The organism is Rhodococcus cercidiphylli (assembly GCF_033042225.1).
Taxonomy (GTDB): Bacteria; Actinomycetota; Actinomycetes; order Mycobacteriales; family Mycobacteriaceae; genus Rhodococcoides.
On record NZ_JAWLKE010000004.1, the window covers coordinates 203567 to 259150 of the forward strand.

At 65.3% G+C, this 55584-nt stretch carries 60 protein-coding genes and 4 tRNA genes (2 of these 64 only partly in view); 43 read left to right on the forward strand and 21 right to left on the reverse strand.

The genetic code is table 11. The annotated features are described in order from the left end of the window. Window positions 1-242, forward strand: partial view of a hypothetical protein gene (locus tag R3P95_RS11455; RefSeq protein WP_317548421.1) — the 3' portion only. It extends 382 nt beyond the left edge of the window; the window shows 242 of its 624 coding nt (coding positions 383-624); its start codon lies beyond the left edge, outside the window; it ends in the stop codon at window positions 240-242. Here the strand turns inward: R3P95_RS11455 and R3P95_RS11460 are convergent. After that, window positions 239-757 (reverse strand): pyridoxamine 5'-phosphate oxidase family protein, encoded by a 519-nt coding sequence (locus R3P95_RS11460; protein WP_300517512.1) that lies wholly within the window; start codon window positions 755-757, stop codon window positions 239-241. The genes R3P95_RS11455 and R3P95_RS11460 overlap by 4 nt on opposite strands. 76 nt (window positions 758-833) lie before the next feature. On the opposite strand from R3P95_RS11460, the gene R3P95_RS11465 reads away from it, so the two are divergent. The 8 genes from R3P95_RS11465 to R3P95_RS11500 all read left to right on the forward strand — a co-directional run bounded on the left by R3P95_RS11465 (window position 834) and on the right by R3P95_RS11500 (window position 9214). Continuing rightward, window positions 834-1262, forward strand: a complete 429-nt coding sequence (locus R3P95_RS11465) for a DUF1707 SHOCT-like domain-containing protein (RefSeq protein ID WP_317548422.1) — start codon at window positions 834-836, stop codon at window positions 1260-1262. A gap of 71 nt (window positions 1263-1333) precedes the next feature. Then, a complete protein-coding gene (gene hemL / locus R3P95_RS11470; RefSeq protein WP_317548423.1) occupies window positions 1334-2653 on the forward strand; it encodes a glutamate-1-semialdehyde 2,1-aminomutase in 1320 nt (439 codons plus the stop codon). A 52-nt stretch (window positions 2654-2705) separates the two neighbouring features. Next, window positions 2706-3368, forward strand: a complete 663-nt coding sequence (locus R3P95_RS11475) for a histidine phosphatase family protein (RefSeq protein ID WP_068046369.1) — start codon at window positions 2706-2708, stop codon at window positions 3366-3368. After that, entirely contained in the window at window positions 3361-3948 is a 588-nt protein-coding gene (locus R3P95_RS11480) for a TlpA family protein disulfide reductase (RefSeq protein ID WP_317548424.1), read from the forward strand. Before R3P95_RS11475 ends, R3P95_RS11480 begins: the two co-directional genes overlap by 8 nt. Before the next feature lie 8 nt (window positions 3949-3956). Next, window positions 3957-4766, forward strand: coding sequence for a cytochrome c biogenesis CcdA family protein (locus R3P95_RS11485; RefSeq protein WP_068046420.1), 810 nt, complete (start codon window positions 3957-3959; stop codon window positions 4764-4766). Beyond that, window positions 4763-6382 (forward strand): cytochrome c biogenesis protein ResB, encoded by a 1620-nt coding sequence (resB, locus tag R3P95_RS11490; RefSeq protein WP_317548425.1) that lies wholly within the window; start codon window positions 4763-4765, stop codon window positions 6380-6382. Before R3P95_RS11485 ends, resB begins: the two co-directional genes overlap by 4 nt. A gap of 3 nt (window positions 6383-6385) precedes the next feature. Further along, a complete protein-coding gene (gene ccsB, locus R3P95_RS11495; RefSeq protein ID WP_094670925.1) occupies window positions 6386-7351 on the forward strand; it encodes a c-type cytochrome biogenesis protein CcsB in 966 nt (321 codons plus the stop codon). A gap of 318 nt (window positions 7352-7669) precedes the next feature. After that, on the forward strand, window positions 7670-9214 hold the full coding sequence (locus tag R3P95_RS11500; RefSeq protein WP_317548426.1) for a MinD/ParA family ATP-binding protein: 1545 nt from the start codon (window positions 7670-7672) through the stop codon (window positions 9212-9214). A 13-nt stretch (window positions 9215-9227) separates the two neighbouring features. Here R3P95_RS11500 and R3P95_RS11505 read toward each other — a convergent pair whose 3' ends face one another. Both R3P95_RS11505 and R3P95_RS11510 read right to left on the reverse strand, forming a co-directional pair. Further along, the gene (locus R3P95_RS11505) at window positions 9228-9425 is read right to left on the reverse strand and encodes a hypothetical protein (protein WP_032393904.1); all 198 of its coding nucleotides are present in this window, start codon (window positions 9423-9425) and stop codon (window positions 9228-9230) included. Window positions 9426-9561: 136 nt separating this feature from the next. Beyond that, window positions 9562-9777: a BldC family transcriptional regulator gene (locus R3P95_RS11510; protein ID WP_037187021.1), complete on the reverse strand. Its 216-nt coding sequence runs from the start codon at window positions 9775-9777 to the stop codon at window positions 9562-9564. Window positions 9778-9975: 198 nt separating this feature from the next. Here R3P95_RS11510 and R3P95_RS11515 point away from each other — a divergent pair, with 198 nt between their 5' ends. Together R3P95_RS11515 and R3P95_RS11520 are read left to right on the forward strand one after the other, a co-directional pair. Continuing rightward, on the forward strand, window positions 9976-10329 hold the full coding sequence (locus tag R3P95_RS11515; protein ID WP_082899469.1) for a DUF4229 domain-containing protein: 354 nt from the start codon (window positions 9976-9978) through the stop codon (window positions 10327-10329). Further along, complete coding sequence (locus R3P95_RS11520; protein ID WP_317548427.1) at window positions 10326-11408, forward strand: L-cysteine desulfhydrase Cds1; 1083 nt, start codon at window positions 10326-10328, stop codon at window positions 11406-11408. The genes R3P95_RS11515 and R3P95_RS11520 overlap by 4 nt, the downstream gene beginning before the upstream one ends. A 6-nt stretch (window positions 11409-11414) precedes the next feature. On the opposite strand, the gene R3P95_RS11525 is transcribed toward R3P95_RS11520, so the two are convergent. Genes R3P95_RS11525 through R3P95_RS11535 form a run of 3 tightly spaced genes read right to left on the reverse strand, consistent with a single transcriptional unit; the run spans window position 11415 to window position 15584 of the window. Then, window positions 11415-11726 carry a hypothetical protein gene (locus tag R3P95_RS11525; RefSeq protein ID WP_317548428.1) on the reverse strand — a complete coding sequence of 104 codons (312 nt, stop codon included), beginning with the start codon at window positions 11724-11726 and terminating at the stop codon, window positions 11415-11417. 5 nt (window positions 11727-11731) lie between these two features. Further along, on the reverse strand, window positions 11732-14191 hold the full coding sequence (gene pepN, locus R3P95_RS11530; RefSeq protein WP_317548429.1) for an aminopeptidase N: 2460 nt from the start codon (window positions 14189-14191) through the stop codon (window positions 11732-11734). 25 nt (window positions 14192-14216) lie between these two features. After that, window positions 14217-15584 carry an HNH endonuclease signature motif containing protein gene (locus tag R3P95_RS11535; protein ID WP_317548430.1) on the reverse strand — a complete coding sequence of 456 codons (1368 nt, stop codon included), beginning with the start codon at window positions 15582-15584 and terminating at the stop codon, window positions 14217-14219. Between the two features lie 203 nt (window positions 15585-15787). Here R3P95_RS11535 and R3P95_RS11540 point away from each other — a divergent pair, with 203 nt between their 5' ends. Together R3P95_RS11540 and R3P95_RS11545 are read left to right on the forward strand one after the other, a co-directional pair. Further along, window positions 15788-16129 (forward strand): nitroreductase/quinone reductase family protein, encoded by a 342-nt coding sequence (locus tag R3P95_RS11540; RefSeq protein ID WP_317548431.1) that lies wholly within the window; start codon window positions 15788-15790, stop codon window positions 16127-16129. 44 nt (window positions 16130-16173) lie between these two features. After that, window positions 16174-16554 (forward strand): phage holin family protein, encoded by a 381-nt coding sequence (locus tag R3P95_RS11545; protein WP_037187032.1) that lies wholly within the window; start codon window positions 16174-16176, stop codon window positions 16552-16554. On the opposite strand, the gene R3P95_RS11550 is transcribed toward R3P95_RS11545, so the two are convergent. The 3 genes from R3P95_RS11550 to R3P95_RS11560 all read right to left on the reverse strand — a co-directional run bounded on the left by R3P95_RS11550 (window position 16551) and on the right by R3P95_RS11560 (window position 19697). Next, window positions 16551-17420 carry a 1,4-dihydroxy-2-naphthoate polyprenyltransferase gene (locus R3P95_RS11550; protein ID WP_269595756.1) on the reverse strand — a complete coding sequence of 290 codons (870 nt, stop codon included), beginning with the start codon at window positions 17418-17420 and terminating at the stop codon, window positions 16551-16553. The two genes, R3P95_RS11545 and R3P95_RS11550, sit on opposite strands and share 4 nt — an antisense overlap. Before the next feature lie 47 nt (window positions 17421-17467). Then, window positions 17468-18724 carry an Hsp70 family protein gene (locus R3P95_RS11555; RefSeq protein WP_317548432.1) on the reverse strand — a complete coding sequence of 419 codons (1257 nt, stop codon included), beginning with the start codon at window positions 18722-18724 and terminating at the stop codon, window positions 17468-17470. Between the two features lie 193 nt (window positions 18725-18917). Next, on the reverse strand, window positions 18918-19697 hold the full coding sequence (locus R3P95_RS11560; protein WP_317548433.1) for a PIG-L family deacetylase: 780 nt from the start codon (window positions 19695-19697) through the stop codon (window positions 18918-18920). 62 nt (window positions 19698-19759) lie between these two features. Between R3P95_RS11560 and R3P95_RS11565 the strand changes: the two genes are divergently transcribed. Further along, window positions 19760-21436 carry an alpha/beta hydrolase gene (locus tag R3P95_RS11565; protein WP_317548434.1) on the forward strand — a complete coding sequence of 559 codons (1677 nt, stop codon included), beginning with the start codon at window positions 19760-19762 and terminating at the stop codon, window positions 21434-21436. A gap of 178 nt (window positions 21437-21614) precedes the next feature. Continuing rightward, the gene (locus tag R3P95_RS11570) at window positions 21615-21989 is read left to right on the forward strand and encodes a nuclear transport factor 2 family protein (RefSeq protein WP_317548436.1); all 375 of its coding nucleotides are present in this window, start codon (window positions 21615-21617) and stop codon (window positions 21987-21989) included. A 145-nt stretch (window positions 21990-22134) separates the two neighbouring features. Here the strand turns inward: R3P95_RS11570 and menE are convergent, their stop codons facing one another. Then, the gene (gene menE, locus R3P95_RS11575; RefSeq protein WP_317548546.1) at window positions 22135-23223 is read right to left on the reverse strand and encodes an o-succinylbenzoate--CoA ligase; all 1089 of its coding nucleotides are present in this window, start codon (window positions 23221-23223) and stop codon (window positions 22135-22137) included. A gap of 147 nt (window positions 23224-23370) precedes the next feature. On the opposite strand from menE, the gene R3P95_RS11580 reads away from it, so the two are divergent. Together R3P95_RS11580 and R3P95_RS11585 are read left to right on the forward strand one after the other, a co-directional pair. Further along, a complete protein-coding gene (locus R3P95_RS11580) occupies window positions 23371-24732 on the forward strand; it encodes a hypothetical protein (RefSeq protein ID WP_317548437.1) in 1362 nt (453 codons plus the stop codon). Window positions 24733-24837: 105 nt separating this feature from the next. After that, window positions 24838-26121, forward strand: a complete 1284-nt coding sequence (locus tag R3P95_RS11585; RefSeq protein ID WP_269595763.1) for a sensor domain-containing phosphodiesterase — start codon at window positions 24838-24840, stop codon at window positions 26119-26121. On the opposite strand, the gene R3P95_RS11590 is transcribed toward R3P95_RS11585, so the two are convergent. From R3P95_RS11590 to R3P95_RS11600, 3 genes are all read right to left on the reverse strand, one after another. Next, the gene (locus tag R3P95_RS11590) at window positions 26118-26498 is read right to left on the reverse strand and encodes a VOC family protein (RefSeq protein WP_317548439.1); all 381 of its coding nucleotides are present in this window, start codon (window positions 26496-26498) and stop codon (window positions 26118-26120) included. The two genes, R3P95_RS11585 and R3P95_RS11590, sit on opposite strands and share 4 nt — an antisense overlap. 93 nt (window positions 26499-26591) lie before the next feature. Continuing rightward, window positions 26592-27674, reverse strand: coding sequence for a GGDEF domain-containing protein (locus tag R3P95_RS11595; protein WP_317548440.1), 1083 nt, complete (start codon window positions 27672-27674; stop codon window positions 26592-26594). Between the two features lie 46 nt (window positions 27675-27720). Beyond that, window positions 27721-28614 carry a 1,4-dihydroxy-2-naphthoyl-CoA synthase gene (locus tag R3P95_RS11600; RefSeq protein ID WP_068046296.1) on the reverse strand — a complete coding sequence of 298 codons (894 nt, stop codon included), beginning with the start codon at window positions 28612-28614 and terminating at the stop codon, window positions 27721-27723. Window positions 28615-28692: 78 nt separating this feature from the next. On the opposite strand from R3P95_RS11600, the gene R3P95_RS11605 reads away from it, so the two are divergent. From R3P95_RS11605 to R3P95_RS11615, 3 genes are read left to right on the forward strand one after another with little or no spacing between them, the layout of a single operon-like run. Next, on the forward strand, window positions 28693-29325 hold the full coding sequence (locus tag R3P95_RS11605; RefSeq protein WP_068046293.1) for a PaaI family thioesterase: 633 nt from the start codon (window positions 28693-28695) through the stop codon (window positions 29323-29325). Beyond that, complete coding sequence (locus tag R3P95_RS11610) at window positions 29322-30293, forward strand: o-succinylbenzoate synthase (protein WP_317548441.1); 972 nt, start codon at window positions 29322-29324, stop codon at window positions 30291-30293. Before R3P95_RS11605 ends, R3P95_RS11610 begins: the two co-directional genes overlap by 4 nt. A 52-nt stretch (window positions 30294-30345) precedes the next feature. Then, on the forward strand, window positions 30346-30789 hold the full coding sequence (locus R3P95_RS11615; protein ID WP_037187084.1) for a DUF6918 family protein: 444 nt from the start codon (window positions 30346-30348) through the stop codon (window positions 30787-30789). Between the two features lie 84 nt (window positions 30790-30873). On the opposite strand, the gene R3P95_RS11620 is transcribed toward R3P95_RS11615, so the two are convergent. The 3 genes from R3P95_RS11620 to R3P95_RS11630 form a co-directional block, all read right to left on the reverse strand. After that, the gene (locus R3P95_RS11620; protein WP_317548442.1) at window positions 30874-32271 is read right to left on the reverse strand and encodes a DUF2252 domain-containing protein; all 1398 of its coding nucleotides are present in this window, start codon (window positions 32269-32271) and stop codon (window positions 30874-30876) included. A gap of 112 nt (window positions 32272-32383) precedes the next feature. After that, the gene (locus R3P95_RS11625; RefSeq protein WP_317548443.1) at window positions 32384-33448 is read right to left on the reverse strand and encodes an AbrB family transcriptional regulator; all 1065 of its coding nucleotides are present in this window, start codon (window positions 33446-33448) and stop codon (window positions 32384-32386) included. Next, window positions 33445-34032: a flavin reductase family protein gene (locus R3P95_RS11630; protein WP_317548444.1), complete on the reverse strand. Its 588-nt coding sequence runs from the start codon at window positions 34030-34032 to the stop codon at window positions 33445-33447. Before R3P95_RS11630 ends, R3P95_RS11625 begins: the two co-directional genes overlap by 4 nt. A gap of 62 nt (window positions 34033-34094) precedes the next feature. Between R3P95_RS11630 and menD the strand changes: the two genes are divergently transcribed. Then, window positions 34095-35705, forward strand: coding sequence for a 2-succinyl-5-enolpyruvyl-6-hydroxy-3-cyclohexene-1-carboxylic-acid synthase (gene menD / locus R3P95_RS11635; RefSeq protein WP_317548445.1), 1611 nt, complete (start codon window positions 34095-34097; stop codon window positions 35703-35705). Here menD and R3P95_RS11640 read toward each other — a convergent pair. After that, entirely contained in the window at window positions 35702-36205 is a 504-nt protein-coding gene (locus R3P95_RS11640; RefSeq protein WP_068046280.1) for a DUF2505 domain-containing protein, read from the reverse strand. The genes menD and R3P95_RS11640 overlap by 4 nt on opposite strands. Window positions 36206-36260: 55 nt before the next feature. Here R3P95_RS11640 and R3P95_RS11645 point away from each other — a divergent pair, with 55 nt between their 5' ends. The 4 genes from R3P95_RS11645 (at window position 36261) to R3P95_RS11660 (ending at window position 39032) form a co-directional block, all read left to right on the forward strand. Next, complete coding sequence (locus tag R3P95_RS11645; protein WP_068282362.1) at window positions 36261-36701, forward strand: DUF3592 domain-containing protein; 441 nt, start codon at window positions 36261-36263, stop codon at window positions 36699-36701. Beyond that, window positions 36694-37119 (forward strand): glutaredoxin domain-containing protein, encoded by a 426-nt coding sequence (locus R3P95_RS11650; protein WP_149406690.1) that lies wholly within the window; start codon window positions 36694-36696, stop codon window positions 37117-37119. The genes R3P95_RS11645 and R3P95_RS11650 overlap by 8 nt, the downstream gene beginning before the upstream one ends. 63 nt (window positions 37120-37182) lie before the next feature. Further along, a complete protein-coding gene (locus R3P95_RS11655; protein ID WP_223145652.1) occupies window positions 37183-38322 on the forward strand; it encodes a glycosyltransferase family 4 protein in 1140 nt (379 codons plus the stop codon). A 14-nt stretch (window positions 38323-38336) separates the two neighbouring features. After that, the gene (locus R3P95_RS11660; protein ID WP_068046274.1) at window positions 38337-39032 is read left to right on the forward strand and encodes a demethylmenaquinone methyltransferase; all 696 of its coding nucleotides are present in this window, start codon (window positions 38337-38339) and stop codon (window positions 39030-39032) included. Window positions 39033-39038: 6 nt separating this feature from the next. Here the strand turns inward: R3P95_RS11660 and R3P95_RS11665 are convergent, their stop codons facing one another. Then, entirely contained in the window at window positions 39039-40286 is a 1248-nt protein-coding gene (locus R3P95_RS11665; RefSeq protein WP_317548447.1) for a geranylgeranyl reductase family protein, read from the reverse strand. Between the two features lie 188 nt (window positions 40287-40474). Between R3P95_RS11665 and R3P95_RS11670 the strand changes: the two genes are divergently transcribed. Together R3P95_RS11670 and htpX are read left to right on the forward strand one after the other, a co-directional pair. Further along, complete coding sequence (locus R3P95_RS11670) at window positions 40475-41494, forward strand: polyprenyl synthetase family protein (protein ID WP_094641106.1); 1020 nt, start codon at window positions 40475-40477, stop codon at window positions 41492-41494. A gap of 89 nt (window positions 41495-41583) precedes the next feature. Continuing rightward, a complete protein-coding gene (gene htpX, locus R3P95_RS11675) occupies window positions 41584-42453 on the forward strand; it encodes a zinc metalloprotease HtpX (protein WP_068046268.1) in 870 nt (289 codons plus the stop codon). A gap of 104 nt (window positions 42454-42557) precedes the next feature. Here htpX and R3P95_RS11680 read toward each other — a convergent pair whose 3' ends face one another. Next, on the reverse strand, window positions 42558-43058 hold the full coding sequence (locus R3P95_RS11680) for a YajQ family cyclic di-GMP-binding protein (protein WP_008713817.1): 501 nt from the start codon (window positions 43056-43058) through the stop codon (window positions 42558-42560). A gap of 175 nt (window positions 43059-43233) precedes the next feature. Here R3P95_RS11680 and R3P95_RS11685 point away from each other — a divergent pair. From R3P95_RS11685 to rplA, 11 genes are all read left to right on the forward strand, one after another. Beyond that, window positions 43234-43316, forward strand: a tRNA-Tyr gene (locus R3P95_RS11685). Between the two features lie 150 nt (window positions 43317-43466). Next, window positions 43467-43539: transfer RNA gene (locus R3P95_RS11690), tRNA-Thr, on the forward strand. 62 nt (window positions 43540-43601) lie between these two features. Then, window positions 43602-43674 (forward strand) — tRNA-Met (locus R3P95_RS11695). Window positions 43675-43755: 81 nt separating this feature from the next. Then, the gene (rpmG, locus tag R3P95_RS11700) at window positions 43756-43923 is read left to right on the forward strand and encodes a 50S ribosomal protein L33 (RefSeq protein WP_027498281.1); all 168 of its coding nucleotides are present in this window, start codon (window positions 43756-43758) and stop codon (window positions 43921-43923) included. A 138-nt stretch (window positions 43924-44061) separates the two neighbouring features. Next, on the forward strand, window positions 44062-44574 hold the full coding sequence (gene hadA, locus R3P95_RS11705; RefSeq protein ID WP_068046265.1) for a (3R)-hydroxyacyl-ACP dehydratase subunit HadA: 513 nt from the start codon (window positions 44062-44064) through the stop codon (window positions 44572-44574). After that, the gene (gene hadB, locus R3P95_RS11710) at window positions 44561-44986 is read left to right on the forward strand and encodes a (3R)-hydroxyacyl-ACP dehydratase subunit HadB (protein ID WP_149406692.1); all 426 of its coding nucleotides are present in this window, start codon (window positions 44561-44563) and stop codon (window positions 44984-44986) included. The genes hadA and hadB overlap by 14 nt, the downstream gene beginning before the upstream one ends. Window positions 44987-45172: 186 nt before the next feature. Continuing rightward, window positions 45173-45245: transfer RNA gene (locus R3P95_RS11715), tRNA-Trp, on the forward strand. A 30-nt stretch (window positions 45246-45275) separates the two neighbouring features. Beyond that, entirely contained in the window at window positions 45276-45755 is a 480-nt protein-coding gene (gene secE / locus R3P95_RS11720) for a preprotein translocase subunit SecE (RefSeq protein ID WP_094641108.1), read from the forward strand. Window positions 45756-45820: 65 nt separating this feature from the next. Further along, window positions 45821-46645, forward strand: coding sequence for a transcription termination/antitermination protein NusG (gene nusG, locus R3P95_RS11725; protein WP_317548448.1), 825 nt, complete (start codon window positions 45821-45823; stop codon window positions 46643-46645). Window positions 46646-46707: 62 nt separating this feature from the next. Further along, on the forward strand, window positions 46708-47142 hold the full coding sequence (gene rplK / locus R3P95_RS11730; protein ID WP_008713829.1) for a 50S ribosomal protein L11: 435 nt from the start codon (window positions 46708-46710) through the stop codon (window positions 47140-47142). A 141-nt stretch (window positions 47143-47283) separates the two neighbouring features. After that, complete coding sequence (gene rplA, locus R3P95_RS11735) at window positions 47284-48003, forward strand: 50S ribosomal protein L1 (RefSeq protein WP_027498276.1); 720 nt, start codon at window positions 47284-47286, stop codon at window positions 48001-48003. A gap of 71 nt (window positions 48004-48074) precedes the next feature. Here the strand turns inward: rplA and R3P95_RS11740 are convergent, their stop codons facing one another. Beyond that, window positions 48075-48986 carry an alpha/beta fold hydrolase gene (locus R3P95_RS11740; protein ID WP_317548449.1) on the reverse strand — a complete coding sequence of 304 codons (912 nt, stop codon included), beginning with the start codon at window positions 48984-48986 and terminating at the stop codon, window positions 48075-48077. Between the two features lie 10 nt (window positions 48987-48996). Beyond that, window positions 48997-50943 (reverse strand): CocE/NonD family hydrolase, encoded by a 1947-nt coding sequence (locus R3P95_RS11745; RefSeq protein ID WP_317548450.1) that lies wholly within the window; start codon window positions 50941-50943, stop codon window positions 48997-48999. A 237-nt stretch (window positions 50944-51180) separates the two neighbouring features. Here R3P95_RS11745 and R3P95_RS11750 point away from each other — a divergent pair, with 237 nt between their 5' ends. The 5 genes in view from R3P95_RS11750 to R3P95_RS11770 are tightly spaced (at most 1 nt apart) and all read left to right on the forward strand, a layout consistent with a single transcriptional unit that may run on beyond the window. Continuing rightward, entirely contained in the window at window positions 51181-52419 is a 1239-nt protein-coding gene (locus tag R3P95_RS11750; protein WP_317548451.1) for an SDR family oxidoreductase, read from the forward strand. 1 nt (window position 52420) lies between these two features. Continuing rightward, the gene (locus R3P95_RS11755) at window positions 52421-52618 is read left to right on the forward strand and encodes a serine/threonine protein phosphatase (RefSeq protein WP_317548452.1); all 198 of its coding nucleotides are present in this window, start codon (window positions 52421-52423) and stop codon (window positions 52616-52618) included. Beyond that, window positions 52618-53358 carry a phosphatidylserine decarboxylase gene (locus tag R3P95_RS11760; RefSeq protein ID WP_317548453.1) on the forward strand — a complete coding sequence of 247 codons (741 nt, stop codon included), beginning with the start codon at window positions 52618-52620 and terminating at the stop codon, window positions 53356-53358. The genes R3P95_RS11755 and R3P95_RS11760 overlap by 1 nt, the downstream gene beginning before the upstream one ends. Further along, window positions 53355-54509, forward strand: coding sequence for a hypothetical protein (locus tag R3P95_RS11765; RefSeq protein WP_317548454.1), 1155 nt, complete (start codon window positions 53355-53357; stop codon window positions 54507-54509). The genes R3P95_RS11760 and R3P95_RS11765 overlap by 4 nt, the downstream gene beginning before the upstream one ends. Then, window positions 54510-55584: the 5' end (the start) of an MMPL family transporter gene (locus R3P95_RS11770; protein WP_317548455.1), read on the forward strand. Its footprint extends 1145 nt past the window's final position; only the first 1075 of its 2220 coding nucleotides appear in the window; it begins with the start codon at window positions 54510-54512; the stop codon falls past the right edge of the window.

Consider the following 55584-nt stretch of genomic DNA (forward strand, 5'->3'; position numbering starts at 1 on the left):
ACAGGAACGTCGTCGGTGACCGGAATGTGGCGGATGACCGCACTGTGGCAGATCACCGCACTGTGGCAGATGACCGCACTGTTGCACATGACCGGACCGTGGCAGACGACCGGAACATTGTCGGTGACAGGAACGTCGTCGGTGACCCGAATGTGGCGGACGACCGGAACATCGCCGGCGATCGGAACGTGCTGGGCGATCCGGACGTGCCCCCGACGGCACCCCGGCACGAGCGGAACTAGTCGGTCGAGTTGTGCGGTAGTTCGAGCTCGACGACATCGTGCTCGCCCAGGTTCGGGCGCTCGTTGGTGATCTTCGCCTTGGCGTAGGCCAGCAGGTTCGACACCTTCGAGCCGGGCGTGGACCAGTACTCGGCTCCCTCGGCGGCCACGTGGATCAGGGCGACCTCGCGCGAATCGGGGTTCTTCTCGAACCATGCGGCCGCCCGGGTGTTCCACAGCTCCTCGGCCTTGGTGGTGTTCTCGACCACCGCGGCCGTACCGGACAGCGACACCCAACCCTCACCGGACTGGAACGAGACGTTGACCGTCGGGTTCGCCGCGATATCGGCCACCTTGCGGGAGTCGTGGGCGGCGAAGAACCACAGGTCGCCGTCGAACTCGGCTTCCTGCAATGCCATCGGGCGCGAAATCAGGTGGCCGTCTCGGCCGACGGTGGTGAACATGCACAGTCCGGCTTCGGACATCAATTCGGCGACTTTGGATACGCCATCAGCGCCGTTGTCTGTATTTCTCATCCAAACCGACTACCCGGTGTTCTCTCTGCCCAACCTATGAGCTGGCAGAACGGACTTCGTGGTGAGGAGCCTGCGGATGGCGAAGAATCTCGACAGGAACGATCGACCGGATCTCCGCGTGAGCAACGGCGAGCGTGAGGATGCCGCAACCACGCTCGGCGTAGCCATGAGCGAAGGGCGCTTGACCCTGGTCGAGTACGAGCAGCGGCTGGACGCGGTGTGGGCGTCGACCACCCGCGGCGATCTGGCCGAAGTGATGCACGACCTGCCGGGCGTCGAACTGCCGGGAACGAAGGACGTCGACCGTTCCCGGAGCGAGTGGCGCGAGTACCTCGACGAATGGCGCTGGTGGCTCGGTGGCGCAATCGTCATGAACGGCATCTGGGCCGTGCAATGGATCTCCGACGGAGAGGCGAACAATTACTGGCCGCTGTGGCCACTGGGCATCTGGGGCGTCATTCTCATCGCGATGGCACTCATGCCCGAGGACAAGCACGACGACTGACGCAACGCGTAGCCGATGGATTATTACGCCCTGTAGTTGGCGATTTCGCCGAACCTGGGACACTGGAAGTCGTGACTGTTTCTCCCGGCGACGACGCCCCCGTATCTGCCCAACTGTTCGCCCGCGCGAGCGCGGTGATTCCCGGTGGCGTCAACTCGCCGGTGCGGGCATTCGCATCGGTCGGCGGCACGCCTCGCTTCATCACGCAGGCCAGCGGATACACGATGACCGACGCCGACGGGAAGTCCTACGTGGACCTCATCTCGTCCTGGGGTCCGATGATCCACGGACACGCCCACCCGGCCATCGTCGAGGCCGTCCAGAAGGCAGCCGCAACAGGCCTGTCTTTCGGTGCACCCACCGAGCGCGAAATCGAGCTCGCCGAGGAAATCGTGCGTCGCGTCGGCCCCGTCGACCAGGTTCGCCTTGTGAATTCGGGCACAGAGGCCACCATGAGCGCCGTGCGCCTGGCCCGTGGATTCACCGGCCGAACCAAGATCCTGAAATTCTCCGGCTGCTACCACGGCCACGTCGACGCCCTCCTGGCCGACGCCGGCTCGGGACTGGCCACCTTCGGGCTGCCGACCTCCCCGGGAGTCACCGGCGCACAGGCGTCGGACACCATCGTCGTTCCCTACAACGACCTCGCCGCCGTCACCGCGGCCTTCGAGGCCAACCCCGGCCAGATCGCGTGCATCATCACCGAGGCAGCCGCAGGCAACATGGGAGCAATCCCGCCGGTCACCGGCTTCAACGAGGGACTGCGCCACCTCGCGACCGAGCACGGCGCACTGCTGATCATGGACGAGGTGATGACGGGATTCCGCGTCAGTGCCTCCGGTTGGTACGGCATCGACGGTGTTGCCGGTGACCTCTACACCTTCGGCAAAGTCATGTCGGGCGGATTGCCTGCCGCCGCATTCGGCGGTCGAGCAGACGTGATGGCCTACCTCGCGCCCGCCGGACCGGTGTACCAGGCAGGGACGCTCAGCGGTAACCCCGTCGCCGTCGCGGCCGGTCTGACGAGTCTGCAACTGGCCGACTCGGCCGTCTACGAGAAGCTGCAGACCAACTCGCAGCGACTCGGAACACTGCTCGGCGACGCCCTCACCGCCGAAGGCGTCACCCATCACGTCCAGTTCGCGGGCACTATGGTGAGTGTGTTCTTCGCCGATGGACCCGTCACCGATTACGCGCAGGCCAAGGCCGCGCAGACGTGGCGATACCCGGCGTTCTTCCACGCCTTCCTCTCTCGCGGCGTGTACCCGCCGCCGAGCGCCTTCGAGGCCTGGTTCGTCTCGGCTGCTCTCGACGATCGAGCCTTCGAGATCATCGCCGACGCAGCCCCCGCCGCTGCGAAAGCAGCGGCCGCCGCCACCGCTCCTCAGTGACGTCTGCACCGAACTGATTGCCCACCCGACTAGCGAGAAACAGGACCCCGACGTGACCGAGGCCCCCGCAACACATCCGCACTCGACGACGCGCACCATCGTGCACGTCCTCCGGCACGGCGAGGTGCACAACCCCAAGGGCATCCTCTACGGGCGGTTGCCGGGCTTCAAGCTGTCGGTGACGGGCCAGGCTCAGGCCAGGTCGGTCGCGGACGCGCTCGCCGGCCACGACATCACCCACGTCGTGGCATCGCCGTTGCTGCGCGCACAGGAAACCGCCGGACCCATCGCCGCAGCGCACGGCCTGACCATCGCCGAGGACGAGAACCTCATCGAAGCAGGTAACGAATTCGAGGGACTGCGCGTGGCCGTGGGCGACGGTGCACTGCGTAGGCCCCGGCACTGGTGGAAGCTGCGCGACCCGTTCACCCCGTCCTGGGGCGAGCCGTACCTGCAGATCGCACACCGCATGCTCGCCGCGGTCAACGCGGCCCGCGTCGAAGCCGTCGGGCACGAAGCCGTCTGCGTCAGCCACCAACTCCCGGTGTGGACACTGCGCCGCTTCCTGCAGGGCGACCGGCTCTGGCACGACCCGCGAAACCGTCAATGCGGTCTCGCGTCGCTCACCTCGTTGGTCTACGAGGGGGACCAGCTGGTCGACCTCGTCTACTCCGAGCCCGCGGGAGCATCCGACCCAAGGATTTCCGGTGCGTAGGTTTCTGCTGGGTGTGGCAGCAGCGGCCCTCGTCGCGGGATGCTCCACCGGCACCGACGCGGTGGCGCAGGGCGGAACCTTCCAGTTCGTCTCACCGGGCGGACAGACCGACATCTTCTACGAGCCCGACGAGCGCGGCACCATCGGCGAGCTGTCCGGGCCCGACCTGATGACCAAGGGCAAGACGACCTCCCTGTCGGACTACGACGGTGACGTCGTCGTCCTCAACGTCTGGGGCCAGTGGTGCGGACCGTGCCGCGGTGAAGCCGACGACCTCGAAGACGTCTACGAGGCCACCAAGTCCTTGGGCGTCGAATTCCTCGGGATCAACGTGCGCGACGAGTCGCAGACCGCCGCGCAGGACTTCGTCGTCAGCAACAACGTCAGCTACTCCTCGATCTACGACCCGCCCATGCGCACCCTGACCGCGCTCGGCGGCGTCCCCACCTCCGTCATCCCGACGACCGTCGTGCTCGACCGGCAGCATCGCGTCGCGGCAGTGTTCCTGCGCGAACTGCTCGCCGATGACCTACGGCCCGTCGTCGAACGCGTCGCAGCCGAGGAGCCAGTGCAGCCGTGACCGAGACGATGTACCTCGCCGGGATAGGCGCGAGTTTCCAGGAAGCTGCGGCCTCCGGGCCGCTCGTCCTGGCCCTCGGAGCCTGCGTCCTGGCCGGGCTCGTCTCGTTCGCGTCGCCGTGCGTGGTACCCCTGGTGCCCGGATACCTCTCGTACCTCGCCGGAGTCGTCGGAGCCGACGCCCCGGCCGTCAGCGCCGACGAGGCAGCCGTGAAGACGAAGGTGCGCAGCGGGCGGTTGCGCGTGGCCGGAGCGGCGGGTCTGTTCGTCCTCGGATTCACGGTGGTGTTCGTTCTCGCCACCGCATCGGTGTTCGGAGCGATCTCCGTCCTGGCGATCAACCGCGAACTGCTCATGAGGATCGGCGGCGTCGTCACCATCGCCATGGGCCTGGTGTTCGTGGGACTGATCCCCGCGCTGCAGCGCGACGTGCGCTTCGAGCCGAAGCAGATCGGCTCACTGGCCGGAGCGCCACTGCTCGGTGGCGTGTTCGCGCTCGGATGGACCCCGTGCCTGGGGCCGACACTCGCGGGCGTCATCTCACTCGCCGCAGGGACCGACGGCACGACGGCAGCGCGGGGCGTCGTTCTGATCGTGGCGTACTGCCTCGGTCTCGGCTTACCGTTCGTGATCCTCGCGTTCGGTTCGGTCAGCGCGCTGCGTGGCGTCGGCTGGCTACGTACACATGCACGACAGATACAGGTGTTCGGCGGAATCATGTTGATAGCGGTAGGAATTGCACTGGTCACCGGTGCCTGGGATCAATTCGTCGGCTGGGTTCGCGACGCCTTCGTCTCCGATGTGGTGTTGCCGATATGACCACCGACATCGAAGAGCGCACCGAGGCATCGCCGCCGCGCAAGCAATCCGTGCTGGGCAGGGGAGCGGCGCTGGTCCGTAACACCTGGCGCGGCCTGACCAGTATGCGAACCGCGCTGGTGCTGCTGTTCCTGCTGGCCTTCGCCGCGGTACCCGGTGCCCTGGTGCCGCAGCGCAGCCTCAACGCCGGCAAAGTCGACGAGTACATCGCCGACCGCCCGACCCTCGGCCCGATCATGGACAAGCTCGAACTGTTCGACGTCTTCGGCAGCTTCTGGTTCACCGCGATCTACGCGCTGCTGTTCATCTCGCTGATCGGCTGCATCCTGCCGCGCTGCATCGAGCACGCGAAGCAATTGCGCACCAAACCCGTTCGCGCGCCCCGCAACCTCTCCCGACTGCCGCACCACAGCCGCTACGACGTCGACGGAACGCCGGAAGAGATCGCCGCGCAGGTACGCACCCAGTTGCGCGGTTGGCGCGTCGCCCAACGAACCGAGGACGGCGGAGCAGTGACGCTGTCGGCGGAGAAGGGCTACGTCCGTGAACTCGGAAACCTCGTCTTCCACCTCTCTCTCGTCGGACTGCTCGCCGCAATCGCCATGGGCAAGCTGCTCGGGTACGAGGGCAACCGCATCGTCATCGCCGACGACGGCCCAGGCTTCTGCACCTCGACCCCGGCCAACTACGACTCGTTCCGCGCAGGCAACCTCGTCGACGGCACCGACCTCGAACCACTGTGCGTGCGCGTCAAGGACTTCAGAGCCGACTACCTCGACACCGGCCAGGCCGAGATGTTCACCTCCAACATCGAATACCAGGCAGGGCAGGACCTGACGAACAACGTCTGGCGCGACGACCAACTAAAGGTCAACCACCCGTTGCGCGTCGCAGGAGACCGCGTCTACCTTCAGGGCCACGGCTACGCACCCACCTTCACCGTGACGTTCCCGAACGGCGAAACCCGCACCGACACCATCCAATGGCAACCGACGGACGCCACGACTTTCCTCTCCAGCGGAGTGCTCCGCGTCGACCCGCCCGGCGGCTTATACACCGACCCCCTGGACCGGCGAAAGAACCAGATCGCCATCGAAGGACTGTTCGCGCCGACGGCGTCGTTCCACGGCAGCCTGCTGTCGTCGAGCTTCCCCGCCATGAACGACCCCGCAGTCGCCATCGACATCTACAAGGGCGACACCGGCCTCGACACCGGACTGCCGCAGTCGATCTTCTCGCTCGATCAGGAAATGATCGCCCAGGGCAGGCTCGTGAAGCAGGACCGCGTCAACCTGATGCCAGGAGAATCGGCGACGCTGAGTGACGGAACGGTCGTCACCTTCGACGGAGCGAAAGAATTCGTCAACCTTCAGGTCTCACACGACCCGGCCCAGACCTGGGTGCTCGTCTTCGCACTCACGATGATGGGCGGACTGCTCGTCTCACTGGTGATCAAGCGTCGCAGAATCTGGGTCCGACTCACCGCCGACGCCCAGGCACGACGTACTGTAGTAGACCTCGGCGGACTTGCACGCACCGATCAGGCGGGGTGGGGCGAAGAGTTCGACCGCCTGTGCACCCGCCTGCTCGGCGACACCTCGAAACAGGAGAACTGACCGATGCCGATCAACGAGACCCTCTCGCAGTACAGCGACTGGTCCTTCGAATCAGCGTTCACCATCTACGTGCTCGCATTCGTCCTGCTCATCGCCCAGTACGCCTCCGCGAAGGCCACGGCCGCTCAGGCGAAGGAACTCGTCGGTGCCGGTGCGCCGGTGGCCCAGTCGCGACCGGGACTGGTTGTCGAAGCCCCGAAGCGACCGCTGTCCGAGCGACTCGCAGGCATGGGCTTCGCCCTGCTCGCCCCGGCTCTCGCGCTGCACATCGCCTCGGTGGTGCTCCGCGGGTTCGCCACCCACCGCTTCCCGCTCGGCAACATGTACGAGTTCGTCACCATGGCCACCGCAGCCGCCGCCCTCACCTCCGTGATCGTGCTGCGCAAGAAGACCATGCGCCCGATGCTCGTGTTCGTTCTCGCACCGATCATCGTGCTGATGTTCTTCGCCGCCACCAAGCTCTACGCCGACGCCGCACCCGTCGTCCCCGCGCTGCGCTCCTACTGGCTGCCCATCCACGTCACCATCGTCAGCGTCGGCAGCGGCATCCTCCTGGTCTCCGGCGTCGCCTCCCTGCTGTTCCTGCTGCGCATCAAGCAGCCCATCGGCGAAGAAAGCGTTGGGTTCTGGGGCAAGTTCGCATCCAAGCTGCCCGACGCCCAGGCCCTCGACCGACTCGCCTACAAGACGACCATCGTCGCTTTCCCGCTCTTCGGAGCCGGCGTCATCCTCGGTGCAATCTGGGCCGAAGCCGCATGGGGCCGCTTCTGGGGCTGGGACCCCAAAGAGACGATGTCGTTCATCACCTGGATCATCTACGCCGCCTACCTGCACGCCCGCGCCACCTCCGGATGGCGCAACACCCGCGCCGCCTGGATCAACATCGCCGGATTCACCGCCATGCTCTTCAACCTCTTCATCATCAACATGGTGGTCTCGGGACTGCACAGCTACGCGGGACTGAACTAGTTCTCGGCCGCTGGCAGCCTCCGCGCGAGACTGTCAGCTGGTAGCGTCCGATCCGGCTCGATGGGGGACACATCCGAGCTCGGATCTTCGATGTGGGACGCGAACTGGGGGGAATCGGTCATGGCCGATCGGCACGAGAACAACTGGCAACCCGTCCGGCCATTGGACGACGACGTTCCCGAAGAACACGTAGCTCGCCCCACTGAATCCGAGCCGGTCGGTGTCGTAGGGGCGGCGGAGGTTACACCCGCACCGCCGCGGGAACCCTTCAGATCGACCCCCATCACGATGCCGCCCGAAAGCATAGGCAATTCGCCCGTGCCGCAGCCCGAGGCCGCCCACGCATCGCCGCCGCTTCCCGGGTCGCGGGACGGTGAAGCCCACGGTGGCGCAGGTGGTGAGGCGGCGTCGGTCGCGGTGCCACCTGCCGGGATCGACAAGACCGTCGTCGCACCACCTAAGCCCGTGGAACCGCCGACGACTCCCGTGGCACCGACCGTGAAACCGACTCCTTCACATGCGCCGCCCGTCGCATCAGGGCCGCCGCCGTCCCAGAATCCGCCGTCCCCGAATCCGGTGCTGCAGAATCCGGTGCCGCAGAACCAAGGTGGCCCACAAAACTATTGGGCTCCGCAGAATCAAGCCGGGCCGCAGAACTATTGGGCTCCGCAGAACCAGGGCGGCCCGCATGGGCAATGGCCGTCGGAGGGTCACTGGAATCCCCAGAATCAGTGGAACGGTCAGAATCAATGGGGGCCTCAGCCCGGCCAGTGGCCTGGGCCGGCGCATCAAAATCAGCAGCATCAGAATCAGCAGTATCGGGGTCAGCCTCAGCAGGTTCGGCAAGGCCCGGGCGACGCGTTGGTTGCCGCCCCGGGAGCGGTACCGACCATGGGCCCGAGTCGGTCGGATCAGCAGTCGGTGTCCTCGCTCGATCTCGGCAGTTCGTTGCTCGTCCGATCAGGGAATGCGCCGCCGGTGGCAGGGTGGCGTCGGGCGCTGTATCTGATGTCGCGTGGTCGTCTGAATGCGGGCAACAGTGCTGCCCAGCAGCGACGCCTGGTTCTGACCGCGGAGGTGGATCGCCCTCTTGTCGGGTGCCATCGCGTCGCGGTGCTGTCGCTGAAAGGGGGCGTGGGCAAGACCACGACGACGGCCACACTCGGCTCGACGTTCGCCGAGATCCGGGGTGATCGGGTGATCGCCATCGACGCGAACCCCGATCGGGGAACGCTGGGGCAGAAGGTGCCGGCCGAGACGACCGCCACCGTCCGTAATCTGTTGCGCGACATCGAGTCTCTGGACCGTTACAGCGACGTCAGGGCTTACACGTCGCAGAACGTGCATCGACTGGAGGTGTTGGCGTCCGATTCGGATCCGGCGGCTTCGGAGGCATTCAGCGGTGAGGATTACGATCGCGCCGTGTCGCTGTTGGAGAAGTTCTACAGCATCGTCATCACGGACTGCGGCACCGGTCTGATGCACTCGGCCATGGAAAGCATTCTCGAGGGAGCCGACACGCTGGTGGTGGTCAGTTCGGGCTCGGTGGACGGCGTGCGGAGCGCGTCGGCGACATTGGATTGGCTCGATGCGCACGGCTACCGCGAGCTGGTCGCCACATCGGTCGCCGTGGTCAACGGCGTTCGGCCGAGAGCTGGAAAAGTGGACCTGCACAAAGTTGTCGAGCATTTCGAGCAGCGGTGCGCTCGAGTGAGAACGATTCCGTTCGACCCGCATCTCGAGGAGGGGGCGGAAATCGAACTGGATCGTCTTCGTGGGCGCACACGGAAGGCACTGTTGGAAGTCGCGGCGGCGGTAGCGGCAGGTTTCCCCGACGCGCCCACCGCTGCCCACCGCAACTGAGAACTACCGAACCCTATTCGCTGGGTTCGGTGCCTGCCTCGGTCCCGTCTTTCCCTCCGCGGCGAGCTTCACGGTTGATTCGCCACAGAAAATCGGGATCGTCATCGGGTCCGACAGTGCGGGTGGGTGGAGCCTGTGTGCTGGGTCCGAATGCCTTCCAGAACAGCACGATGACTGCCACCAAGCCGATCAACGCCAATAGATAGATCACGACGCACCTCCTACTACGAGGGTAGCCGCGATGCAACACCCTCCGCACCCGTCGAGCGTCGAAGATTCCTGAGAATGTTCGATGAGTTCGAGCGGGTGCGGAGATCGAGGGTATTTCCTACGTCAGGACGTCCGAATCAGTGGTGTGCGCCGGCTTCGGTGGTCAGAGAGGTCAGCAACTGCATGACCTCGGTCTCGCGGAATCGACGGTGCCCGCCCGGAGTGCGGAGCGATCCGAGGCGACCGGCGTGTGCCCAGCGTGTCACTGTCTTGGGGTCGACGTGAAAAAGCGCGGCTACCTGACCCGGCGTGAGAAGTGAGTCCTGAGCCTTGTGAAATGTGGGTGCGCTCATCTGTCGTGTCCTCCTACGATTCGGTTCGGTGCATATGCGTCGAACCGGAGATATCGGTCTGCTGCGTTCGAACCCCATGGTTGCACTCGAACCCCTAGGTACTCGACTGATACAAGGTTGGTAAAGGGGAGGTAATGGACAAATCGGTCACGCCGGGGGTGGGTCGAGGTGCTTGCCGAGCCCGGTAACCTGGGACCCGTGAGTGACGCGACGAACGCCGACAGCAGCGAACCTACCAGCGGAAACGGCGCGAAAGGTAGGTCGGCGAAGAAGTCTCTCGCCGTGAACCTGGGTGTCTACACCTTCGCGCGCCTGGCGCTCGTCATCGTGATCGGCGCACTCATCGTCGGCATCGGTTTACTCTTCGGCGTCGAGGTTCCGGTACTCGTCGCCGCGATCTTCGCCGTGCTGATCTCGCTACCTCTGTCGCTGCTCCTGTTCAAGAACATGCGCATCCGCGTCAACGAGTCCATCGCGGCAGTCGACGAGGACAGGCGCACCGCGCGTGCTGATCTGCAGTCGAAGCTGCGCGGTGAAGACGGCAAGAAATGACCAGGACGGTCGATCACTCGGGGTCACGGGCATGGGTCGACAATGCGGTCCGGTTGATCGAGGCCGATTCCCAGCGCAGCGCCGACACGCACCTGTTGCGATACCCCCTTCCCTCGGCCTGGGGAATCTCGCTGTACCTCAAGGACGAATCGACGCACATCACCGGCAGCCTGAAGCATCGACTGGCTCGGTCGCTCTTTCTGTACGCAATCTGCAACGGATGGGTCACCGAACGCACCATGGTGATCGAAGCCTCCTCGGGCTCCACTGCCGTCAGTGAGGCCTATTTCGCCGGACTGCTCGGACTGCAATTCGTCGCCGTGATGCCTCGGAGCACCAGCCCGGCAAAGATCGCACTCATCGAGTCCCATGGCGGGAGATGTCATTTCGTCGATCAGCCCGGCGAGATGTACACCGAGGCGCATCGACTCGCGGCCGAGCCGGACAGCCACTACATGGACCAGTTCACGCACGCCGAACGAGCCACCGACTGGCGCGGTAACAACAACATCGCCGAGTCGATCTTCGACCAACTTCGGCTAGAGGAATGCCCCATTCCAGACTGGGTGGTCGTCGGTGCGGGGACCGGAGGGACCAGCGCCACCATCGGCCGGTACATCCGATATCGCAGGCATGCAACGCAATTGGCGGTGGTGGACCCCGAGAATTCGGCGTTCATCGGCGGCTACGAGTCCGGAGACGCGTGCTACGAGACAGGGCTGTCCTCCCGCATCGAGGGCATCGGCCGACCGCGCGTCGAACCCTCGTTCGTCGGCCAGGTGATCGATCGAATGATCGCAGTGCCCGACGCAGCCTCCGTGGCCGCCGCACGATTCACCTCGGACGCACTCGGTAAACGAGTGGGCGGATCGACGGGCACCAACATCTGGGGTGCCTTCGGACTGATCGCGGAAATGATCGCAGCAGGCCGCAGCGGGAGCGTGGTGACACTGCTGTGCGACGGCGGAGACAGGTACACACAGACCTACTTCGACGACGCCTGGGTTTCGAGCCAAGGTATGGATCTCGACGAACCGAACGCAGCCCTCGAAAAGTTCGTTCGTACCGGGGTGTTCTGAGGAGATCTACTTGCTCACCGCCATCGACGCCGCGGCAGTTGCAGCGGCGACGGTGACGACCGCCGGCCAGGCGCCGATCTTCTTGGCCAGCGGGTGCGAGGCACCGAACGCGACGAGATAGGTCCCGAGCAACGCACCGGCTCGGGCCGAACCCGAGGATTTCTGCCACCGGGTCGTGCACGCCACACCCGCAGCGGCCAGTACGGCTCCGCCGAGCTGACGGTTGTGCGACTGCCGGGCGACGGCGAAGCCGCCGAGCAATCCACCTGCAGCGAGTGCGGACGTGGCGATCGAGCGTCGAGTGTCGTTGGTGGCCATGATCATCACCCTATCCGCGCCTGCACCCGCAGGCTCCTCGCCAGATGGTCTCGTTGCTCGATCACCAAGCGCCGCAGGGCGGCCGGTGCCCACTCGTGCTCGGCTAGCCAGCTGTCCGCGGCTACCGTCGACGATTGCTGCGGGAACAGTCGGACGACGATGCGCCGTGCGATTTCGATGCTGCGCGAGGTCCACAACGACGCGATGGCTTCGAAGTACCGGTCGTGGTACCCCTGCGTCAGGTCCGGCCGGTGCCCGGCCCCGAAGCCGGTGATGAAGGCGTCGAGAACATCGTTGGACGCATCGTCGCGCTCGGTGATGGCAGCCCACGCCCTTGCCTTGACCTCGGCGTCGGGTATCGCCGTCGACGCCGCCGTGTGTGAGGTGCGTCCAGACGACGTGTTGTCGGAGGCCAGCTCTGCATCGAGCTCGGCCGAGGTCGCGTTTCCGGTCGCGGCCAGAGCCAGCCAGAACGACCAGCGCTGGTCGGGATCCAGGCGCAGACCTGGCACGGTCGACGTGCCGTCGAGAAGTGCGCGTAGGTCGGCTGCGCGGGAGCCGTCGAGTTGGGCCGCGGCCGCGGTGGCTCGCGCCCACACCAACTGGGTATCGCTCCCTGGCTCACTCGCATGCAGCTGCGTCCACGACGCCTCGAGCCACTGCCGAAGGGGTTCGCGCCGTCGGTCCTCCGGGAGGTAATGCTCGAGGGCGTACGCCACATTGGCCGTGACTGCGGACAACAGACCGATCTTGGGCTCATTCGGTGCGAATCTGGTTGCGATGTCGATGTATTCGAGTGCAGACAGCTCGGCGTCGCGGGTGGAGTTCCACAACGCTGACCACACCAGGCCCCGGGCGAGAGGGTCGACGATGCGATCGAGGTGGTTTCGCACGGTGGTACTGGAGCGCTCGTCGAATCGGATCTTGGCGTATGTCAGGTCGTCGTCGTTGAGCAGCACCAGCGCGGCCTCGGGAAGGTCGACCGGCGTTCGTTCCTCGGCGATGTCGAGTTCTCGTCGGTGGGTTCTCGTCAGATTTCCGGCTTCGTCGAGGTCGTAGAGCCCGACGGCAATTCGGTGAGGCCGCGGGTCCGTCTGCTCGATGGCATCGCCGGTGTAGCTGAGCGTGGAGACGCCGGTGGTCTGCAGCCATGCTGCAGCCCAGGTGTCGAGGTCGCGTCCGCTGGCGGTCGACATCTCGCTCAGCAGGTCCGTCAGAGTCGTGTTTCCGAAGGCGTGCGCGCGAAAGTAGTTGCGGGAGGCGGCGAAGAAGGCATCTGCGCCCACGAACGCCCCGAGTTGCTTGAGGACGCTCGCACCCTTGGCGTAGGTGATGCCGTCGAAGTTGAGCTTCGCGGCCTCGAGATCGGTGATGTCGGCGACGATCGGGTGGGTGGTCGGAAGTTGGTCCTGCAGGTACGCCCACGCTTTTCGTCGGTTGGCGAAGCTGACCCAGGCGTCGGTGAATCGGGTCGCTTCGGCCGATGCAAATGCACCCATGAAGTCGGCGAAGGATTCCTTGAGCCACAGGTCGTCCCACCACTGCATCGTGACGAGGTCGCCGAACCACATATGCGCCATCTCGTGCAGGATCGTGTTCGCGCGGGCCTCGTACTGGGCTTCGGTTGCCGCAGAACGGAATACGTACGACTCGGTGAACGTGACGAGGCCGGGATTCTCCATCGCGCCGAGGTTGTACTCGGGGACGAAGATCTGGTCGTACTTTCCGAACGGGTATGAGTAGTCGAACTTGTCGTGAAAGAAGTCCAGGCCTCGTTTCGTGATGTCGAAGATGTCCTCGGCATCGAAGTACTCGGCGAGAGACGCCCGGCAATAGGCACCGAGGGGGACGGTGAGTTCGCCTCGCGTCCAGGATGATTGGACGCGGTGATACGGGCCGGCCGCAACTGCGGTGATGTAGGTCGAGATAGGCAGGGTCGGCGCGAAGGTGGTGACCGTGTCGGCTGTGACTCCCTCGCGGTTCGACAGTACGGTCCACGTCGGCGGAGCCGTGACAGTGAGAGTGAAGGGAGCTTTCAGATCCGGTTGCTCGAAGTTCGCGAACACTCGGCGTGCATCGGCCGGTTCGTACTGCGTGTAGAGATAGACGTTGTCGTCGACGGGATCGACGAACCGATGCAGTCCTTCACCCGACCTGCTGTATCGTCCGCGCGCGCGAATCCGCACGATGTTGTGCTCGGTGAGCCCGATCAGTTGAATCCGTGAGCCGTCGTAGTCGACCGCCGTGTCGACGCCGTTGACGGTCACTTGGTCCACTGCCGCACCGATGAAGTCCACCCAGGTCGCAGCGGTGGTCGCGTCGAATTCGATGGTCGTCACGGTCTCGAAGGTGTCGAGGTCTGCGTCCTCTGCGCGCAGGAGATCGAGGTGAACGCGGTACTTCACCCCGCCGATGTGGCGCGATCGCCTGCGAGTTTCGGTCCGGGTCAGATTCGCGGTGCTCACCGAACCAACCCTAGGCGATCGGTTTTCACAGGGTCGGCGCGGTGAAGTAGTGGTTTCCGAGAGGGTCGACGATATGCAGGACTCCTTCCGGGAGTAATTCGGTGCGCCAGAGTTTCCGTGTTTTGAGGTTGTGGTGGAGCCGACAGCGCGGGCCGATGTTCGTCCGGATGGTCCATCCTCCTCGTTCCGGATTCTGTCGATCGAATTCGACGATGTGGTCGAGGTCGCACCGTTCCGAAGGCACGTTGCAGCCAGGATGCAGGCAGTACGGATGTTCGGCGCGAACCTGCGCGGCAAGGGCTCTGCTCGGCGCATAGGTCAGTGCCCCCGGAGGCGGAATCGTCATGCCTCCGTGGCCGTCGGGGTGTAGGGCGTGGACGCCGCGAGGGTTGTTCTCGACGATGGCACGCCAGCGTTCGATCAACGTCCCTCCGCCCGGTCTCGATCGAGTCGCTGTATCGGGTGGCGGTGCGTCGGGTGCTGGTGAGACGGGTGGTGGTGTGTCGGGTGGCAGCGGGCCCGTCAGTGCCCTGCCCAGGGGCTCACTTGTGGGGCGCTCGGACCCCGGCCGTGCGGAACCCGAACCCTCGGTGGCTGTTTCACCGGTTGCGTCGGCATTCGCATCCGAACGCTCGGGCATTGCTGCCACCGGCTCACCGTGTTCGGGAGTTTCGGCATCCGCGACGTCACCCCGAGAGGTCAGGCATGTCGAGCACTCGCACAGCAGTGTCTCGCCGCGCATCAGTGCGGTCTGTGCGTCGCCCCGTCGTTGATCGTCCGAACGTGGATCCTCGGGGTGCAAGCGGGAGACTTCGGCGTCGATGCGCGAAAGCTGTTCGTCGGCTTCGCGATCGGTCATCACCGTGGTGAGGCTCGCCAGCCCTCGTGCTCGTCGACGAACCCGGACGCGCTTCTCGGTTCGCGCGGCACGTGTGCGTACTGCGCGGTCCCACTCGGCATCGGCCTCGACGAGCAGTCGGTCGATCTCGCGACCCAGGGGGCCCGGTGCCATCTCTGCGGCAGCTTTGAGAACCTCGGCTTCGATGGCGACGACTGTCTCCGGACGCGCATGAAGCAGATGGTCGTGGATCGTTTTGACTCGCTCTTTGTCGATCGATCCGTTGATGAAACTGTTCCGTACGAGGGGACGCAGCTGGCGCCACATCTGAAGCTTGTTGTGAATGGCGGCGAAGGTGGACGACAATGCCGCAGCCAGTTCGCAGATCGCCGAGCTGTACAGATCCTTTTCGGTCACTCCTGTGTCCCACGGCGAGGCGCATGCCGTTCGGCCGCGAACGTAGTGGTCCATGAGCGCCAGTTCCGATGCGGCAGCGGCGTTTATCGTCCGGCGCGCACCGAGGACGTCGGCGAGCGCAGAGTGATCGTCCGCCATCCACGTCGACTCACGTAGCCCCATGTCACCCCCCAGCGACGAAGGGCCGAACACGTATTCGACCCGTTGCCGAGAAGTGTAGAACCGGGCACCGACAAGTTTTGGCGCCGATGCAGGACGGGTCTCTTCGCAGTGACAACTCCATTTGCATGCAACGCCGATACGCTCGTCATCACGTGCAGGGCAAGCCCGGAGGCGGCGCAATGAATACCTTTCAGAAGTCGGCAGCAGCGTTCAACAAGATTTTTGTGGTCGTCATGAGGGCGCCGGTGCTCGACAGGGTTCTCGGACGGTCGATGGGGATTCTGACCTACACCGGTCGCAAGTCCGGCAAGAAGTTCTCACTGCCGGTGGCATACAAGCGAACAGGCAATCACGTGAAGGTTGCGGTGGCCGTTCCGGACAAGAAGAACTGGTGGCGAAATTTCGAGAACGACGGCGGACGGGTCGATGTCGACCTCGGCGGCGTCCATCATTCCGGCCTTGCCGTGGCGACTCGCGACGATCGTGGGCGAGTAACTGTCGACATCGACTTGGAGCGCTGAGTACGTCGTAGCCCTCGGCCGTCCACGAACCCTACGATGGCGCCATGAACTTTTTGATTCGGCTCGTGATCAATGCCGTTGCAATCTGGGTTGCCAAGGAATTCGTGGATGGCATCACTGTCACCAGCTCGGGGCGCGGCGACGGGTGGGACATCGTGGTGCTGCTCGGTATCGCTGCCGTGTTGACGGTCGTCAATGCGTTCATCAAGCCGCTGGTGCAGCTCATGTCGCTGCCGCTGCTGATTCTGACTCTCGGGTTGTTCACTCTGGTGATCAACGCGTTGATGCTGTTGTTGACGGGCTGGCTGTCGTCACAGACCGGCTACGGCCTCGAGATCGTCGGGTTCGCCGCGGCGTTCTGGGGCGCGATCATCATCTCGATCGTGAATTTTCTGCTGGGCGCGTTCGTTCCCGACAAGCGCTAGGCGAAGGCCAGCGCCACTCCTGTGCTCGCGCCCCAGACGAGCATCGCCAGCCCCGAATCGCGCAGTGCCGGAATCAGTTCGAATCCGTGAGCGCCCTTGCGTACCGGGGAGTTGGCGCGTGCGGCGAAGGGGAGCGCGAGCAGGCCGACCAGCGCCCATGGAGTGCGGGCGATCAGTGCCACCGTCATCGCAAACGGCACCACCAGTAGCGCGAGATGCAGGTAGCGAGTGCGCATGTCACCCAATCGCACTGCCAGCGTGAGCTTTCCGGATTCGGTATCGGTGGGGATGTCGCGAAGGTTGTTGGCGACGAGTACTGCGCTGGAGAACGATCCGACGGCCACTGCAGCCAACACGCCTGCCCAATCGATCTGCTCGGCTTGTACGAACTGGGTGCCGAGTACGGCGACGAGACCGAAGAACACGAACACGGCTATCTCGCCGAAACCGCTGTATCCGTACGGCTTCGAGCCGCCGGTGTAGTACCAGGCACCGGCGATGCAGACGAGTCCGACGATGACCAGCCACCAGGCGCTGGTCGCTGCCAGAACCAATCCGGCCACGGCACCGACTGTGAAGCAACCGATGGCGGCCTTCTTGACGGCACCGGCGGACGCAGCCTTCGAGCCGACCAGTCTCAGTGGCCCGACTCGGTCGTCGTCGGTGCCCCGGATTCCGTCGGAGTAATCGTTGGCGAAGTTGACGCCGACGATCAGAGCCAACGAGACGACCAACGCCAGCAGCGCCTTCCACCACACTCCTCCGTCCAGCGACAGGGCCGCGCCGGTGCCGACGAGGACGGGGGCGATCGCATTCGGGAGCGTGCGCGGTCGCGCACCTTCGATCCATTGCGCTGTGGTGGCCATGAGCGACGATCTTTCCGTATCTGTCCGACGGGTGAGAACGCGGCCGGTCAGAACGGCAGGCGTGGCAATACCGGCAACGGGATGACAGGCATCTGGACCCCGGGAATCTGTGGCAAGGGCACCGTGGGTGCGGGCGGAGGTGCCGGCGGGTAGTAGTGCGGCTGCTGGTACTGCACGTAGGGCGCGGAATTTGCGGCGGCCGGTGCCGGTGCGGTGGTTGTCGGTGGGGGAGGAGGGATGTCGGGAAGCGGTGCCGGCGTGGTCGTCGCCGTGCTGGTACTCGACGGCCTGGTGGTTTGCGACACTGATTCACCGACGCTCGACGGGGTGCTCAGCGGTTGACCCTCGTCGCTGGATCCGAGTGCCGTGAACAGTCCGATGGCGGCAAGGACGCCTGCGATCGGAAGTGCGATCATGCCCAGTCGCGCCAGGGCTGGACGGTGCGAGACGAGGGGCGGCACGTGGGTGGCGTCGACGTGGGCGGCGTGCACCGCGGCACCGCCGGCGACGACGAGCTCGGGCCGGTCCGGGACCACGACCGGTAGCTGCAGGAAGCGTTCGAGGGTGGCCCGGACCAGCGGAATGTTGGACGTGCCGCCGATCGCGACGACGGCGTCGGGGTAGAACTCGGCCTCGCGGCCGAGTCGGCGCACTGTCTCGGCGGCCTGCTCGGTGGAGCGTGCGATGGACAACTCGAAGATGTGCCGCTCGAGGAGGATGTGCTCGCCATCCGGGGTGCTGGTGGTCAGGTGCGAGGACAGCGCTTCCTTGATGCCGCGGCAGAAGGCCGTCAGCGCACTGTCCTCGTCCGGAGATTGGGGCGCACGCACTATGCCGAGTCCGAGTATGTGTTCTCGGACCACCGCGTCGAAGGAGGCACCGCTCATGGCGGTGGTCCGCGCGGAACCGTAGGAGCGGCCGGATTCGACGTCCACGATGTCGACGTCGACACCGGTCTCGCCCGCGTCGAACAGCGCGATGGTCCGGTGGTGGGAGGGGAGCCCTGGGCGCAGGTACTCCATGGCCGCGCCGGTCTTGTCGATGAGGTGGACGTCGGAGACGTACTCCTCGGCCAGTGCGTCGGCGATCTGGGTGCGTTCCTCGGAGGTGCGATAGGCGACGCCTAGAGATTGGGGCGCGTCCGGACTGTCGACGATGCCGCGGACGACGCGCGCGACGTCGGATGCCGTGGGGGAGAGCTGCCAGTCGTCGAACGGGGTGCCGTCGGTCCATGCACCGTCTTCGGTGGTCCGCGCCGTGCGAATGCCGCACGTGCCCAGGGACACACCCACTGACGAACGCATCGCTTCTCCGGCCTCTCCATTTCGATGACGGTGTTCGGGTCTGAAGACTCGCCCTCATGACAGGCGACGTGGACACTGTACCGTCTCGCGGTTTGATTAGAAGCTCGAAACAATCCGAAGGTCAGCTCTATGGAGTTGCATCATCGATCTACTATCTGGTGGCCGTCGCGCTTGCGTCCGCTGTTCGGCCAGGTCAGAGCGGGAGTGAGGTCTCCGTCATGCCGACGCCGCCCGTGCCGCGCAGCTTTCGGAACCATTCGGTACCGAAGGTGGAGGCGAGGTCCTCGACGGACATCTGCAGAAACGGTCCGAAGTCACCGACCTGTGTTTCGTGGGCTTCCATTGCATCCCGTTTCGCGTTCATGACGCTGGAGACGTCGACCACCGTCGTGATCTCGGTTTCCGGCAGACCGAACGTTTCCATGTCCGGCGGTGACGCCTCCTCGCCCCAGTGCGGATTGGCCTCCATCAGTCGGCGCATGTGGTCGCGGTTGGTGGTGGTCTCGTAGACGAATCGAGTGTCGGCGATCTCGGTGGCGCGCTTGCCGACGACGTGAACCTGGATGTGGTCGGGGTGCCCGTAACCACCGTTCGGGTCGTAGATCGTCACGACGTCCGCCTGCTCTTCGAGCAATACGTCGGCCAACCGTTGCGCTGCGGTGTCGACGTCGACGTTGCAGAAGGCGTCCGGGTTCGCATTCTCCGGAGTACCGGCCATTCCGGAATCGGCGTAGTGCAGCCGCACGATGCGGGAGACTCCGAGAACGGCTGCCGAACGATCCAGCTCGACGCGTCTGCGCTCGGCCAGTGTCTCACCGTCGGTGAGGATTCCGTCTGGAAACTCACCGAGGGCACCGTCGGTCGCGGTGACCAGGACGACGCGGTGGCCGGCATCGGCGGCGAGCCGCATGACTCCGCCGGTGCCGAATACTTCGTCGTCGGGATGCGCGTGGAAGCAGACCAGAACACTCATGCGGTGAATGCTTGCATGTCGAAGAGGGTGCGGCCCAGTCGGCGGGCAAATACGATCTGCGGATGACCACACAGCGGTCGGCCGCGATTCGTTCGTATTGGCAGGACTCACGAGCGGATCGGTACTGCCGCGCACTGCATCCCGTCGGGATTTTCTTCGCTCTGGTGTTCTTCGCGCTGTCCATGACTCCGTCGCTGCTGCCCAGGGCCTGGTATCTGCAGGCGGTGGCCACCGGAATCAGCGTCGCGATCGGATACGGCGTGGGTTGCCTGATCGCGTGGGTGGTGCGGATCTGTGGAGTGTCACCCGACTGGTCGGAGCAGTGGCGTCGACGCGGGTGGTGGGCGCTGGCCGTGGCCGCGGTGGTGGTGATTCCGCTGTTCCTGATCCTGGGATCGTGGTGGCAGCAGATCGTCCGCAAGCTCGTCGGTGTGGAGGATCCCGGGAGGCCGCTGTACATCGCGGTGCTGGTGGTCTCGCTGGTGGTTGCCGTGGGAGTGCTCGCCTTGGGTCGTCTGCTGCGGCGAGCCACCCGTGCGTTGACGCGATGGGGCAAGCAGTACGTGCCGAGGCCGGTCGCGAGGATCGCGAGCGTGATCGTCGTAGCCCTGTTGGTGGTGTTCGCCGTCAACGGCGCGCTGATTCGCGGCATCGTGGCGGTCGCGGAGAGGTCGGCCTCTACTGCGGACCGCGGCAATCACGAGGGCGTCGAGAAGCCCACCGCGGCCGAACTGTCGGGTTCGGACGCCTCGAACGAGGAGTGGGATTCCCTGGGGCAGGAGGGCCGACGCTTCGTCGTGTCCGGGGTATCGCCGGACGAGATCAGTGAGTTCACCGGAAGGCCTGCGGTGCAACCGATCCGTGCCTACGCGGGCGTGGAGTCCGCGGACACCGTCGAAGGTGTCGCCCAGCGGGTGGTGGCAGAACTCGACCGTACCGGCGCATTTTCTCGCGCTGTGCTCGGTGTCGCGACGACCACCGGGCGCGGGTGGGTGAACGAGAGCGTCGCTCGCCCTCTGGAATACCTGTACGACGGTAACTCGGCGATCGCGTCGATGCAGTATTCGTTCCTGCCGAGCCCGATGGCATTTCTGGCCGACCGCCAGACTCCCCAGGATGCCGGACGGGCCCTTTTCGAGGCGGTATACGAGGTGTGGAGCGAACTCCCCGAGGATTCGCGACCGAAGCTGGTGTTGTTCGGCGAGAGCCTCGGTGCCTACGGCGGACAGGATGCGTTCAGCGGCGCGCAGGACATGATCGCGCGCATCGACGGTGCCCTGTGGGTGGGCAACCCGAACTTCACCCCGCAATGGGCCCGCATCACCGGTGGGCGCGACGCCGGATCTCGCGAGATCCTGCCTGTCATCGACGGTGGCGAGCACGTTCGTTTCGCCAGCTCGTCCGGTGACCTCGACATCGGCGGGCAATGGGACGAGCCCCGAATCGTGTACTGGCAGCACGCATCCGACCCCATCGTGTGGTGGTCGCCGGATCTGATCCTGAACAGGCCCGACTGGCTACGCGAACCCCGCGGCGCGGACGTCGACCCAGGAGTGCAGTGGTTCCCGTTCGTGACCTTCTGGCAGTTGACGTTCGATCAGGTCTTCTCCACGAACGTCGACGACGGCCACGGCCACAGCTACGGAGCCGACGCGGTGAACATGTGGGCCGACATCCTCGAGCCTGCCAACTGGTCCGAGTCCGACGTCGAGCGGTTGTACGAGAAAATGGCGGGCTGAGGCGTCGGTTGCTCGGTCGTTCGCCCACCCACCACCGGCGCAAATGCGCGCGCATTTGTCGGACGCGCGCAGGTTCGCTACCTGCCGGCCGACGACTTCACATGCACCTGACGAACGCGCGCGCGTTCGTGCGTGAGGCGTGCGTGCGTGAGGCGTTCGTGCATGAGACAGTGCAGCCATGCCGTCTGTCTCTGCCGGTCGACCCAACGCTGACAACGACTTGTCTACAGTTCTCGCGCTCGAACGAGAGCTACAGACTGCGGAGTGTCGACGCGATCGCGAGAGGCTGGCCCGCCTGCTCGCCGACGACTTCACCGAAGTCGGAGCCTCGGGCACGGTGTGGGACAAGTCGTCGATACTCGACTTGCTCAGCAGCGAAAGCCCCGTCGAGATCGAGGTGATCGAACCGACCGGACGGGTAATCGGTGCAGATTGTGTTCTGCTGCAGTGGGTTTCGAGAACACCCGATGCGCGAGCTCGCAGAACCTCGCTGTGGCGACGCACGAACATCGGTTGGGAATTGGTGCACCATCAAGGCACGCCGCTCGAGTGAGCGCTCCGGGGCAAATGCGTGCGCGTTTGCTGAACGCGCGCAGTGTCGCCACCTGTTCGCTGACCAGTCCGCGCGCACCTGACAAACGCGCGCGCATTTGCGGTCTAACCGGAACCGCTGCGCTCGGTCGGAACTCCCCAGTCACTCAGCGTTTTTCGAGCACCGTTCGCAGTTTCACCCGATTCAGTTTTCCCGGCCCTCGTGTCGGCAGTGAGTCGAGGAGGAACAATTCTCGGGGTGCCGCGGTGATGTCCAGCGAAGCGGCGACGTGGGAGCGCAAGTCCGCCAGTGTCACCGGGGCGCGGGCCACTACCGCGACCACCACTTTCTGGCCCAGGCGCTGGTCGGGCAGTCCCACGACGGCGCATTCGAGCACTGCGGGGTGGGTGGCCAGTGCAGCCTCGACGACCTGCGGCACGACGGTCAATCCGCCGGTCGAGATTGCCTCGTCGAGTCGCCCCGAGATGCTCAGCACGCCGTCGACGATGGTTCCGGCGTCGTCGGTGCGGAACCATCCAGGTTCGGCGAAGGCCGGGTGGTCGGGCAGTCCGCGGTATCCCGAGGCCAAGGTCTTTCCCCCCAACACGACCCTGCCGTCGTCGATGCGAACCACCGTGTTGCGCAGTGCAACTCCGTCGTACACGCAGCCGCCGGCCGTTTCGCTCATTCCGTAGGTCCGCACCAATCGGATTCCCGCGTCGTGTGCCTTCGTCCGCAACGGCATCGGTGTTGCCGCCCCGCCCAACAACACAGCATCGAGCGAGGCCAACGCAGCCACGGCCTCGGGGATCTCGAATGCCTTCACCAACTGCCCTGGAACCAGCGACGTGTAGCGCAAGGGCCCCGACATCCGGCCGATCGCGTCGATCAGAGCGGTGGGATCGAAACCTCTCGACACGTCCATGATCACGGGCGAGGTTCCGGCGAGCACACTGCGCAGCAGCACCTGCATTCCGGCGATGTGGTGCGCGGGCAACGCCAGCAGCCACGACCCCGGTCCGCCGAGTCGCTCCTCGGTGGCCGTTGCCGACGCCACCAGCGCAGCGGCCGACAGCATCGCTCCCTTGGGAATGCCCGTCGTTCCAGAGGTCGCGACGACAAGCGCGACGCCGTCGTCGATGGGTGTTCCCGGTGCCAAGGCGTCGTGCAGGCGCTCGGTCTCACGCGGATCGTCGGCCGGCACGGGAAGCAGGGCCGGGCCGTCGCCGGCAAGCATGCGGCTCAGCCGCGGCATGATGTTCGCCGCTGCCGGTCCCGACGGAATGGATACGCTCTCGAGCACGGACTCGAGGCTAGTCGCTGGGCTCGAACCAGGACGGGCGCACCTGTCGGCCCGGCGGTTGTCACCCGACGTCGAGTCGCTGTGGAACAGTGGAACATCGTGAAGGGATCGGGCATGGACGACGCGGTGTGGGCAGCTCTGTCGTACTTCGATTCCGTCGATCCCGCGCTCGCCGCCGATGCGCGCCTGGGGTGGGACGGTCTGGTCGAGGTGTCTCCGCCCGCGGGCCCGACGCAACATTCCGTGCAGACCTACCTGTGGGTGTATCTGCGCCACGCGGCCGAGGGGCCCGATCGTGCGGTCGACATCGCCCGTGCGCTCGGCGATCTACTCGACCGCCTTGGACGCGTCGGATACGCGGAGATAGCTCGGAGCACCGTCACCGAGGAGCTCGTGCGAATCTCCGACGATGCCGTGTGGTTGCAGCACTATCGCGCCGCCACCGAACAATCGGGTATCGGTGCCGTCGATACCGATCTCGTCACCTGGCAGGACGCTCCGACCGGCGTCGAGCGGGCCATCGTCGAGAAGATCGGCGAGACGTTGGAAGTTGCGACCATCGCCGGTGAGTTCGAGCCGTCCAAGCCCGGTGGGCGACCGCTCGGCACCAATGCGCAGGCCATGCGCCGACGCGGCGTCACCGATGCTGTGCTGACGTCCGATCGAGGCAAGGACGACTCCGAGGCCGTCCTGCTCGAGCAGCTTCTCGACCACCGGATCGACCTGTGGAGCAACTACAGCGCACCGCGGGCCGAGCTCTATCTGGGGCTGCGCGAGACGCTGCACGAGGCCGCCCAGCCCGTGTACGGCTGCGTGCGCAGGCTGGAGAGCTTCATCGGATGCATCGGCGACGGTGTCGGATTGACCGACGCCGGGTATCTGCCGGACGAGCTGGTGGCGAGCATTGCGACCACGGTGTTTCCTCCGGCCGAACGTCCCTTGCACATCGGCCGCGAACTCGACACCGAGAAAGTACTGATCGTCCGACGCCTCCTGATGAGGGTGCGTCTGCTGCGTCGTTCCGCCGGGCGGTTGGTGCCGACGGCGCGGACACGGCAGCTCAGCTCCGACGGGCTCTGGCGCGTGCTGACCGCAGGCATCGTCGGCACCGAATATCACCCGGACACGATTGCCGCCGAGGTGGTTCTGGCCCGGATGATCGTCGGTCACGAGGTCACCGACGTGGACGCGACAGCAGACGACCTCGCGCGTCTGCTGCGCGCCGAAGGGTGGACCCATTCCGGTGAGGAGCCCGCTGCCGAGCACGCCGAGCCGCTGGCGCGGACCCTGATTGCCGAACTGGGTGCCCTCGGAGCGTTCGAGCCGACGGAACCGGGCGCGTCGGGACCGGGTGTTTCGGGACCGGAGCGGTCCGGTTCGGTGGCGACCGAGGAAGGCAAGCGACTCGCCGCAGCCGTGCTGCGGCATCGGCTGCTGCACACGCGCTATCCGTCGTTGTGACCGCTCCAGGTTGGGCTATCGGTCGAAACTGCAGATCCGGCACGGTTAAACTCGCCTGGATCCGGTTCCAGAACGGGCCCGGCTGGTCGTTGCGAGGTGATGCCGGTGGACGGTGAGGTCGCGGACCCCGCGCGCTCCCAGTCTCGCCGGCAGAGCGACTCCGCCCGTCGTTACCTCGATTTCGAGGCGACGACGCCTGCTCTGCGATCGACGGTCGAATTCGCCGCACGCAGCGTCGGATTCGCCATCGCACAGCTCAACGTGCTCGACGAAGACACTCAGTACACGCTGGTCAACATCGGTGGACCGCCGGTATCCACCGTCGTGCGAGCCGACACCCTGTGCGACGACGTGGTGCGTTCCGGCGAACCTGCAGTCGTGGCGCACGGTCGCGTGCACGCCACCACTCGGCAGCGCGCCATCCTCGACGAGAACGGCATCGCGTCGTACGCGTCGGTTCCGCTGCGTGGGCGAGAGGGCCTGGTCATCGGCACCCTCTGCCTGCTCGATCGCACGCCCCGTCCGCTCTCCGGTGAGCAGATGCAGGAACTCGAACAGTTCGCGTCGGTGCTCGAGGAGCAGCTCGATCTGCATCGCCGCGTCGGATCCGGCGTCATTCGGCTGGGCAGCGACAACGACATCGCCGACTCCATCGCCGACGGTCACATCGTCCCCTGGTTCCAATCGATCGTGGACTTGCGCACCGAGGAGATCGTCGGCTTCGAGGCATTGGCGCGGTGGCACCACCCCACCAGGGGGATGGTGGTGCCGGCGGATTTCGTACCGTTCGCCGAGGCGAGCGAACTGATTATCGACGTCGACCTCAGCGTGCTCACCCAGGCCGCTGCCGAAATGAAGAAGTGGCACGTCCATCGTCCGGACCTGCGACTGACCGTCAACATTTCCGGACGCCACCTCGCCCATCCCGACGGCGTCAGTCAGCTGCAGCGTGCCATCGCGTCCTCCGGGGTGTCGCCGTCGTCGATCTCGCTCGAGCTCACCGAGACCACTGCCGTGACGCCGGGGCCGCTGCTGCGCAGGCATATCGACGACGTGCACCGGCTCGGCTTCCGGGTGTTGCTCGACGATTTCGGCTCGGGCTGGTCTTCGCTCGAACGACTGGTGACGCTGCAGCCCGACGGCATCAAGATCGACGGGCACCTGACGAGGTTCGTCGACACCGTGGCCGGACGAGCCATGATCAGGTCGTTGGCCGGAGTGGCGAAGGATCTCGATCTGACGATGATCGTCGAAGGCATCGAAAGTCGCGAACAAGCCGACGCGGCCCTCGAACTCGGTTGCACGCTGGCGCAGGGATATCTGTGGTCGCGGCCGCAGTCGGCAACGGCAGTACTTCGCACGATCGCCGACGCCGCGAAAGACCGCTAGCGGTTGTCCTTTCGCAACGGGTGATCCTGTGGAATCTGCACCAGCACGATGGGAATCCCGTCCGGATCCTCGATCCACATCTCGATCAGACCCCACGGCTCGGTTCGCGCCTCACGGACGATCTCGATGCCGGCTGCGGTCAATTCCTCTGTAGCAGAACCGATATCGCGTACCTGCAGCCACAGGGCACCGGAGAACGACCCCGATTCTTCACCGCGATGGTGCGCAGCGACCTCGATCAGCCCTTGCCCCGCAAAGAACACCGTCCCACCGGGGTATTCGCGACACACCGCCAACGAGAGACCGTCACGGTAGAACTCGAGAGTCCTCTCGTAGTCGACCGGCCGAAGAATTGTCCGAGAAGCGAGTATGTCCACCCCGCATGGATACCACGATCACAGATGGTCCTTCCGCAGGCTCCACTCCTGCCGACCCATGGTCGTTCCGCAGGCTCCACTCCTGTCTCTCTCTCACCGTTCGGTCGTCGCGATTCGGTTGCCGCCCGCGGCCTTCGCCTCGTACATCATCGAGTCCGCGACCCGCGTTGCCCGCGTCACGATGTCGAGGTTCTGGTCCCACACGGGCGAATCCGCGTGCAGAATCGCGGCCCCAACACTGACCGTTACCGCGATGGGATCCTCGGGATCGCGAAGCGCTCGGCGTACTCCGTGGACCAGAGCATCGATGTGGAGTCGTGACGTCGACACGACGGCGAGATACTCCTCGCCGCCGGTGCGCGCGATGACGCCGTAGTCGCCCAGGTGTGCTCGCAGACGCTCGGCGACCCGCACGATGACCGCGTCGCCTTCCTCGTGGCCGTACATGTCGTTGACGGATTTGAAGCGGTCGATGTCGATCATCACCGCCGCCGAGCACTGATCCTTCTCTCGGCCGAGTGGCCACACCTCGTCGATGGCCGCGTCGAGACCACGACGATTGCGCAGACCGGTGAGCGGATCGAGCAACGAATTGCGGGCATCGTCGGTCAACATGGTGATGAGCAGATGCGACACCAGCGGAACGCCGGCGACCGCGAGCAGTACGACGTGCGTCCGGAAGATCAGTGAGGCGGTGTCGATCTCCCCACCGGAGTGCGTGGCCGCCGCGGCGACGAGGGTGCACGCCACCGCGAACACCAGGTGCGCGAGCAGCCAGCGTGGACTGAGGCAGAACGTGCAGAACGTCCCGATCACCGCGAACAGCGTGCAGGTCAGGAGCGCGTCCGCGAGTGGGTTGATCGCTATCGCCGACGCGGTTCCGAGGTCGGCGAAGACTGCGAACGCCACCACCCCGACTCGGCCGGGAAACGGTCTGGTGATCCACGCCGCGCTGACGGCCACGACCATGACTGCCAGACATGCTTTCCAGGCGACGGCGACCGGGCTGCGTGAGGTGTCCTCCGAGAACAGCGACACCACCGCCAGCACGCCGAAATTGAGCGTCAGGAATGCCATCACCCACCGGACGATCTTTCCGGCGGGCCGGGAGTTCTGGAAGTCCGCCATCCAGCGGTAGTCGTAGGGCTGGGTGAACCAGGCGCGTACAGCGCCCACAGCACTGTGGTGGTTTCGGCGGTGCGACGTCGAAATCACCAGTGGGTCAGAAGTATCGGGGGAAGGGAGACCAGTCGGGCTCGCGCTTGTCGAGGAAGGCGTCGCGACCCTCCACCGCCTCGTCGGTCATGTAGGCCAGGCGTGTCGCTTCACCGGCGAACAGTTGCTGACCCACTAGGCCGTCGTCCTGCAGGTTGAAGGCGTACTTCAGCATTCGTTGTGCCTGAGGTGATTTCGCGTTGATCTTCGCAGCCCACTCGATTGCCGTGTTCTCGAGCTCTGCGTGATCGACCACCTTGTTCACTGCGCCCATACGGTGCATCTCCTCGGCCGAGTACGTCTCGCCGAGAAAGAATATCTCCCGGGCGAACTTCTGACCGACCATCTTGGCCAAATACGCACTGCCGTAACCACCGTCGAAGCTACCGACGTCCGCGTCGGTCTGCTTGAACCGGGCATGCTCGCGGCTCGCGAGGGTCAGATCGCACACCACGTGCAGGCTGTGGCCGCCGCCCGCTGCCCAGCCGTTGACCAAGCAGATGACCACCTTGGGCATGAAGCGGATGAGGCGCTGCACCTCGAGGATGTGCAGGCGCCCGGCGCGGGCCTTGTCGACGGTGTCGGCGGTCTCTCCGTCTGCGTACTGGTAGCCGCTGCGTCCGCGAATGCGCTGGTCACCGCCGGAGCAGAAGGCCCACCCGCCGTCCTTGCTGCTCGGCCCGTTGCCGGTGAGCAGTACGGTCCCCACATCGGAGCTCACCCGAGCATGTTCGAGCGCGCGGTAGAGCTCGTCGACGGTGTGCGGCCGAAACGCGTTGCGAATCTCGGGACGATCGAACGCAACCCGGACGGTCGCGTCGGACACGTGCCGGTGATACGTGATGTCGGTCAGGTCCTCGAAGCCGGGAACGGGACGCCACAGTGCTGGGGTGAAGGTCACGGGCGTCAGCTTAGTGTGGGCCGACGCCGGATCAGGGCTGGGTCCGTGCCGACCGGTCGGTGCAGCTAGCGTGCAGTCATGACCGACCCGATCGAACTGGACCGCGATTACGACCACCATGGGGGCTTCCCGCGTTTCGTGCCTGCGAAGGTGGGGCCGGAGTACGGGCAGCTGCTCGAGGCGCTGCGCACGGTGCAGGACCTCGCGGTATCGACCTCGTTGCCGGCCGAGGTCACCCAGGCGGCGGCCGACAAAGCCCGGGAACTGATCGAGCTGCTGACCCCGCACGTGGTGGCCGAGGGCCGCCAGACCGCCGGGCGCGTTCCGCGTCTGCCGGGTCGAGGTTCGCTGCTGTTGATGCCGTGGATCATCGAGAAGATCGACGCCGACGGCGTCCGTAGTCGGGGCATGTTCCGTCGTTTCCATCTCGGGGGTAACTCCGCAGCGCACGGCGGCACGCTGCCACTACTGTTCGACGACCTCTTCGGCCTCATCCAGCACGCGTACGGCAGGCCCATCAGCCGGACGGCGTATCTGCACATCAACTACCGCAAGGTGACGCCGCTCGATACCGAGCTGGTCGTCGAGGGTGCGGTGGATCGGGTCGAGGGACGCAAGACGTTCATCAACGCCCGGCTGACCGATCTGGACGGCAACCTGTTGGCCGACTGCGAGGCGTTGATGGTGCAGCTGCTCCCGGGGCAGCAATGATTCCCCCGATCGACGATGTGCTCGACGGTGCACACGTGCTCTCGCTGCCGATGCGCACCAAGTTCCGTGGCATCACCACCCGTGAGGTGATGTTGATGCGCGGGCCCGCCGGTTGGGGTGAATTCTCACCGTTTCCCGAGTACGACGACGCGGAATCGGCCCCGTGGTTGGCGTCGGCGATCGAAGCCGCGTGGGACGGCCCGCCGAGTCCGCTGCGCCGACGCATCCCGGTGAACGCGACGGTTCCGGCGGTAGCGGCTTCGGACGTGGCGTCGGTGCTGAGCCGGTTCCCCGGGGCCGAGACGGCGAAGGTCAAGGTGGCCGAGAAGGGGCAGACCCTCGCCGACGACGTCGCCCGGGTGCGCGCGGTGCGCGAGTTGGTTCCGCGGGTACGGGTCGACGCCAACGGGGGTTGGAGCGTCGACGAGGCTGTTGCGGCTCTGGCCGCCCTGACCGCCGACGGTCCACTCGAGTACGCCGAGCAACCGTGCGCGTCCGTGCCGGAGTTGGTCGAAGTTCGGCGTCGGGTGCCCGGGGTGCGGATCGCTGCCGACGAGAGCATTCGCCGGGCCGAGGATCCGATGAAGGTCGTTCGGGCAGGCGGAGCCGACATCGCCGTGCTCAAGGTAGCCCCGCTCGGCGGGATGCGAGCGGTGCTCGAGCTGGCCGGAGAGCTGGGGGAGTATGGCGTGCCGGTGGTGGTGTCGAGTGCTCTCGATTCTGCTGTCGGTATCTCGTCCGGTTTGGCCGCGGCCGCTGCGCTGCCGCATCTCGAATTCGCCTGCGGTCTGGGAACGGGCGCACTGTTCGTTCGAGACGTCGCACCCGTGCCGGAGGTGATCGACGGAACGTACCCGGTCGGCAGCCTCGAACCCGATGCCGAGGCCCTGATCGAGCTCGATGCCGACGCCGATCGCACGCAGTGGTGGATCGAGCGAGTTCGGCGCTGCCACGCCCTTCTGCGGTAGTCTTGCGCCCGGTCCGCGTGGGGCCGCTGACACATCTGGGAGGAACTTCGAAGTGGTTGCTGCACTCAAGGATTCGCTGCTCGACGAGTCGAAGGCCGACGCTCTGCGCGTCGATGTCCTGGCGCTGATCGACGCCGAGGTCGCAGACAAGAAGGGTGCGAGCGGGCTCGCGGTCAAGGGGGGATACGGCGCGGTGAAGAAGGTCGGGCCGTCGTACATCGACAACGCGGTCTCGGCTCTGTGGCCCGATTTCGTCGACAAGCTCGACCCGTTCTGGCAGTCGTACAACGCTGCCCCGCAGGGCACGTTCGGTCAGTACCTGGCCGCCAACGGCGACGCCGCCTCCGACGCACTGCTCTCGGTCACCGATGCGCGCATCGAGGAGACCGACAAGTCCGTCGTCAAGAAGTTCTACGGCAGCCTGCGTGGCTCGGCGAAGAAGAACGTCACCGAGGCACTGCCTCGGGTGGGTGACCTGGTCGCCAAGCACGCCTGAGCGGCTTCGCCGCATGTGAGTGTGGAGCCCTCGGGTCGTTCCGCGGGCTCCACTCCCACCTCGTAGCAGGCTACGAGTTTCCGTTCACATGCGCGTAGCGCTCAATCGCTCCCAGTCGGCTTCCGTCTGATCCGCGTACAGCTGCGCGAAGCGGCACAGCGCCACCTCGAGGGCGTCGGAATCGCCGGTGTAACCCGAGATCATCGACGCGCCACTGGTGCGCGCATGTCCTTTGGCCAGCAGTCGGCCCACCACCCGTGCGTAGTCCACCAGAGCGGGTGCGTCGATCGACGACAGGTCGATCGTTCCCTTCATGTTGCGGAACTGGCGCACGTAGTACTGCCGTCCGGCGATGGTCGTCCAGCCCAGCAGCGGATCGCTGACGGTCTGCAGATCCTGCTGATACTCCACGACCCGCTGGCCCTGATGATCGTGCCAGGCCGATTCGCCGTGCACGTACGGCGCGAGCACCGAGCGTCTGGCCTGCTTGAGCTGCAGAAACACCACGTCGTCCTCGCTGGTGCCCTCGAGCAGAGCCACGTACGCCCGCAGTCCGACGCTGCCGACGCCGACGACGCGGTGCGCCACGTCGATCAACGTGTATCCACCGAGCACTCGACGCCAGTGCGGGGTGAGGGTGAGCAGGTACTCGTCCAATCCGACGGCGAGAAGTTCCTCGTCCCGCGCCGAGATGCGGGTGGTGATCGGCGGCTCCTCGACGATTCTGCGCTTGCCCTCGTGCTTTTCGGTGAAGCGCGGCAGAACGCGGTCACTGGTGCGTCGACGCGCCTTCTTGGTGGCGCGTTTGATCTCCTTGCGCAGCGACCCCTCGGTGGCGTCGCGCTGCAGTTTCTCGGCCGTCAGGCGCTGGAACGATCGCGACATCAGTGGTTCGTCGGCAAGTCTGGCCACCTCGATTCGGTACGCGGACACGCAGGCGGTGACGGCGTCGCGGCACTGGTCCTCGGTGCGGCCGTTCTGCCGCCCGGCCACCCAGATGCTTGCGGCGAGGCGTCGTAGATCCCATTCCCAGGCTCCCGGGTGGGCCTCGTCGAAGTCGTTGAGGTCGATGACGAGGTCGCGTTCGGGGGAGGCGTAGAACCCGAAGTTGCCCAGGTGGGCGTCGCCGCTGATGACCGGGTTGATGCCGGTCGACGGCAACATCGCCACGTCCCGGGCCATGACGATGGCCGTGCCGCGCAGGAATCCGTAGGGGGATTCGACCATCCGCTCCAGGCGCGTCGGTATCAGCCATTCGATGCGGCCCTGGTGCGAGTATTCGATCTGCTTGACCGGGTCGGGTCGATCCGCCGGTGGGGTCCAGTCACCCAGGGAGGCGATCGGTACCTTCTCGCGGAGTCGTCGACCCAGTTCGTAGCGTTCGGCGCGGGGGAGAGGACGGGCGCGCAGCGAGGCGAACGATGCGCCGTCGATTTCGACCGAGTCGGTGACGACCGTGTGACCTTTTCCCAAGCCGGACATGTGAGATGACACTAATCCAGTGCTGTCCGGTGGCTTCACAGAACTCGGGTTGGAGGTACTCGGCCGTGCCGGCGACATCGGTGGACCTGAGTCCGAATGGGGTCGCGTCGATTCACTCGGGCCGCCCTCGCCGGTAGTGCTGGACGACCTTCGCTCCCATCGGCACCGCGAACAGCATCATGAACACTCGGATCACCTGCGCGGCCACGACGAACGTCACGTTCGCACCGGTCGATGCCGCGATGGCCAACACTGCGTACACCCCACCCGGGGTGGTGGCGAGGTAGCCCTCGTATCCGCTGGTGCCCGTCGCCGAGGCCAACCACAGCCCCAACATCGCGCACCCGACGGTGACGGCGATGATGAGCAGCAACGCGGACGGCAGCACCCGCGAGATGGACTTCAGGCTCGCGACGGTGAACCGCAGACCGGCTTGCCACCCGATCACGATGTACGCCGCCCACAGCAGCAACGTGGGAACACTGGCGTCGAACGAGAACCCGAGAACGTCGGCGCACGTGGCGACGATCAGCGGGCCCAGCAGCGCCGGAGCGGGAAATCGGAGTGCCAGTGCGAGCAGGACTCCCACCCCGCCGCAGACCAGAACGAAGGCCAGGTCCACGTACAGCGGAGCGCCGGAATCGGCGAGCATCGTCGACTGACCGGGTTGTGCGCGGAACACCAGTGTCGCCACCAGCGGCAGGGTGGTGGTGACGAGAACGACCCGCAGGTACTGCACCACTGCCACGACGCGTTCGTCGCCGCCGAGTTCCTGGGCGATGGCCACCAGCCCCGACGCGCCGCCCGCGACCAGTGCCAGCGCACCGGTCAGCGAATCGATGTCCTTACGCAGTCCCAGCAGCGCGCCCGCGGCGATGGACAGCACGAGCGTTCCGACGCATGCCAGCAGTACCGGCAACCAGGCGTCGCCCAGTGAGCTGAGGGTGTCTCGCTGCACCAGCGTTCCGATCTCGACACCCAGCACCGCCTGTGCCACCATGCCGAGTCGGCGCGGCAGCGGGGCGCGCTCGGTTCCGGTGGTCGGTGCCCAGCCGGCGAGCGCGAAGATCACCGCCACCAGCAGCGCGACGAACAGTGCGGCCGACGGAATCCCCAGAGCATCCGCGCCGACGGTCAGGCCGACCGTGACGAGAATCAGCAGCGACCAGCGAATCAAGAAGGGCGCTCGATCTCACGAACCTCGGGCGGCAACCCCCACTCGGTACGGCCGAGGCGGCTGAGCGGAGCGATGGCGTCGAACTCGGGCAGTCCGTCCTCGGCCAGATATTCGGGACGCACCGACAGGGCGACGACGGTGCCCATGACGACGAAGCAGTTGCCCACCTCGACGACGCGATGCAGTCTCGCCTCGATGGCGATCGGAGCGGCTGCCACGCGCGGTGGTGTGACGACGGTGCTGGGTTCGCTCTCGATCCCGAGCTCCTCGAATTCGCTGACGCCGTGATCGAAGCTCGCCGAGCTGCCGTTGACCTGATCCACCAACGGTGCCGTCGCCAGATTGACGACGAACTCGCCGGTGGCCTCGATGTTGCGCAGACTGTCCTTGCGGCTCACCGAGGTGAACTGCACGACCGGCGGTTCCACCGAGGACACCGTGAAGAAGCTGTACGGCGCGAGGTTCGCCACACCGTCGGTCGAGACGGTGGAGATCCATGCGATCGGCCTGGGGACCACCGACGCGGTCAGGAGCTGGTAGAAGCGGCGGGAGGAGACCTCATCGGGCCGGAAGACTGTACGCACACGTCAATACTGTCAAAGCCCGGTTGCGGCGGCTGACCGACGCATCTGACACTCTGGATTCTGTGAATCCGTCCACCGCACAGGCCACCGCAGTCGTCGACGAACTGGCGCGCAGCGGCATCCGAGACGTCGTGTTGTGCCCCGGCTCGCGGAACGCCCCGCTGGCGTTCGCGTTGCAGGAGGCGGACGTTGCCGGCCGCCTGCGGTTGCACATGCGGATCGACGAGCGAACCGCGGGCTTTCTGGCCATCGGCCTGAGCCTGGGCAGTGGTCAGCCCGTTCCTGTGGTCATGACGTCGGGAACCGCGGTCGCCAATCTGGGGCCTGCGGTTCTCGAAGCGAATTACGCGCGCATTCCGCTGATCGTCATCAGCGCCAACCGCCCGTACGAGATGCTCGGCACCGGCGCGAACCAGACCATCGAGCAGCTCGGCCTGTTCGGATCTCAGGTACGCGCGACGATCAGCCTCGGACTCGCCGAGGAAGGCCCCAAGCAGAACAGTCAGTGGCGCAGCGCCGTCTCCCGCGTCATCGCCGCGGCGCGCGGCGCACGTTCCGGCAACGCCGGTCCGGTGCACTTCGACATCCCGTTGCGTGAGCCTCTGGTGCCTGCGATCGGCGACCCCGGCGCGCGTCCGGAGGGTCGGCCCGACGGGTTGCCGTGGACCTCGACCACGCAGGCGACATTGGACGTCCCCGTCGAACTGGATCTGACAATCGACACCGTGGTCGTCTCCGGTCACGGCGGTGCCGTGCGTCCGGAGCTGGCCGGGTTGCCGACCGTCGCCGAGCCGACCGCACCCCTGCACGGAATCCCGTTGCATCCCTTGGCTCTTGCGCAGTTGAAGCCGCGCCAGGCCGTCATCACCGGGCGGCCGACGCTGCACAGGCAGGTCTCGGCGCTGCTGGCCGATCCGGCCGTGGACGTCATTGCGCTCACCACCGGTCCGCGCTGGCCCGACGTCTCGGGCAACGTGCTGGCCACCGGTACCCGAGCAGTCACCACCGGTGCGCCCGACCCCGCCTGGATCGCCCGCTGCGCCGCGCTCTCCGAGAGGGCCGAACTGGCTGTGCACGAACAACTTCGAGAGCACCCCAAGCCGACGGGACTGCACGTGGCGGACGTGGTCATGTCTGCGCTGCGGTCCGGAGATCAACTGGTGCTCGGAGCGTCCAACCCCGTGCGCGACGCGGCCCTGGTGGCGACTCCGAACCCGGACGTGAAGGTTCTCTCCAACCGCGGCGTGGCCGGTATCGACGGCACCGTCTCGACGGCCATCGGTGCCGCGATGGCCGGAAAGCGGCGCACCGTGGCACTTCTCGGTGATCTGACATTTCTGCACGACGCAGCAGGCTTGCTGATCGGCACCGGAGAACCGCGTCCCGAAGACCTGACGATCGTCGTAGCCAACGACGACGGCGGCGGCATCTTCGAGCTCCTCGAACAGGGCGATCCGCAGTACGCGGGGGTGTTCGAGAGAGTGTTCGGTACGCCGCACGGCATGGACCTCGGCGCGCTGTGCGGTGCCTACCGCGTGGAGCATCGACTGGTCGACTTGGCCGATCTGGCAACCGAACTCACCGGGCATGCCACGGGAATCAGGGTGCTGGAAGTGACCACGGAGCGATCGGGACTGCGCGATCTACACGCGGCGATTCGGGCGCGTCTCTAGTTCTCCTGCGCTGCAACCCATTCGAGGGTCTGGCCGGTTTCCTGGTCGATCATGTCCTTGATCATCTTGTTGATCAGGTCCTCGATCTTGCCGCCCACGATGGGGATCTTCACGGTCGAGTCACCCTTGACGATCAGTTTCGCGCCGGTGCCGTTGGGGCGCAACGACAGGGTGCCGTTCACCTTCGCGGGCAAACCGGTGGTGCCGCCGATCAGCGTCCCCTCGGCGCGGTCGCCCTCGAGTGGCCCCCAGTGATCGGTGCGCGAGACGATCAGCTTTCCCTTGATCACCTTCGTGACGAAGCCGGGGAGTTCGGACGTGCCGACCTCTTCGGAGATGTCGACGGTCAGGCCACCGTCGTCGTGCTTGGTCAGCTCGTACCCGTCGGTCTTCTTCGCTTTGGCGAAGCGCGCCATCCACTGGTCCTCGCTGGTGAGTGCTGCGTGCACGTCAGCGGGGGGATTGGACGATTCGACGGTGAACTCGAAGCTGCGCGACATGAGTCCAGACGCTACCCGAGCCGAGTCGCGTCGGCTGCGAAGTAACCTGATCGCTGTGACCGATACCGACAGAGGCAGCCGAACGCTGCACAGGGCCCGGCTGGTCGTGCTGGTGGTCGCCGTCGCGATTTCTGTCCTCGCCGTGCTTCTCGTGATCGGGGCCTGGCGCAACGACGTCACCATCGACTCCGACAAGGGCACCGCCACCGCCGAGGTGCTGTCCGCGGGCAAGTTGCGCTCGGCCGTCAGCTTCATCACCCCCGACGGTGTGACGCACAACCCCCCTCTCGGCGTGCTGTACCCCACCAATCTCGTCGCGGGCCAGCGCATCGAGGTCGAGTACTACAAGGCCGACCCGGACGTCGAGTTGGTTCGCGTCGCGGGCCGCGACGCCACCGTCGCGATCGTTCCGGCCGGATCCGTCATCGTCGTCACGTGGCTGATCGCCGGTCCGGCGCTGTTCTGGTTACGTCGCAAGGAGGCCGAGAATGCGTAACGCAAAGCATTTCGTCCTCGCTGCCCTCGGTTCGGTCGCCGGGTTCGCGCTGGTGAACTTCGGAAACATTGCGTCCTCGATCGTGGTGATGGTGCTCGCCGTGGTGTTCGTTCTGGTCCTGACGACGCCGGTGCTGTATCCGCGATCTCTGTCCGACGACGCGTCGCGCAATCAGGCAACGGAGAAATCGGTGCCGTTGATCTACTGGCGTCCGGGATGCATCTTCTGCTTGCGGTTGCGGGTGGCGCTGCTGCTGCGCGGAAAGAAAGCCGTGTGGGCGAGCATCCGCCAGGACCCCGCTGCGGCCGCGCGAGTGCGATCGGTGAACGACGGCAACGAGACGGTTCCCACGGTGTTCGCGGGATCCGAACATCGCACCAACCCGGATCCGTCGTGGGTGCTCGCGCAATTCGTGTGACGTTGGCCCACACGTAACGTTGTCCATACCTGGCCGACGGCGGGGCCGCCCACACTGAGGATCGTGCGAGTAGCCATCGTTGCGGAATCGTTCTTGCCCAACATGAACGGCGTCACCCACTCGGTGATCCGTGTCCTCGAACACCTCGACAAGACGGGGCACGACGCCATCGTCATCGCTCCGGACAATCCGTCCGGTCCCAGAGCCGCGACGTGGCACGACAACGTTCCGGTGCACCGGGTGCCGTCCGTCATGGTCCCCAAAGTGAGCTCGCTGCCCGTCGGCGTCCCCGGGCTCGGCATGGTCTCGGCGATGCGCGCCTTCGCCCCCGACGTCGTACATCTGGCGTCACCGTTCCTGCTCGGAGCGGGCGGTCTGGCCGCAGCCAACCGGCTGGACGTCCCCGCGGTCGCCGTTTATCAGACCGACGTCGCCGGTTTCGCCGCCAGCTACGGCCTCGGCCTCACCTCGAAGGCCGCGTGGCGCTGGACCAGGAGACTGCACAGAGGCGCGGCCCGCACTCTGGCCCCGTCCACCTCGGCCGTCGACGCGTTGGAGTTACACGGCATTCCGCGCGTGCACCGGTGGGCCAGGGGAGTCGACGCCGGTCGCTTCGCACCCTCGGCCGCATCGCAGACGCTCAGAAATCAGTGGGGAGCAGGCGAGAAGCTGATCGTCGGCTTCGTCGGCAGGCTCGCCCCGGAGAAACACGTCGAGCGGCTCGCCGTACTGGCCGCAGACCCGTCGATCCAACTGGTGATCGTCGGCGGCGGACCCGATACAGCAACACTGCAGGCCCTGATGCCGAACGCCGTGTTCACCGGCCAACTCGGCGGCGTCGAACTTGCACAGGCCTACGCCAGCTTCGACATCTTCGTGCATCCAGGCGAACACGAAACCTTCTGCCAGGCAGTGCAGGAGGCACTTGCCAGCGGAGTGCCCGTCATCGGACCGGACGCCGGCGGCCCGCGCGATCTGATCTCGCACTGTCGCAACGGTTATCTGCTGCCGGTCGACAAGTTCACCGAACTGCTACCCAGCGCCGTCGGAGCGCTCGCCGAACCCACCACCCGCGCCCGCTTCGGCGACGCAGCCCGCAAATCGGTACTGCACCGCACCTGGCCTGCCATCTGCGACGAGCTGATCTCGCACTACTACGACGTGCAAGGCATCACAGCGCCGCGGGTGCAGAAGATCGCTTGAGTAGTCTGGACTTCGTGGCCCAGACATCACGCGCAACCCTGGCAAAAGAGCCCCACGAGGTGGCGTCGATGTTCGACGGCGTCGCCCGTCGATACGACATCACCAACACGGTTCTGTCGTTCGGACAGGACCGGAGTTGGCGCAAACTGACTCGGCGCGCCCTCGATCTCAAACCTGGCGAGCGGGTACTCGACCTCGCCGCAGGCACCGGCGTCTCGACCGTCGAACTCGGGCTCAGCGGAGCCTGGTGTGTGGCCACCGATTTCTCCAAGGGCATGCTGCAGGCAGGACTGCAGCGAGGCGTTCCGATGGTCGCAGGCGACGCGATGGCACTGCCCTACGCCGACGCCAGCTTCGATGCCGCCACCATCTCCTTCGGCCTCCGCAACGTCTCCGATTTCGACGCAGGCCTGCGCGAGATCGCCCGCGTCACCAAGCCCGGTGGCAGGCTCGTCGTCTCGGAGTTCTCCACGCCGGTGTTCGGCCCGTTCCGCACGGTGTACATGGAATACCTGATGAAGGCGTTACCGAAAGTCGCTCGCGCCGTGAGCAGCAACCCCGACGCCTACGTCTACCTGGCCGAGTCCATCCGCGCGTGGCCGACGCAGGAGCAATTGGCGCAACGCATCGCCGACGCCGGTTGGACCGACGTGCAGTGGCGCAACCTCACCGGTGGAATTGTGGCTCTGCACAAGGCAACTCGGCCCTGACGCGATTCAGGTAAAAGGCGGTCGGGAATCGATTTTCAGTGATCCGCTTCCCGATGCCCGCCAGGTGCGGGCGACGAGGTCGCTGTCCGCTTCGGTGATGAGGTTGCCCATGCAGCGGACGGCGACTTTCATCAGTGCCCGCGAGCGCATGCCCACCGGTCCCGTTGCGGGCAGGAATCTCGGCACCGTCAACAGTCCGGCGAGGCGTCGAGCGATGGAGAAGGACTGCCCGTAGTGCTCGCGCAGCAAGGTCGGCCAGGCGTCGGTGAGGTCGGGGTGATCGAGCAGGTCGACGACCATGCGACCGCCTTCGAGTCCGTAGTCGATGCCCTCGCCGTTGAGTGGGTTCACGCAGGCTGCGGCGTCGCCGATGATGGCCCAGTTGGTGCCTGCGATTCCCGAGACCGCGCCGCCCATCGGCAGCAGCGCCGACGCCACCGAACGCAACTCCCCGCCGAGGGCCCATTCGCCGCGGCGCTGGTGGGTGTAGAGGTCGAGCAGTGGCCGCAGCGCTCCGGGTGCCGGCCTCTTGGCGGTGGCCAAGGTGCCGACGCCGATGTTGATGGTTCCGTCGCCCAGCGGGAAGACCCAGCCGTAGCCGGGCTGCAGAGTGCCTGCCGCGTCACGTAATTCGAGGTGCGAGCTGATCCACTCGTCGTTGCTGCGGCCCGAGTCGATGTAGGCGCGAGCGGCGACGCCGAATGCGGTGTCGCGATGCCATTGCCGCCCGAGTTGCTTGCCCAGAGTGGAGCGGACACCGTCGGCGACGATCACTGTGCGGCAGGAGATCTCGTGTGCGCCGGCGGCGGTCTGCAGGGTTACCGAGCGGACCGAATTGCCGTCGCGGGTGACGGCGACAGCCTTCGCTCCCTCGGCCATCACGGCCCCGGATTCGACTGCGGCGACGCGAATCCTGTCGTCCAATTCGGTTCGGGGAACGGCACTTCCGACGGTGGGAAGGGACTTGCTCGGCCACTCGAGTTCCAGTTCCTGCCCGAAACCGCTCAGTCGCAGTCCTCGGTTGCGCGCTTTGCCGCGCACCCACTCGCCCAGACCCAGCTGATCGAGCTCGGCGACGGCGCGTGGCGTCAACCCGTCGCCGCACGTCTTGTCGCGGGGGAACACTGCCGCGTCGGCCAGGACGACGTCGCGGCCGGATCGTGCGGCCCATGCCGCAGCGGACGATCCTGCGGGGCCCGCGCCCACGACCAGAACGTCGGTCGCGGTGGGTGGGGCCGGGTGGGAAGAGGTCACGGGTTCCAGTATCCCGATTTCTACGAACGGGTGCGTCGAGGGCCTCCGGTCGACGCCGTGTGAAGCGTCACCTGTGGTCGGTGACACCGTCCCACCGGTGTGCACGCTAGGTTCACTACGGTAGAAGGCGAGCAGTGGCGCTTCGCCGCTGCCGCCGGCATGTCGACGACAGGACAGGGACCAACATCGTGAGTACAGACGACGCTGCCGTAGCAACGGTCGTTGCCGGAGTCGACCTGGGTGACCCGGAGCTCGCGCGAACCGTCGCCGACGGCCTCGCACGCGTCGAAGAACTGATGATCAGCGAGCTCTCCGACGGTGAGGAGTTCCTCACCGAGGCCGCTCTGCACCTGGCCAAGGCCGGCGGAAAGCGCTTCCGGCCCCTGTTCACCGTGCTGACCGGTCAGCTGGGACCGTCGCCGACCGATCCGGCGATCGTCACCGCGGCCACGGTCGTCGAGCTGGTTCATCTGGCGACGCTCTATCACGACGACGTCATGGACGAGGCGTCGATGCGTCGAGGTGCCGAGAGCGCGAACTCACGCTGGGGCAACAGTGTGGCGATCCTCGCAGGCGACTACTTGTTCGCGCATGCGTCTCGTCTGGTGTCCACCCTCGGACCCGACGCCGTCCGCATCATCGCCGAGACCTTCGCAGAACTCGTCACCGGTCAGATGCGCGAAACCATCGGGGCCAAGAGCACCGACGATCCCGTCGCGCACTACCTGAAGGTCGTGTGGGAGAAGACCGGATCGCTCATCGCCTCCTGCGGACGCTTCGGCGGAACGTTCAGCGGCGGCGACGCCGAACATGTGGGACGCCTCGAGCGCCTCGGTGACGCCGTCGGTACAGCCTTCCAGATCTCCGACGACATCATCGACATCTCCTCGGCAACCGAGCAGTCCGGAAAGACTCCCGGCACCGACCTGCGGGAGGGTGTACACACTCTGCCGGTGCTCTTCGCTCTGCGCGAGGAAGGTGCCGACGGCGATCGGCTGCGCGAGATCCTCGCCGGTCCGGTCACCGAAGACGCACTGGTCACCGAGGCTCTGGAGCTGCTGCAGCGCTCACCCGGCATGGTCTCGGCAAAGAAGACACTCGGTGAATATGCCGCGCGGGCTCACGCAGAACTCGCCCTGTTGCCGCAGGGTCCGGCCAACGATGCCCTCGGTCGCCTGGTGAACTACACCGTCGAGCGCGTCGGGTAGTCGGCTCGGACTTCGGGCCGGGAACTGCCGGTCCAGGTGTTTTCGTTGAATCGGGTAGGAAGACCCGGTACGAGGAGGCATCTTCAGTCATGAACGGTTACGCGAACGGTGCGAAGACTTTCGGCCTGTTGGTCGGGATGTCGGCGCTCATCGTGTTCATCGGTTCGCTGTTCGGTAACGCGACCATTCTCATCGGCTCCATCGTGTTGGCAGTCGGCGTCAACGGCTACGCGTACTTCAACAGCGCGAAGATGGCCCTGCGGTCGATGCATGCCGTCCCGGTGACCGAGCTCGAGCAGCCGGCGATGTATCGCATCGTGCGCGAATTGGCGACGGCCGCTCATCAGCCGATGCCTGCGCTGTACGTCAGTCCCACCAACAACCCCAACGCGTTCGCCACCGGCCGCAACCCCCGCAACGCTGCGGTGTGCTGCACCGAGGGCATTCTGCGGATCCTGGACGAGCGGGAACTGCGCGCGGTGCTCGGGCACGAGCTCTCGCACGTCTACAACCGCGACATCCTGATCTCGTCGGTGGCCGGTGCGATGGCGTCGGTCATCTCGGGTCTGGCGAACCTGGCCTTCTTCGCCAACATTTTCGGCGGACGCGGCAACGGGGGCCCGAACCCGCTCGCGTTACTGCTGGTGTCGATGCTGGGGCCCGTTGCGGCCAGCCTGGTTCGCCTCGCGGTCTCTCGCTCGCGTGAGTACCAGGCCGACCAGTCCGGGGCCGAGCTGACCGGTGACCCGTTGGCGCTGGCGTCGGCGCTCCGCAAGCTCGAGCAGGGAGTGCAGCTGGCACCGCTGCCGCCCGAGCCGCGGTTGGCGGCGGAGTCGCATCTGATGATCGCGAATCCGTTCCGCATGGGCGACAAGGCCGGGCAGCTGTTCGCCACCCACCCGCCGATGGCCGACCGCATCGAGCGACTCGAGCGGATGGCCGGCCACCGGCCGTATTGAGCGGCCGCGCCGCATGTGAGCAGAAACTCGTAGTCCACTACGAGGTTCCGTTCACATGCGGCACAGGAGTGGAGCCTGCCGAACGACCCAGGTGAGAAGCCGCTCTATCGGTAGTTGACGAACTGCAGCGCGATGCCGAAGTCCTCGTTCTTGAGCAACTGCTGGATGGCCTGCAGATCGTCGCGCTTCTTGCTGCTCACGCGCAGTTCGTCGCCCTGGATCTGCGCCTTGACGCCCTTGGGGCCGTCGTCGCGGATCTTCTTGGAGATCTTCTTGGCGTTCTCGGTCGTGATGCCCTGCACCAGCTTGCCGGTGACCTTGTAGACCTTGCCGGACGCGGCCGGATCGTTGGTCTCGAAGGCCTTGAGGGAGACGTCCCGTCGGATCAGCTTTTCCTTGAACACGTCGAGGGCGGCCTTGACCTTCTCCTCGGATTCGGAGGTGATGACGATCGTCTCCGACTCGCCGCTACCGGACCATTCGATGCTGGTGTCGGATCCGCGGAAGTCGAAGCGGGTCGCCAGCTCCTTCGCGGCCTGTCCGACGGCGTTGTCCACTTCCTGTCGGTCGACCTTGCTCACTACGTCGAAGGACGAATCAGCCACTTCTCACACTCTCCAGTCGAATCGAAAATTTGATTTGGCGGTGGTGTCGGTCCACATCCCGCAGGGACTTTATCGGCCCGCTACCGACCGTATCCACCCGGTTTGCGTTCCGGGGGGACGTTCGTTGTATTCTTCTCACCGCGCCGAAGAGCAGTACGGGCTTCGATCGCATCACGGCAGATTGCCCGAGCGGCCAATGGGAGCGGACTGTAAATCCGTCGGCTTATGCCTACGTAGGTTCGAATCCTACATCTGCCACACCTGGAACCCCGGCGAGGATTTCTCTCGCTGGGGTTTCCATGTGAAGAGGGACAGGAACGGCTCGCTGACCACGCAATTTGGTAGTCGGCGCTCCGAATGTGTAACCTCTTGAAGGCTTCAGCGCACGGCTCGATGTGTTCTGATCCCGCCCCCTTAGCTCAGTCGGTAGAGCGTTTCCATGGTAAGGAAAAGGTCAACGGTTCGATTCCGTTAGGGGGCTCGCTGGATTGGATGGCTCGACGTCGCGTTCCCCGCGTGGGATGGTGGACGGTGAGCACCTGAGGCGGTGTAGCTCAGTTGGTAGAGCAAACGACTCATAATCGTTGCGTCGCCGGTTCAAGTCCGGTCACCGCTACACAGTAGGCAAGCACGACCAGTAGCACTCATGAACAGTCCTGATTGACCCTGATCAGATTTACCCGAAAGTAGGCGTCCAGTGGCCTCCTCCACCGATGTGCGGCCCAAGATCACCTTGGCCTGCGAGGTTTGCAAGCACCGCAACTACATCACCAAGAAGAACCGTCGGAACGACCCCGACCGCATCGAGCTGAAGAAGTTCTGCTCCAACTGCGGAACGCATCGGGCGCACCGCGAATCTCGCTAGTCTGCTCGGCTCGCTGGTTCGCAGTTCCGATTTTTCGTCGGCGCCCGGCGTTAGGTCGCATTTTCTTCCCTAACGGCTCTTGCGTCCAGGGTAGAAAAGGTCTCCACCGTGTCACAAGCTCCACATGACGTACCGGCCATGGATGCATCCGCTCACGCGGCGTCCATGGTCGGTTGTCATTTCCGCGTCGACGACTTCTACGAGGTCGGCCGCGAGAAGGTCCGTGAGTATGCGCGTGCCGTCCAGGATTTTCATCCCGCGCATCACGACGAGGACGCAGCGAAGGGCCTCGGTTACGACGGTCTCCTCGCGCCCTTGACCTTCGTTTCCCTGCTCGGGATCATGTCGCAGACCCGGATGTTGCAAGAGGTCATCACGGGTTACGACCCGAGTCAGATTCTGCAGACCGATCAAAAACTGGAATTCCATCGCCCGATCCAGGTCGGCGATCGAATTTTTTGCGACGTGTATCTCGAGTCGTTCCGGCAGATGGGTGGCAGCGACATCATGACCACCAAGAACATCATCACCGATCAGAACGGCGACCTCGTGCAAACCACGTGGACGACGATCGTCGCGCGAACCGGCGGGGAGATCGACGAGAACATCGCCCATGCGGTGAAGGAAGTGATCAGGCATGGCGCTTCGTAACTTCGACGACGTATCGGTCGGGGACGAACTGCCTGAGCGAGTGGTGTCCCTGACCCGCGGCGACCTGGTCAACTACGCAGGCGTGTCCGGCGATCCCAACCCGATCCACTGGAGTGACGAGGTCGTCGCGCTGGCCGGATTGGACGACGTCATCGCGCACGGGATGCTCACGATGGGCCTCGGTGCCGGTTTCGTCACGTCGTGGCTCGGCGACCCGGGTGCGGTCACCGAGTACAACGTGCGCTTCACCAGTGCGGTGTTGGTCCCGGCCGATGCCCCGGCTTCGGTGGAATTCACCGGCAAGATCAAGTCCGTGGATGGCGACGAGCGAACCGCGATCGTCGCCATCGTCGCGAAGTCCGCGGGCAAGAAGATTTTCGGGCGAGCGACCGCAACGGTGCGCTTGGCCTGAGCATGGTCGATCCGGCGGAGGTCGTTCGCCGCCGGGACGACGGGATTTATCTGTTCCGAAGGGTGTGCAGTACACTGAGATTTCTGGGGTAATTCGGCGCTCCGCGCTGCCCGCGTCCTCCTCCGGAGGTTGCGTGGGCCGTGTAGTGCCGGATGGACACCAGAGCGGCCGAGAAGTTTCGGCCGAAGGGGCGTAGCTCAATTGGTAGAGCAACGGTCTCCAAAACCGTAGGTTGCAGGTTCAAGTCCTGTCGCCCCTGCCCAAGGTGTCAGCAACTGAGAGGAACGACGTGAGCGAGGAGCGCGGTAAGCGCGACGGTCGATCGGAGGAGGAGTTCGAGAACTCCTCGGCTTCGGGCGACGTCGCACCTGGCTCCGAGGGCCGTCCTTCCGATGCTGACACCACTGCCGGTGAATCCGCTGCAGACGCCGTGGTGCCCACCGGCAAGCGATCCACCAGCAGGTCCCGCGGTAGCGCTTCGGGCGTGTCGATGTCCAAGGCTCCGGCCGCATCCACCGCGCCGGCCAAGACCAAGACCGGCAGGACTCGATCGGGCAAGGTCAAAGCCGACAAGCGGCCGAACGTGTTCATGCGTCTGCTGCAGTTCTTCCGTGAGGTCGTCGCCGAGCTTCGCAAGGTCATCTGGCCGAACAAGAAGCAGATGGTCACCTACACCAGCGTCGTGCTCGTCTTCCTGACGTTCATGGTCGCGTACATCAGTGGCCTCGACCTGCTCTTCATCCAGGGCGTCGGCTGGCTGTTCGGCTGACCGATCGCAGCTGCGTGACTTATCGACGATCGAACCGAGCAGGAAACTAGAGAAAGGGTGCTGACGTGAGCACGCCGCACAACGACGCCACCGAAGTGGCCGCATTCGACGCCGATGTCGAGGCGACCAAGCAGGGCCTCGAAGCGGAGCAGGCCGCTCAGGACCGCGAAACCGACGAAGCCATCAAGGCCGACGTTGCCGCTGCTGCCGGTGAGGATGTTCCCGCCGAAGACGGCGAGGCAGCCGATGCCGACGTGACAGCCGAGCCCGAGGATCCCGTCGCCGAGATGAAGGCGGCTCTGCGCCGCGCTCCCGGTGACTGGTACGTCATTCACTCGTACGCCGGCTACGAGAACAAGGTCAAGGCCAACCTCGAGACTCGCGTGCAGAACCTCGACGTCGGCGACTACATCTTCCAGGTGGAAGTTCCCACCGAAGAGGTAACCGAGATCAAGAACGGCCAGCGCAAGCAGGTCAACCGCAAGGTTCTGCCCGGCTACATCCTCGTGCGCATGGAACTCAACGACGAGTCCTGGGGAGCGGTTCGCAACACTCCCGGCGTCACCGGTTTCGTCGGTGCCACCTCGCGGCCGTCACCGTTGACCATCAACGAGGTCGTCAAGTTCCTCATGCCGCAGGAAGGCACCAAGAAGGACGCGAAAGCGACCGCAGGTGCAGCCGAGCAGGGCGGCGACACCACGTCGAAGCCGACCATCGAGGTCGACTTCGAGGTCGGCGAGTCGGTCACCGTCATGGACGGCCCGTTCGCCACGCTTCCCGCCAGCATCAGCGAGGTCAACGCAGAGCAGCAGAAGCTCAAGGTGTTGGTATCGATCTTCGGCCGTGAAACACCGGTCGAGCTCGGCTTCACTCAGGTCTCCAAGATCTAGAAGCCGACCACAGACTTGCAGTAGCAACCGCAAGAAACCCGAGCGAATACAAGGAAAAAGAAATGCCCCCGAAGAAGAAGAAGCTAGCCGGGATCATCAAGCTTCAGATCCAGGCCGGTGCCGCCAACCCGGCACCGCCCGTCGGCCCCGCACTGGGCCAGCACGGCGTCAACATCATGGAGTTCTGCAAGGCGTACAACGCAGCGACCGAGTCGCAGCGCGGCAACGTCGTGCCGGTCGAGATCTCGGTCTACGAAGACCGTACGTTCGACTTCAAGCTGAAGACTCCTCCCGCTGCCAAGCTGCTGCTCAAGGCCGCAGGCGTGGCGAAGGGCTCCGGCGAGCCGCACAAGACCAAGGTCGCCAAGGTGACCATGGACCAGGTGCGCGAGATCGCCAAGACCAAGCAGGAAGACCTCAACGCCAACGACATCGATCAGGCCGCGAAGATCATCGCCGGCACTGCTCGCTCGATGGGCATCACCGTCGAAGGCTGATTTACCCGCCCAGCAGGAGCGGAGCCTGCGGAGCGACCGTTCCAGTAGGAGCGGAGCCTGCGGAGCGACCAAAGACACAGAACGTGGGAGAGCCGGCCAGGCTCGTCAACCACACTGAACTCGAACGAAGGACAGTAAGACATGGCAAAGCGCAGCAAGGCCTACCTCGAGCAGGCCGCGAAGATCGACCAGGACAACCTCTACTCGCCTCTCGAAGCCGCGAAGCTGGCCAAGGAGACCGCGTCGAGCAAGTTCGACCCCACCGTCGAGGTCGCAGTGCGACTCGGCGTGGATCCCCGCAAGGCCGACCAGATGGTGCGCGGCACCGTCAACCTTCCCCACGGCACCGGCAAGACCGCTCGGGTTATTGTTTTCGCCGCTGGTGAGAAGGCTGCAGAGGCCGAGGCAGCAGGAGCCGACGTCGTCGGTGCAGAAGATCTGATCGAGCGCATCCAGGGCGGATTCCTGGACTTCGACGCCGCGATCGCCACCCCGGATCAGATGGCCAAGGTCGGCCGTATCGCCCGTGTTCTCGGACCGCGTGGCCTGATGCCGAACCCGAAGACGGGCACGGTCACCAACGACGTGACCAAGGCCGTCAACGACATCAAGGGCGGCAAGATCAACTTCCGCGTCGACAAGCAGGCCAACCTGCACTTCGTCATCGGCAAGGCCTCGTTCGACGAGACCAAGCTGGTGGAGAACTACGGTGCCGCACTGGACGAGATCCTGCGTGCGAAGCCGTCGTCGGCCAAGGGTCGTTACGTCAAGAAGGTCACCGTCTCGACCACCACCGGACCCGGCGTCCAGGTCGATCCGAACCGCACGCGCAACCTCCTCGAGGACGACGCGAACGCGTAAGTCAGCTCAGCACTACCACGAAGGCCGGCCCCGATACATCGGGTGCCGGCCTTCGTCGTTCGTGGAGGTGCCTACGCAGCCCGCGCCCGAGCGAAATTCGTCAGGATGATGCCCGCGATGCGGTCGATCAGTGCGGCGGGCAGGTCGTGGGCCATCCCGTCGATCAGCGTCAGTTCGGCGTCGGGGACAGCGCGGGCGATGGCCTTCCCACCCGACGGCCGGACCAGTTTGTCGGCGGTGCCGTGGATGACCGTGGTGGGAGCGGTGATCTTCTTCGCGTAGGGCCGCAGACTGCCGGTGCCGGTGATGGCGGCCATCTGCCGCACGACACCGGACGGGTTGTAGTTCCGCTCGTACATCACCTGCGCGATCTCCAGTTGCTCCTCGGGTGGAGTGCGGTAACCGGGGGAACCGATCGCGGCGAGCGTCTTCGCCGAATGCGCGATGATCTCGTCCTTGGTGGCGTCCTTCCCGACGCCACCGATGAGCGGCAGCAGCGCGCGTGGATCGGGCGGTGGCAGGAACGGTTCGTTGGTGCTCGAGAAGAGGATGCCGACCGACTTCGTTCGTTCGGGATAGCGTCCCGCGAAGACCTGGGTGATCATTCCGCCCATGGAGGCACCGACGACGTGCACCGAGTCGATGTCGAGGTGGTCGAGCACTCCGACGGCGTCGGCCGCCATGTCCGTGATCGTGTAGGGCACGTCCGAGGACATCCCGAACTCGTGCCGGATCAGGCGAAGAATCTGGGACCCTCGCACTTTCTGCCCGGTCATCTTGGTGGACAACCCGATATCGCGATTGTCGATTCGGATGACCCGGTAGCCGGCGTCGACGAGACGGGTGCAGAAGTCCATGGGCCACAACGTCAATTGCGCGGACAGGCCCATGATGAGCAACACTGCGGGGTCGTCGATCGACCCCATGTCCTCGTACGCGATCTCGACGGAGTTCGTCGGCGCGACACCTTGTTCGATTCTCATGTTCTCGTTCCTACCAGCCGGGCTCACCGAGTACCGGAACCACCAGGTAACTCGGATTCTGCGGATCGATGTCGATGTCCTGTCTGCGCAGTCGCGTACGCACCAGATCCGGCAGGATCGGGATGAACCGCGGTGTGTCGGTGGCGAATACGCTCACGCGCAGGCAATGGCCGGATGCGATGACGGCCTCGGTGGTGAGGATGTCGATGTCGAGAGCGATGGGTTCGCCCATGGGGACCGGGAGCAGCGCTGCTTCGGTGAGTGGATGGTACGGGCGGGTGTAATCGCCGTTCGGGGCGAACAGTGATCGCTCGTCGTCGACGGCTCGGCGGGAGGCGAGCAGGGCTCCGTTGCTCAGCACGATCGATCGACCGCTCGGGGCGACGTCGCAGATCATGATGGCCCACATCGCTTCCGGTGCATGGCAGACGACGCGCAGGTGCAGGTTCATGGGGCCGGACAGCACGGTGTCCGACTCGGCGGGTGCGGTGGTGAAGGTGACTGCGGCCCCCTCGGCGAATCGATTGTCGTAGGTGAAGCCGCCGCCCAGGACTGCCGTCACGCCGGCGAGAACCTGTGTGGTGTCACGAGATACGACGGCTCGCAGTGACGGGCGAACGGTCAGGACGTCGGATTCGGCGGCCGGCTCGCCGGTGAGGCGGCCGTCGGCGACGGCATGGGGCGCGGTGCCGGACGCCGCTGCCGACAGGTACAGCCTGCGTGGTTGCGCCTGGGGAGCCGGAAAGCGCCCGTGCGCAGTCCAATTGCCGCCCTGTTGACGCAGGGTGACGGGGCCGTAGTTCTCGATTCCGTTGTCCACGTCGCGCAGCCATTTGTCGAACCAGGCGCGCTCGAGTACGTCGAGCCGAGGCGGAAATCCTGGTTCGCCGAATCCGATTCCCGGGTTGCCGTGGTAGCCGTCGCCGACGAGCAGTTGCTTGAATCCGCGTTCGAGGGGCAGCCGGTTGTAGATGTCCGGTGCGGAGCCGCCGAAGATGTCGTGCCAGCAGCCGTACAGAAACGTCGGTGCCGCGATGTCTTCGATGACGGCATCGATGGTGTCGTAGTACTCGTTGTCGTAGATTCGCGGATCTCCGCCTGTGACAAAGCCTTTGGCCAGGTCGAACAGATTGGTGGCCGGGGATCGAGCGCGATCGCGGAGCCAGGCGAGCGTGTCGATTCCGCCGACCGCAGGCGCCCACTTGAGTCCGTTGACGGCCGCGAGCCACAGTGGAATGAACGCCGAGGTTGCGCCTCCGGTGGCGAAGATCTCGCGCACGATGTCCACCGAGCCCTCGACCGCGAAGATCGCGTCGAGCCCGGGAGGCTGCTTGGCTGCGGCCTGCAGGGAGTTGATCGCGGAGTACGAGATTCCGGCCATTCCGATCCGGCCGTTGCACCAGTACTGGCGCCGGGCCCAGTCGATCACCTCGAGCGAGTCGAGCTGTTCCCGGGGACCCAGAACGTCCCAGGTGCCCGAGGAGCTGCCGGTGCCACGGACGTCGACGATAATCTGCACGTACCCGCTGCGCACGAGATGACGGTTGACCGAGAGCAGGTCGGCAGCGCCGCCCGCCACCACTCGGGTGATCTCGGTGATGCCGTCGAATCTGGTTCCGGTCAGGTCGAATGCGGACGAGAAAGCTCTGATGGCACGGCCCAGAACCGGGGTCTCGAGGATGGTGTCGATGCCCTTGATCAACAGCTTGTTGTAGGGCGTGAGGTTCAGGACCGTGGGAAACGTGCCTTCCACCGCCTGTCCCGACGCGTCCGCGGGGCGAAAGACGTATGCGCGCAACGCGGTTCCGTCGCTCATCGGAATGCGCACGTTCGTCGTGATGGACACCCGAGGGTAGCGCGGTTGCTCGCGCACGATTGCCGCCCACGCCGCTGCCGCGTCGCCGCCGCTCGGATCGCGTGCGGGTTGCAGGAGGGGGTGGGGGTGTACTGCCGTCATGGGAAACGATTAGACCGTCGAAGGGCCTCGTTTGTCTCGTGGAACGCACATCACCGGTGATGTCACCGACCGGCACAGGGCGATTTGCCGACTTCGATTGGGAACACTCTCAACGCCGGTTGAGCGCCGCTGTGGGGGTTCCCAGACTTTCCCGGTCACCCGGTTATGAGCCCGCGTCATTGCTAACGTCTGCCCGTCCGAGTGATGTGGGACACCGACCGTTGCAGGGGAGCGCGAATGCACGTAGAAGCACTGTTCGGAGACGGATCGTTGCGTCCGATCTGGCCGCACGCAGATGCACTGATCACCAACGAATGCCCGGGGCTTCGTTTCGCCGGGAAGTATGCCGACGTCGTCGCGCTGAGCAACGGTGATCCGACGGCGCTGCGCCCGTTCATCGACGAGGACACTCGCCGCCGCGTGGCAGGTATGGCAGCACCGCGTACCGACACCGCGTTGGTGTTCGGGGCCAACGGCTTTCTCGGTGCTCACCTGATCGGCCGTCTCACTCGTGATGCCGCCGTCGAGGTCGTTTACGCGATGGTTCGTCCCACCGAGGAGGAAACGGCTCTCGAGCGCCTGCAGCGCACGTTCGACCAGTACGAGATCGCGGTGGACGCAGACAAGATCCGCATCGTGGAGGGCACTCCGACGAAATTCCGGTTCGGTCTCGACAAAGCTGCCTACTACGACCTGGCTGCCGGAGTGGGGCAGATCTTCAACTGCGCCAGCTCCACCGATTACACCGAGAGCTACGCCGAGCTGCGCGACGACTGGTTCGTCAGCGTCCTGCGCATCCTCGAATTCAGCATCACTTCCACTCGCAAGCACCTGACGTACGTGGGCAGTATCGGTGCCCACCTCTATCAGAAGCCCGAGGATTTCCGTCGTCCCGATTCGTGGTGGTACTCCGGGTACGCGCAGATGAAGTGGGTCAACGCGACGCTTCTCGGGTGGCTGTCGATGTCGGACACCTACTCCGTCACCCTGTGCGAGGCGCCCTACATCCTCGGTAGCACCGAACTCGGGCGTGATCCTGGCCGTGTCTACAGCTTCTGGCGCATCATCGAACTGGCGATCGCGGCCGGTGCCATCTGGGACGGACCGGGCATGAACTACGTCCCGGTCGACGTGATGTGCGACGTCATGGCGAGCAACTCGTTGCGCAGCCATCCGTTGACGAGGCTGTTGCCGAGCAATCCCACCGGCTACGGTCACGATCTGTACGCCGATCTCCTCGGGCTCGATCTGGTGAGCTGGGAGGAGTTCAAGGAGCGCGTCAGTGCGCGAATCTCGCCGCGGTTCGCCGAGACGATGCTGGCCGACAACATCGATCAGCTCATGCGGCTGGTGCACAAGCCCGAGGCTATCCTGCCCGTCGACCACGACATCTCCTGGTGCGATCACCGCCGACTCTTCGAGCTCTACTTCGAGAAAGCACAGCTCAAGACGCTCACGCCCGCCGCCGTCAACTGACGTGTCGGACGGATTCGAACCCACCTCGGTGCGCCTGCGGGAAGTACCGATCGGCCGCGAGGTGACCAACGGCGTTCTCTCGCTGGGCTTCTACGTGGTGTGTGGGCTGATCGGGTTGCTGCCTGGCTCGCTGCGGAACCGGGCTGCCGATGCCTTCGTGACCTGGTCGGAGAGCGTCGACGAACAGCGGCACAGCTGATGTGGTGGGTTCGAGGGGTACTCGTCCTCGGTGTGATGCTGGCAGCTCCGTTCGCTCTGTTCGTGTACTGGCGGACCCGGTTCTTCTTCCGTGATCCGCATCGCGAACCGCCGGCCGATCCGCGGGCGGTGCTCGCGCCGGCCGACGGTTTCGTCACGTACGTCAAACGGGTGGAGGCCGGCAGTACCGCGTTCGCCGTGAAGAAGGGACGGACGATCGTCCTCGACGAGATCGCCGGAGTCGCGTCCACCGACAGCGGCTACCTGATCGGGATCTACATGTCCGAATACTCGGTGCACCGCAACCGAATTCCCGTCTCGGGCACCGTCGGTATGCGTCGCCACCGGTCCGCGGCACCGTTCAACAAGTCGATGGCCAGGGTGGGCGCGAATCTGTTGACCCGACGCACTCCCTACGACGAGGGCTGCGACTACCTGCTCACCAACGAGCGGCTCACCATCTCGATCGAGCACGAGTCCGGAGCCGTGGTGACGGTGACGCAGATCGCCGATCTCTGGGTGGACCGCATCGTCGCGCACGTCGCCGTCGGCGACACCGTCGAACGCGGTGAGCAGTACGGAATGATCCGCTTCGGTTCTCAGTGCGACGTGTTCGTGCCGGACGCACTCGTCGACGAGATCACCGTTCGGCCAGGAAATTACGTGTTCGCCGGGGAGACGACGGTGGCCCGTTCGCCCATCCTCGTCGACGGCAGTCAACGGAGCGAAGAGGAACGATGATCACGATCGAAGAGGTCGACGGCAAAGCAGGCTGGCGCGAGTTCGAGGCCGTCTCGGACCTGGTCTACCAGGGCGATCCGTACCGCCTTCCCGACGAGTCGATGGACCTGCGTCGAGTGCTCATCGCACCGCCGTCCTCGGTCGCCGCCACCCGTATCACCAAGGCATTCCTGGCCCGCGAGAACGGAATTGCCGTCGGTCGCGTCGTTGCGATCCACGATCTGTCGTTCACCGAGTACACGGGGGAGTCGATCGGCTTCTTCGGCTTCTACGAGGCCGTCGACGATCACGACGTCGCGACAGCGTTGCTCGACGCTGCGGCGCAATGGCTTTCGGCGCGCGGGCTCGCGACGATATCCGGGCCGTTCGGACCGTCGATGTTCTACAGCGCCGGCATCGTCGTCGACGAGATCCCGGCGCTGCCGCTGGTGGGGATGCCACACAATCCGCTCTACTACGCGGCCCACTTCGAGAAGTGGGGACTGATGGCGGTCAAGGACTTCTACAGTTACCTCTTCGACGACCCGTGCATCATCTACAACGACCCCAAATACGCGCGGCACATGCAGATCTTCGAGAAGATCAAGGCGCGGTCGGAAGTGACGTTCCGGTCGATGAAGTATCGGACGCTACGCCGCGACGCGCGCATCGTGCGAGACCTCTACAACAAGACGTTCGTCAACTTCTGGGGCTTCTCACCGCTGTCCTACACGGAGCTGTTCGAGCTGCTGAAGATGATGCTCCCGGTCATCGACCGCAGGCTCACCCTGCTGGCCGAACTCGACGGCAAGCCCGTCGGCTTCCTGATGGGCATCCCGGACGTCAATCAGGCCGCCGCCAAGGCGTCGCACCTGAAGTCGCGCTGGGCGCGAGACCTGGTGACGCTGTGGCACGTCAAGCGTCCGGGTCGCACGGAGGTCATCGACGGCGTGCGGGTGGACATGCTGTTCGTCGATCCCGATTGCCCCGATCGAGCCGTGTCCTCCCTGCTGATCATGGAGATGTCGGTGCGCATGCGCGACCTCGGGTTCACGCGCGTCGAAGCCGCTCCCGTGCTCGACGACAGTCCGTGGATGAAGGGCTCGGTCCTGTCCAGGACGAAACTCGCCCCGCACCGCACGTACCGCATCTTCAGCCGGGAGTTGACGTAGATGACCGACACGATCTCGCGAATCGACCCGCAGGTGACCAGGGGCAACATCGGCGACCGGTGGGGTCGGTTCGTCGCGCGTCGACGCTGGGTGGTGCTGGCGATCTGGACGCTGCTGGCGGTTGGATCGGCGATTCTGTATCCGGCGCTGCAGAATTCGCTGGTCGGGGCCAACTTCTCGGTGCCGGGCACCGAATCGAGCCGGGCCGACGACCTGATCGAGCGTCACTTCGAGTCTTTCGGCTCCGAACAACTCGTCGTCACGTTCACCTCCGAGTCGGTGAACACGTCGGACCCGGCGTTCCGTGAGCGAGTGGGGGAGGTCGTCGGTCAGCTGCGGCAGTCCCCGGATGTGCTGCGGGTCGTCGACCCCTACGAGACCGCAGGCTTCGTCCCGACGATCTCCGAGGACGGTACGTCGGCGCTCGCGTTCGTCGGTATCGGCGGGGAGGCCAGCGATCGGATCGCGGTGGCCGAACGCGTGCAGGAAATGATCGGCGCGGCGTCCGGCGACGGCGTCGAGGTGGCGGTGACGGGATATTCCCCGATGACGGTCGATCTCACCCGCGTCGAATCCGAGGACGCCGTCCGGGCCGAGAGCATCGGTCTGCCCATCGCCTTCGTGGTTCTGGTTCTCGCGCTGGGGTCCGTGGTCGCGGGAATCGTGCCGTTGGTCTCCACCGGAATCGGTGTGCTGGCGGCGTTCGGAATGTTCGCGCTGTTGTCCAACTTCATGACGTTCGACGTTCTCGTCACCACCGTGGCGGCGATGTTCGGCCTGGGTCTTGGAATCGACTACGCACTGTTCATCGTCAGTCGATTCCGGGAGGAGATCGGGCGAGCCGGACCACCCGACGATCCGCACCGGACCGAGCGCGCGGTGGGGGCGGCCATGGGTACGGCCGGGCACACCATCGTCATCTCCGGTCTGGTCGTGTTGATCGCACTCGGAGCCCTCGCCATCGTCGATGTTCCTGCCGTCCGCAGTATTTCGTTGGTCGTCGCGCTGACCATCGCGACCGTCGTCGTGGTCGCGTGGACCCTGCTGCCGGCGATTCTCGCGGTACTGGGAACGC

Coding starts and splice junctions, on each gene's coding strand:
- R3P95_RS11460 (WP_300517512.1), bottom strand. CDS start 757: ATGAGAAATACAGACAACGGCGCTGATGGCGTATCCAAAGTCGCCGAA.
- R3P95_RS11465 (WP_317548422.1), top strand. CDS start 834: ATGGCGAAGAATCTCGACAGGAACGATCGACCGGATCTCCGCGTGAGC.
- R3P95_RS11485 (WP_068046420.1), top strand. CDS start 3,957: ATGTACCTCGCCGGGATAGGCGCGAGTTTCCAGGAAGCTGCGGCCTCC.
- resB (WP_317548425.1), top strand. CDS start 4,763: ATGACCACCGACATCGAAGAGCGCACCGAGGCATCGCCGCCGCGCAAG.
- ccsB (WP_094670925.1), top strand. CDS start 6,386: ATGCCGATCAACGAGACCCTCTCGCAGTACAGCGACTGGTCCTTCGAA.
- R3P95_RS11510 (WP_037187021.1), bottom strand. CDS start 9,777: ATGAGCGCACCCACATTTCACAAGGCTCAGGACTCACTTCTCACGCCG.
- R3P95_RS11520 (WP_317548427.1), top strand. CDS start 10,326: ATGACCAGGACGGTCGATCACTCGGGGTCACGGGCATGGGTCGACAAT.
- R3P95_RS11525 (WP_317548428.1), bottom strand. CDS start 11,726: ATGGCCACCAACGACACTCGACGCTCGATCGCCACGTCCGCACTCGCT.
- R3P95_RS11535 (WP_317548430.1), bottom strand. CDS start 15,584: ATGGCGGACGATCACTCTGCGCTCGCCGACGTCCTCGGTGCGCGCCGG.
- R3P95_RS11540 (WP_317548431.1), top strand. CDS start 15,788: ATGAATACCTTTCAGAAGTCGGCAGCAGCGTTCAACAAGATTTTTGTG.
- R3P95_RS11545 (WP_037187032.1), top strand. CDS start 16,174: ATGAACTTTTTGATTCGGCTCGTGATCAATGCCGTTGCAATCTGGGTT.
- R3P95_RS11550 (WP_269595756.1), bottom strand. CDS start 17,420: ATGGCCACCACAGCGCAATGGATCGAAGGTGCGCGACCGCGCACGCTC.
- R3P95_RS11555 (WP_317548432.1), bottom strand. CDS start 18,724: ATGCGTTCGTCAGTGGGTGTGTCCCTGGGCACGTGCGGCATTCGCACG.
- R3P95_RS11560 (WP_317548433.1), bottom strand. CDS start 19,697: ATGAGTGTTCTGGTCTGCTTCCACGCGCATCCCGACGACGAAGTATTC.
- R3P95_RS11565 (WP_317548434.1), top strand. CDS start 19,760: ATGACCACACAGCGGTCGGCCGCGATTCGTTCGTATTGGCAGGACTCA.
- R3P95_RS11570 (WP_317548436.1), top strand. CDS start 21,615: ATGCCGTCTGTCTCTGCCGGTCGACCCAACGCTGACAACGACTTGTCT.
- menE (WP_317548546.1), bottom strand. CDS start 23,223: ATGCCGCGGCTGAGCCGCATGCTTGCCGGCGACGGCCCGGCCCTGCTT.
- R3P95_RS11605 (WP_068046293.1), top strand. CDS start 28,693: ATGACCGACCCGATCGAACTGGACCGCGATTACGACCACCATGGGGGC.
- R3P95_RS11610 (WP_317548441.1), top strand. CDS start 29,322: ATGATTCCCCCGATCGACGATGTGCTCGACGGTGCACACGTGCTCTCG.
- R3P95_RS11620 (WP_317548442.1), bottom strand. CDS start 32,271: ATGTCCGGCTTGGGAAAAGGTCACACGGTCGTCACCGACTCGGTCGAA.
- R3P95_RS11640 (WP_068046280.1), bottom strand. CDS start 36,205: ATGTCGCGCAGCTTCGAGTTCACCGTCGAATCGTCCAATCCCCCCGCT.
- R3P95_RS11650 (WP_149406690.1), top strand. CDS start 36,694: ATGCGTAACGCAAAGCATTTCGTCCTCGCTGCCCTCGGTTCGGTCGCC.
- htpX (WP_068046268.1), top strand. CDS start 41,584: ATGAACGGTTACGCGAACGGTGCGAAGACTTTCGGCCTGTTGGTCGGG.
- hadA (WP_068046265.1), top strand. CDS start 44,062: ATGGATGCATCCGCTCACGCGGCGTCCATGGTCGGTTGTCATTTCCGC.
- hadB (WP_149406692.1), top strand. CDS start 44,561: ATGGCGCTTCGTAACTTCGACGACGTATCGGTCGGGGACGAACTGCCT.
- rplK (WP_008713829.1), top strand. CDS start 46,708: ATGCCCCCGAAGAAGAAGAAGCTAGCCGGGATCATCAAGCTTCAGATC.
- rplA (WP_027498276.1), top strand. CDS start 47,284: ATGGCAAAGCGCAGCAAGGCCTACCTCGAGCAGGCCGCGAAGATCGAC.
- R3P95_RS11740 (WP_317548449.1), bottom strand. CDS start 48,986: ATGAGAATCGAACAAGGTGTCGCGCCGACGAACTCCGTCGAGATCGCG.
- R3P95_RS11745 (WP_317548450.1), bottom strand. CDS start 50,943: ATGACGGCAGTACACCCCCACCCCCTCCTGCAACCCGCACGCGATCCG.
- R3P95_RS11750 (WP_317548451.1), top strand. CDS start 51,181: ATGCACGTAGAAGCACTGTTCGGAGACGGATCGTTGCGTCCGATCTGG.
- R3P95_RS11760 (WP_317548453.1), top strand. CDS start 52,618: ATGTGGTGGGTTCGAGGGGTACTCGTCCTCGGTGTGATGCTGGCAGCT.
- R3P95_RS11765 (WP_317548454.1), top strand. CDS start 53,355: ATGATCACGATCGAAGAGGTCGACGGCAAAGCAGGCTGGCGCGAGTTC.